This is a genomic window from Mycobacterium sp. NPDC006124 (assembly GCF_040614235.1).
Lineage (GTDB): Bacteria > Actinomycetota > Actinomycetes > Mycobacteriales > Mycobacteriaceae > Mycobacterium.
Genome location: NZ_JBEXUA010000002.1, coordinates 334,178 through 389,883 on the forward strand (window position 1 = coordinate 334,178; position 55,706 = coordinate 389,883).

The following is a 55,706-nucleotide window of genomic DNA, read 5'->3' on the forward strand; positions in this document are numbered from 1 at the left end:
AACCGGCACGGCATCGCGCTGCGTGACTACCTCGTCGTCATCCGTGCGATCGATCCGCTGGAGCTCGAGGAACTGCGCGTGGAGCAGGTCACGCGTGGCTTCAGCCCCGGCCAGGGCCCCCAGGGCGAGATGTTCGCCGAGAGCCTCTTCGACTCGGTCATCTACGTCACCTTCCAGGAACTCGCCACGCGCGTCTCGCACCGCAACACCGGCAAGGCCTGCAACGAGACGGTCGCCGACCAACTGCTGCAGCGCGTCTCGGCCGACGAGAACCTGCACATGATCTTCTACCGCGACGTCAGCGCAGCGGGTCTGGACTTCGCGCCCAACCAGGCGATGAAGTCCCTGCACCGGGTGCTGCGCAACTTCAAGATGCCCGGTTACACCGTGCCCGAGTTCCGCCGCAAGGCCGTCGTCATCGCCGTCGGCGGCGTCTACGACCCGCGCATCCACCTCGACGACGTGGTGATGCCCGTCCTGAAGAAGTGGCGCATCTTCGAACGCGAGGACTTCACCGGCGAGGCCGCCGAGATGCGCGACGACCTCGGCAAGCTCGTCGAGGAACTCGAGGAGACCTGCCAGAAGTTCGAGATCGCGAAGGAACGTCGCCTCGAGCGCGAGCGCAAGATGGCGGAGAAGAAGGAGATGAAGAACTTGTTGGTGACGTCATCATCAGCAGCCTCCTGACCCCAGCCAAGCCATCGGTCCGATCGTTGACGATCGGACCGATCGCGTTGCGCAGCCCCGTCGTCCTGGCACCCATGGCCGGGGTGACCAACGTCGCATTCCGCACGTTGTGCCGCGAGCTCGAGCTGGCACGTGCCGGGACCGTCAGCGGGCTCTACGTCTGCGAGATGGTCACGGCCCGAGCCCTCGTCGAGCGCAACGAGAGCACGCTGCACATGACGACGTTCGGTCCCGACGAGTCGCCGCGGTCGCTGCAGCTCTACACCGTCGATCCGGCGACCACCTACGCCGCGGCGAAGATGATCGTCGACGAGGACATGGCCGATCACATCGACATGAACTTCGGCTGCCCCGTGCCCAAGGTCACCCGCCGCGGAGGCGGCGCGGCGCTGCCCTACAAGCGCAAGCTGTTCGGTCAGATCGTCGCCGCAGCAGTCCGTGCCACCGAAGGCTCCAAGATCCCCGTCACCGTGAAGTTTCGCATCGGGATCGACGACGACCACCACACTCACCTCGACGCCGGCCGCATCGCCGCCGCCGAGGGCGCGGCAGCCGTGGCGCTGCACGCCCGCACCGCGGCGCAGCGCTACTCCGGTACCGCCGACTGGAATCAGATCGCCGAGCTCAAGCAGCACGTCACCGACGTCCCGGTGCTCGGCAACGGTGACATCTTCGTCGCCGAGGACGCCATCAGGATGATGGCCGAGACCGGCTGCGACGGAGTCGTGATCGGGCGCGGATGCCTCGGGCGGCCGTGGTTGTTCGCCGAGCTGTCGGCAGCCTTCAACGGCGTCGACGCCCCCGCGCCCCCCACCCTCGGCGAGGTCGCCGACATCGCCCGTCGCCACGGCCAGTTGCTGGCCGCCCACTTCGGCGAGGACAAGGGCATGCGCGACATCCGCAAGCACGTCGCCTGGTACCTGCACGGTTTCCCCGCCGGCGCGGATCTGCGCCGGGCATTGGCCCTGGTCAAGACACTCGACGAGCTCGACGAGCTGCTGGCTCAGCTAGACCCCGACGTGCCGTTTCCGCCGGCCGCCGAGGGGCCGCGCGGGCGGCAGGGCTCACCCGGATCGGTGTCGCTACCCGAGGGCTGGCTCGGCGATCCGAACGACTGCACGGTGCCGTCCGGGGCCGACGTCATGCATTCCGGGGGCTGAACCGAGGCCCGAGCGAGACGTCTTCGAGACGCCACCGACGCCTCCTCGGACTGGCTCGGCATCGGGTTGTCTCAGTACGATGGGAAACCACCAGGACGGGTTCCGACAGGCTTCGATTGGCCAAGCCCCTGTCGTGCTGCTAGAAGACTAGATGCAGACGAGATAGACCGGTGTGCACGGACGCACCGAATCCATACGGTCGGAGGCCGACAGGACATGAGTGACGGCGACAACGCCGCTCCCGGTCGTCGGCAACGGAGCGAGCCCGACGACGCGAAGCCGGGTGCCGAGAAGCCAGTCAACGACTGGATTACCCGATCGACGCGGCCGGCGCCAGGCGCCGCGCCGTGGGAACGCACGAACACCACATCCGACGAACCGGCGGGCAATCACACCGACGGCGTGACCGTGGCCGACCTGATCGCCAAGATCACCGGCAAGCCCCCCGAACCCACGCCCCAACCCGAGCCCGACCCCGACGAGCAGTCCCTCGAGGCGGAGGTGTCCGCTGAGGCCGTTCCCGAGGTCGACACCACCGTCTTTCCCGTCGTCCCGGCCCACGCGTCCGAGCTACCCGACCTGACCGGCCTCGCCAAGGAATCCGCGTCGCCCGAACGGATCGACGGCGTCATCCCCGCCGCGGTCACGACCACCTCACACCGCGGCCGTCACACCGCGATGGCGTTGGGCCGGATAGCCGCGGCGCTCATCGCGGTACTGGCGTTGGCCACGACCGGCGCAGCGTGGCAGTGGCAGGCCTCGAAGAACCACAACCTCAACAAGGTCGCGGCGCTCGACCCGAACTCCCGCGACATCGTCGACCCCGATGCGCAGTTCGGCGACGAGAACTTCCTCATCGTCGGCACCGACAGCCGCATCGGCATGAACAGCGACATGGGCGCGGGCACCACCGACGACGCGGCGGGGGCCCGGTCGGACACGATCATGCTGGTCAACATCCCGGCCAACCGAAAACGCGTGGTCGCGGTGTCCTTCCCGCGCGATCTGTCGATCACTCCGATGCAGTGCGAGCACTGGGACCCCACCACCAGCACGTACGGGCCCGCGACCGATCCGGATTCCCCGGTCTACGGAATGGACAAGGTCTACACCGAGACCAAGCTCAACTCGGCCTACGCCGTCGGCGGGCCGAAGTGCCTGGTGAAGGTCATCCAAAAGCTGTCCGGGCTGTCGGTCAACCGGTTCATGGCCGTCGACTTCGCCGGCTTCGCCAAGATGGTCGACGCCCTCGGCGGCGTCGAGGTCTGCTCCACCACCCCGCTCCAGGACTACGAACTGGGCACCGTGCTGGCCAACGCCGGCCGCCAGATCGTCGACGGGCACACCGCGCTGCAGTACGTCCGCGCCCGGCAGGTCACCACCGAGACCAACGGTGACTACGGCCGCATCAAGCGTCAGCAGCTGTTCCTGTCCTCGCTGCTGCGGTCGCTGATCTCCAAGGACACGTTCTTCTCGCTGAGCAAGCTCAACAACGTGGTCAATCTCTTCATCAACGACAGCTACGTCGACAACATCCAAACCAAGGACCTCGTCGACCTCGGCCAGTCCGTCCAGGGCGTGAACGTCGGTCGCATCACGTTCGTCACGGTGCCGACGGTCGGTTACGCCGACGAGTATGGCAACGAAGTGCCCCGCACCGACGACATGCGCAGCCTCTTCGACGCGATCATCAACGACGATCCACTGCCGGAGGAGAAGAACGTCGGCCCGACGCCCCTGTCGGACAAGCCCGCAGCCGCCGTCCCCCCGCCCGCCGACACCACCGGCGAGTTGGTCGACGCCGTGACCACCAGCCCGGGCGATATCACCGTGCGGGTGTCCAACTCCACCGGCGAGGACGGGTTGGCCTCCACCGCGGCCAGTGATCTGCAGCAGCACGGGTTCAACGTCGACACCCCCGACGACTATCCCGGCCCGCTGGACTCCACCACGGTGTTCTTCTCCTCGGGCAACGAGCAGGCCGCGGCCACCGTCGCCTCGTCCTTCGCCTCCCCCGCGATCCCACCGATCGAACGGGTCTCCGGCATGGGCAACGTGATCCGGGTCGTGCTTGGTTCGGACTTCAACGCCGTCAACGCCCCGTCACCGAGCGGGTCCTCGGTCCAGGTCCACGTGGTGCACGACCGCAGCAGCGAGAAGTCCCATCTGCCCGAGGACCTAACCGTGACCAACGCTGCCGACACCACCTGCGAGTAGCCCGGCGCGGAGTGCATTCCGGCAGGTGGCATTCACCTTTAGTTCACCCACGAGGTCGTGAGATCGCGACGTCCAGCCCGTAGGCTTGATACATGCGTACCGCTTATCACGAGCAACTGGCCTCGTTGACGGACCAGCTCGGTGAGATGTGCGGCCTTGCCGGCGTCGCCATGGAGCGTGCCACTCAGTCCCTTCTCCAGGCCGATCTCGTCCTCGCCGAACAGGTCATCACCGACCACGAACAGATCGCCGCGATGAGTGCCCGCGCCGAGGAAGCCGCGTTCGTGCTCCTCGCGTTGCAGGCCCCCGTCGCCGGTGACCTCCGCGCCATCGTCAGCTCCATCCAGATCGTCGCCGACGTCGACCGGATGGGTGCGCTGGCCCTGCACGTCGCCAAGATTGCCCGCCGTCGCCACCCCCAGCACGTCCTGCCGGAGGAGGTCAACGGCTACTTCGCCGAAATGGGCCGCCTCGCAGTCGATCTCGGCAACAGCGCCCAGGAGGTGCTGGTGAGCCGGGATCCGGAGAAGGCTGCCCGCATCCGTGAAGAGGACGACGCGATGGACGACCTCCACCGCCACCTGTTCTCCGTGCTGATGGACCGCGAATGGCGCCACGGTGTGGTCGCCGCGGTCGACGTGACGCTGCTGAGCCGGTTCTACGAACGTTTCGCCGACCACGCGGTCGAGGTGGCGCGTCGCGTCATCTTCCAGGTCACCGGCCGGTTCCCCGACGAGGAAATCGTTCCGACGCCTCACTGACGGGTGATGCGCACACCCTGCTTGGTGGCCGCCAGAAGGTCTCGCAACACCTTCGCCAGAACCTGCAGTTCGGGGCTGCCGTAGGCCTTCAAGAAGTCGTGGCGCCCCCGATCCATCTCGTCGTGCAGTTGGCTGTGGGCTGCGGCGACGAGCTCCCCGTCGCCGGTCGGCACCAGTTCGACCTCCTTGCGATTGCCCGGAATGGGCCTGCGGTCGACTAGGTGGGCGTCGACCAGGCGTTGGACGTGCTTGGACACCGTTCCCTTCAGTTGCCCGGAACGGGCCGCCAATCCGACGACGCTGACGGGCCCGTCGGCGATGACGGCGAGTAGGTGCATCGACAGCGTTGGCAACTCGCGGACCGCCGTCGCCAGCCGGGGCGGACACCGCTGCGCCATGAAGTCGCGTTCGGCGTCGTCGTCCTCCCCGCCGATCATCTCCACGTCGAACTTGTTCCCCACCGCGCCGAGCAGCCCGACGATCTCCTCGATCAGCGCGGACTTGGTTTTCATGGAAACCATCTTGCCATCGTCCACCCGTCGTCGTACATTGTTTCCATAGAAACCATATCCAAGGAAACGAAGGGATCGCCATGAAGGCAGCAGTGGTTCACGAGTGGGGCGCGGCGCCGATCTACTCCGACCAGCCCGAGCCGGAAGTCGTCGGCGGCGGGGTGGTCGCCACAGTCGAGGCGTCCGCGCTGACCAACCTCACCAAGGGCCTGATGTCGGGAAAGCACTACGCCAGCAGTCAAATTCGACTCCCCGCCATCCCCGGCGTGGACGGCGTCGCGCGACTCGACGACGGCACCCGCGTCTACACCGGCGCACTCGCGCCCTACGGCATGATGGCCGAGCGCACTCTGGTCGACCCGCAGGGTGCCGTGGTGGTGCCCGATCACGTCGACTCCGTCACCGCCGCAGCCATCCCCAACCCCGGCGTCTCGGCCTGGATGTCACTGCAGCACGCGGCCGCGGTCCAACTCGGAGACCACGTCCTGGTGCTCGGCGCCACCGGCGTCACCGGGTCGACCGCAGTCCAGTTGGCCAAGTCCGCCTTCGGCGCCGGCCGGGTAGTCGTCGCCGGCCGCGACACCATGCGCCTGCAGTGGCTGCGTACCGTCGGCGCCGACGACGTGATCACCATCGGCGAGGAGGATCTCCGCGCCCGGGTCGCCGGCCTGCACGCCGAGCGGCCCTTCGACGCCGTCCTGGACTACCTGTGGGGCGAGCCCGCCGAGCAGGTCCTCGCGGGCCTCGGAGCCCACCAGCTCGCGGCGCCCTACCACCTGACCCGGTTCGTGCAGATCGGGTCGATGGCCGGGCTGAACATCACCTTGCCGGCGGGCATCCTGCGCAGCGCAGGCATCACCGTCAGCGGCGTCGGCCTCGGCAGCGCACCACCAGAAGTGCTCGCGCACATCCGGTCCGAGGCGCTGCCACGACTCTTCGCCATGGTGGCCGACGGTGAGCTACACCTGGAGGTCGACGCCAAGCCCCTGGCCGACGTAGAACGCCTGTGGACCGCCAAGGAGCCGTCGGGCACGCGGGTGGTGCTGACCCCCTAGCCGAACCGACCCGAGATGTAGTCCTCGGTCGCCTTCTGCGTGGGGTTGGAGAAGATCTTCTCGGTGTCGTCGATCTCGATCAGCTTGCCGGGCTTGCCGGTTGCCTCCAGGTTGAAGAACGCGGTCTGATCGCTCACCCGGGCGGCCTGCTGCATGTTGTGCGTGACGATCACGATCGTGAAGTCCTGCTTGAGCTCCGAGATGAGGTCTTCGATCGCGAGCGTGGAGATCGGGTCCAGCGCCGAACACGGCTCGTCCATGAGCAGCACGTCGGGCTGCACGGCGATCGCTCGGGCGATGCAGAGCCGCTGCTGCTGTCCGCCGGAGAGGCCACCGCCGGGCTTGTCCAGGCGGTCCTTGACCTCGTTCCACAGGTTGGCACCCTTGAGGGACTGCTCGGCGACCTCGTCTAGTGCCTTCTTGCTGTGTCGGCCCTGCAACTTCAACCCGGCCACGACGTTGTCACGAATCGACATGGTGGGGAACGGGTTTGGCCGCTGAAACACCATGCCGATGGTCTTGCGCACACCGACGGGGTCGACGCCCGCGCCGTAGATGTCCTCACCGTCGAGAAGCACCGAGCCCTCGACGCGGGCGCCGGGAATCACCTCGTGCATGCGGTTGAGGGTGCGCAGGACCGTCGACTTGCCACAACCCGACGGGCCGATGAACGCCGTCACGCTGCGCGGCTGCACCGACAGCGCGACGTCGGCCACGGCGTGGAACGAGCCGTAGTAGATGTTGACGTCCTTGAGATCGAGGCGCTTGGCCACGGGATGCTCCTACACTTTCTTGGGGGAGAAGATCTTTGCGACCAGGCGTGCCGCGACGTTGAGGATGGCGATCAGCAGCACCAACGTCAGCGCGGCGCCCCACAACCGGTCGGTGGGGATTGGGCTGGCCCCCGCGCCCGCGGAGATCTGGTCGTACATCATGCCGGGCAGCGAGCCCATGAATCCGGCGAACATGTCGAAGTTGATCGACGCCGCGTAGCCCACCAGGATCAGCAGCGGCGCCGTCTCACCCATCACCCGCGCCAGCGACAGCATGACGCCGGTGACGATGCCCGACAACGCCGTCGGGATGACGATGCGCACGATCGTCTTCCACTTCGGCACGCCCAGTGCGTAACTCGCCTCGCGGAGATCCATCGGGACGATCCGCAGCATCTCCTCGGTGGCCCGCACGATGACCGGGATCATCAGCAGCACCAGCGCCAGCGACACCGCGAAACCCGAGCGCTCGAAGCCCAGCGTCGCCACCCACAGCGCGTAGATGAACAGCGCGGCCACGATCGACGGCACGCCGGTGAGGATGTCGACCATGAACGTGGTGATCTTGCCGAGCCGTGTGCCGCCGCCGTATTCGACGAGGTACACCGCGACCATCACGCCGACAGGAATCGAGATCAGCGAGCAGACCAGGCCCTGGAGCAGGGTGCCCATCACCGCGTGGTAGACGCCGCCGCCGGGCGAGAACGCCGTCGTGCCCGCCTGGGAGTTGGTGAACCACACCGGCGAACTGACCGCTGCGAGTCCCTTGCTGATCACCGAGTACAGCACCCACACCAGTGGCACCAGGGCGACGAGCACCGACGCCGAGACCAGCACGGTCGCCACGTTGTTCGTCAGCTTGCGCTTGGCGCTGACGCCCTGGAACGTCGGCGCCTTGACGGGCTTGTCGAGAGTTGCGGTCACGCCTTCGCGCCCCTTCCGGCGACCGCGGCACGAGCCAGCGAGTTCACCACGAATGTGAGGATGAACAGCACCAGGCCGGCCGCGATGTAGGCGCCTGCCTTGTACTGGTCGTTGAATTCGCTTGCCGCCGAGGCGATCTTGCTGGCGAAGGTGTAGCCGCCGTCGAACAGCGACCACCCGAACGCCGTCTGGGTGCCGCGCAGGATGATCAGCAGCGCGATCGTCTCACCCAGGGCGCGGCCGAGGCCGAGCATTGCGCCGCTGATGTAGCCGGACAAGCCGAACGGCAGCACCGTGGTGCGGACGACCTCCCAGCGGGTGGCGCCCAGGGCCAGGGCGGCCTCGATCTGACCGCGCGGGGTCTGGATGAACACCTCCCGGGCGACCGCGGTGATGATCGGCAGGATCATCACCGCCAGCACGATGCCGGCGGTGAAGATCGTGCCGCCACCTGCCACCGACGCGTTGCCCGTCTTGAACAGGGACAGCCAATCCAGATTCTGGTTCAGCCACACGGCGAACGGCTTGAGCACGGGGGCCAGCACGTAGAGGCCCCACACGCCGTAGACGATCGACGGCACGGCCGCCAGCAGATCCACCACGTAGGCCAGCGGCCCGGCCAGACGTCGCGGGGAGTACTGGGTGAGGAAGATCGCGATGCCCAAGGCCACCGGCATTGCCAGCACCAGCGCGAACACCGAGACGAACACCGTCACCTGAATCAGGTCGAGGATGCCGAACTGCATCTTCGACGTGTCGGTGGTGACCCAGTTGCCGCCGTAGGTGAAGAAGTTCGCCTCGTTGCGGCTGAGCGCCGGAATCGCACGCCACAGCAGGAACACCGCGATCGCGCCGATCAGGACGACGATGGCGACGCCGGCACCCTGCGCAAGACCGCCGAAGATGCGGTCCCCCAGCCGGACCTTGCCGCCCTTGGAGGGGTTGGTGGTGATGGGTTCCGGCGACGGGACGGGCGAAGCGATCACTTCGCCCGATCCCGCCCCGGTTGGGTTCGGTGTCGTCACTGTCATCCCGTTGTCGGTCATTGCTTCCGTGAACCCATCCTCACCGCGTTGGTGCCCGTATGCCAACCGGCTAGGCGATTGCGTCGACGGACTTGAGCAACCGCTCCTTGAAGCTGTCGGGCAGGGGGACGAAGCCGGCGGCCGACAGGTTGGCCTGGCCCTGGTTGGCCGACACCGTCAGGAACGACTTCACCGCGGCGGCGGTGTCGGCGTCGTAACCCTTCGAGCAGACGATCTCGTAGGTGGCCAGCATCAGCGGGTAGGCGCCGGCCTCCTTGGAGGCGTAGAGCGCGTTGAGATCCAAGGTGAGGTCCATGCCCTCGGCCTTGAACTTGGCGTCGCCGACGGCCTTGGCGGTGGACTCGTCGTTCAACTCAACCGCACCGGCGCCACTGTCGATCTGCGCGAACGGCAGGTTCGCCGCCGCGGCGGGGCTCTTCTCGACGTAGCCGATGGCACCGGGGGTGGCCTGCACGGCCTGCACCACACCGGAGGACTTCTGGGCGCCCTCGCCCGCGCCACCCTGGAATTCCTTGCCCGCGCCCTTGGTCCACGTCTGCGGCGCGGCGGCGGTCAGGTACTTCTGGAAGTTGTCCGTGGTGCCCGAGGAGTCCGAGCGGTAGATCGGCGTGATCTTGGTGTCCGGGAGGGTGGTGCCGCCGTTGAGCGCGGCGATGGCCGGGTCGTTCCACGTCGTGATGGCACCGGTGAAGATCTTGGCCAGCACGTCGGCGTTGACGACGAGCTTGTCGACGCCCTCGACGTTGTAGGCCATGGCGACCGGCCCGAAGACCAGGGGCAGGTTCCAGGCCGGATTCCCGCCGCAGCGCTCGGTCGCGGGGGCAACCTGGTCGGCGGCCAGCGCCGAGTCCGAGCCTGCGAAGTCGACCTGCTTGGCGAGGAACTGCGTGACGCCCGCACCCGAGCCGGTGGGGTTGTAGGACAAGGACTTACCCGAGCAGACCTGACCCCACGCCTTGTTGAATTCGGCGATGGCATTCTGCTGGGCGGTCGAACCCTCGGCGGTCAGGGCGGCCTTGCCGCCACAGTCGGCGGCGCCACCCGCACCGGCGGCGGCGGACGACGATCCCGACGCACCACTCGACGACGTTCCGGAGTTGTTGTCACTGCCACAGGCGGACATCGTCAACGCGAGTGCGGCCGCGGACAACGCGACGACGAATGGAGTGCCGGCACTGGTGCCAAAGCGATTGAGCTTCACTGATCCCACTTTCGATTTTTGTCTGCCTCAGGACTCCACGGCAACGTATGCGGCGCCGGTGGACGGGTCGCTGACGAAAGGTGAACGAGCAGTGAACAGCCTCAGCGATTTCACAGCTGAGGGCTAACGGCGGGTGTACGCCACGTCTGCTGTGAAGACGGTGAAATCGAGCCGTTCGTACGTCTTCACGGCGGCCGAGTTATCAGCCTCGACGTAAAGGGTGACATCCGCGTCGGGGCCCAGGCGATCGGCCAGGTGATGCAGGCCCACCAGAGTCAGCGTCGCTCCGAGACCGCGCCCCTGCGCGCCGGGGTCGACGCCGACGACGTAGACCTCGCCGAGGTTCGGCCCGTGGACCTTCGTCCAGTGGAAGCCGAGGAGGGCGTGGCTCGCGGTGTCGAAGGCCAGGAACAACCCGGCCGGGTCGAACCACGCTTCGCCTCGCCGCTCGGCGAGGTCGGCATCGGTCCAGCCGCCCTGCTCGGGGTGCCAGGAGAACGCGGCGTTGTTGACCCGCAGCAGTTCGGCGTCGTCGTCGGGTCCGGCGTAGGTGCGCACCTGCACTCCGTCGGCCTGTGTCACCGGGGGCAGATCGCGCAGCGAGCGGCGCATCTGCAGCAGCTCGCGTGCGGCGACGAGGTCGAGGGACGCGGCGGTGGCGCGGGCGGGCGCCAAGTTCCCGTGTGCCCACACCCGGGCGCCGGGACCGCCGTCGTCCAGGCCCATCCGAATCAGCTCCGCACCGATGCCCTGTCGGCGCGCGTGAGGGTGGACGACGGCCTCGGCCATGGCGGGTGCGTCGGACGTGGCGGGCGCCAAGTTGAGGTATCCGACGATCTGATCGTCGAGGTCGGCGACGAGGTGCGCGGTGCGGTCGCGCGGCAGCTCCCGCAGGATCTGGTCACCGACGGGTGCGGTCCCGTCGACCGCGCGGGCGGCGTCCACGATTTCGGCGATCCGTCGCCGGTCGGCCTCGGGCACGGTCGTGCGCCAGGTGAGGGTGGTCACTTGGTACGAAGGGGGTCGCCCAGTTCGTCGACGAATCCCGCCGGGTCCTGGTCGTAGGCGTCCACGTCGTCGTAGTCCTCGCCGGGATCGGACTCCGGAGCCGGGGGACGGCCCCGGGCCGGCCGGACGGCCTTGTAGCCGACGTTGCGCACCGTGCCGATCAACGATTCGTACTCGGGGCCGAGCTTGGCGCGCAGACGCCGAACGTGCACGTCGACGGTGCGGGTGCCACCGAAGAAGTCGTAGCCCCACACCTCCTGCAGCAGCTGTGCCCTGGTGAACACCCGCCCGGCGTGCAGTGCCAGATACTTCAGGAGCTCGAACTCCTTGTAGGTGAGGTCGAGCGGGCGGCCGCGAAGCCGGGCGGTGTAGGTGCCCTCGTCGATCACGAGTTCGCCAAGGCTGACCTTGCCTGCACTTTCCTGGTCTGCGGCACCGCCGCGACGTCCGACGAGCAGCCGCAACCGGGCGTCGATCTCGGCGGGGCCGGTACTGGGAAGCAGGATCTCGTCGAGGCCCCATTCGACGTTGACGGCGACCAGGCCGCCCTCGTTGACGACCGCGACGACGGGCACCGCCGTGCCGGTGGTGCCCAGCAGCCGGCACAGGCCACGCGCAGCGGCGAGATCGGTTCGGGCGTCGACGATGGCCACGTCCGCGGTACCTGCCTCGAGCAGCGACGACACCTCGGTCGGGGCGGCACGCACGTTGTGGGCAAGCAGCGCCAACGACGGCAGCACCGAGTCCGGGTGCGGGTCGACGGTCAGTAGCAGCAGATCCAACGGGTCCTCCAGCGCATTTCGGGAAGGTCACCCGGCGTCGTCGACGGTGACGAGTCCGGGCAATCTCCCAGATTCATGGCTGACACGCGGCCGTTACCGGCCGACGATGGCATAACGATAGCGTGCAACCTGCGAATTTGCCGCGCTGGGCAATTGACGGCGACCGGCGTAGGCCAGAATGTCCGGGTGCGCAAGGTGCTGATCGGACTCGCCGCGACGGTCGCGACCCTGACCGTCGGCGCCGTCGGCACCGATTTCGGGACGGCCATCTACGCGGAGTACCACTGGGCGCGCAGTATTCGGGCGGCCAACCATCTGCCGTTCGATCCCTGGGTGGGCATCCTGGGATTCCCGTTCGTCACCCAGGCGAGCGGCCACCACTACCGGGAGGTCGAGATCCGGGCGGCCGGGGTGGACCACCCCGTCGTCGGCAAGGCCTCCATCGAGGCGACGCTGCACTCGGTGGACCTCACCGGGACGTCGTGGCTGCTGGCGCCCGGCGCCACCCTGCCGGTCGGCAAGTTGGAGAGCCGTCTGATCGTCGACTCCACGCACGTCGGCCGATTCATGGGGATCAAGGACCTGCTCGTCGAAGCGCCCCCGAAGGAGACCAACGACGCCACCGGGGGGACGACGGAGTCCGGCATCTCCGGCAGCCGCGGGCTGGTGTTCACCGGGACGCCCACCGCAGCCGGCTTCGACGAGCGGGTGAGCGTGTCGGTGGACCTGTCCACCCCCGATGACGACGACACCACGCTCGTCTTCACCGCCACCGGCGTGCTGACCGGTCCCGGCACGGCCGACGAGCAGGTGCCCGAGGAGAAGAAGGCCGCGGTGCTGGCGGCGTTCGGCACCCGGATGCCGGGGATGAAGCTCCCGTTCGCCATCGCGCCGACCAGTGAGGGAGCCCGCGGCTCGGACATCATCATCGAGGGCATCACCACGGGAGTAACGGTCGCCGTCGATGGGTTCAGACAGTCATGAACTCCTTGGCGGTCGTGATCGCGGTGCTGGTGGCGGCGTTGGCCGTGGCGGTCGTCGTGGGGCGCCTGCTCACCAGGCGCGACGGTGTCGTCCGGCGTACCGAGGGTCTGGCGGTCGACCTCCCCGAGGTGGACCTGCCCCAGGGCCGACCCGCAATCGTGCACTTCAGCGCCCCGTGGTGTGGACCGTGCGCCGGCGTGCGGCGGGTCGTCCACGACGTCTGCGCCGAGCTGCCCGAGGTTGCTCACGTCGAGGTCGACATGGACGCCAATCCGGCCGCCGCGCGCGAGCTTTCGGTGCTGTCGTTGCCGACGACATTCATCTTCGACGCCGACGGGCGGCAGCGATACCGAAGCTCTGGCGTGCCGAAGGCCGCTGACCTGCGGTCGGCTCTCGAACCGCTATTGGCCTGAGGCCCCTGTCATTGGGTAAGCTCTGCGGCGTGTCCCCCCGCGTTGAGCTTCAGCTCACCAAGCGCCGCGCAGTAGATCTGTGCCGCGTCGCGGGTTTCTGTTGTCGTTGTCATAGCTGCTGAGTAGCCGCGCGCACCTCGCGTCGCCCTCGGAGCAGCCGCTCAGGCATGCCCACGCCCAGCCTCGTCACAACAGCAGGAGCAGACCGTTGCCGAACAAGACCACCACACCGGATCAGGTCGACGTCCGGGGTCCCCGCTTCACCGCATGGGTGACCACCGCCGTCCTCGTCGTCGGACTCCTGGTGTCTGCCTACAGCCCCGTCGCCGCCGCGATCGTGCTGGGAGTACAGGCGGTGGTGTTCGCCGTCGGTGCCGTTGGCGGGCCACGCAGGCATCCCTACGGCCGCGTGTTCGCCGCGCTCGTCGCGCCTCGGCTGGGCCCGGTCACCGAGCGCGAACCCGCGCCGCCGTTGAAGTTCGCCCAGCTGGTGGGTTTGGTGTTCGCGGTCGTCGCGGCCGTCGGCTTCGCCACCGGACTGATGCTGCTGGGCTTGGCCGCCACCGCGCTCGCCCTCGTCGCCGCCTTCCTCAACGCCGCCTTCGGCATCTGCCTCGGCTGCCGGCTCTACCCGCTCGTCTCCCGCTTCCGAACCACCGCCACCCCCGCTTAATCTGTCGAATACCTAAGCAACCGAAGGGATTTCATCCATGGCACGCTCCGACGTCCTGGTCTCCGCCGACTGGGCCCAGAGCAATCTCGACACACCAGGGGTCGTCTTCGTCGAGGTCGACGAAGACGCCAGCGCCTACGACGACGGCCACATCGCCGGCGCGATCAAGCTGGATTGGCGCAAGGACCTGCAGGACCCGGTCAAGCGTGACTTCCTCGACCAGCAGCAGTTCTCCAAGCTGCTCTCGGAGAAGGGCATCTCGAACGACGACACCGTCGTCCTCTACGGCGGCAACAACAACTGGTTCGCCGCCTACGCCTACTGGTACTTCAAGCTCTACGGGCACCGGGACGTCAAGCTGGTCGACGGCGGCCGCAAGAAGTGGGAACTGGACAGCCGCCCGCTGGTCACCGAGGTGCCCGAGCGGGCGGCGACCTCGTACACCGCCGCCGCCCCCAACACCGCGATCCGGGCCTTCCGCGACGAGGTGATCGCCGCGATCGGCACCAAGAACCTGGTCGACGTGCGCTCCCCCGACGAGTTCTCCGGCAAGATCCTCGCGCCGGCGCACCTGCCGCAGGAGCAGAGCCAGCGGGCCGGTCACGTCCCCACCGCCATCAACGTGCCATGGAGCAGGGCGGCCAACGAGGACGGCACCTTCAAGTCCGACGAGGACCTCGCCAAGCTCTACGAGGCCGCGGGGCTCGACGGCTCCAAGGAGACCATCGCCTACTGCCGCATCGGTGAGCGGTCCTCGCACACCTGGTTCGTCCTGCAGGAACTGCTGGGCCATCGGAATGTCAAGAACTACGACGGTAGTTGGTGTGAATACGGCTCCCTGGTGGGCGCCCCGATCGAGTTGGGAAGTTGATATGTGCTCTGCACCCAAGCAAGGACTGACGTTGCCGGCCAGCGTCGACCTCGAGAAGGAGACGGTCATCACCGGTCGCGTCGTCGACGGTGCCGGCCAGACCGTCGGAGGGGCGTTCGTGCGCCTGCTCGACGCTAGCGACGAGTTCACCGCCGAGGTCGTCGCGTCGGCTACCGGTGACTTCCGGTTCTTCGCCGCCCCCGGGACCTGGACGCTGCGCGCCCTGTCTCCCGCGGGCAACGGCGATGCCAGCGTTGCGCCGTCGGGCGCCGGGATCCACGAAGTCGACGTCAAGGTCGCCTAGCGACGATGCGGCGAGGGACGAGCCGTGGAGGAGCTGGGCAATCCAGCCCGGCCTAGCGACGATGCGGCGAGGGACGAGCCGTGGAGGAGCTGGGCAATCCAGCCCGGCCTAGCGACGATGCGGCGTCCGTGAACCCCGGCCACCGCGCTGCCGGGCGCCGCAACTAGACTCGATTCCGTGGTGCTCTTCTTCGAAATCCTGCTCATCGTGGCAGTCGTCGTCATCACCTGGTTCGCCTTGTACACGGTGTACCGGCTGATCACCGACGAGTTGTGACTGCAGCCGACGACGCCGAGGTTCCCGGCGAGGCCGACGACGCCGCGGAACCGACCTCGACGGGGTCGGTGATTCCCGGGTCTGGCGACCGGGCCGTCGCCGGTGCTCTCGAGCGGGCCAGGGTGACGGCCGCCCGGAATCTTCCCACGTTCGACGATCTTCCCGTGCCCGCCGACACGGCCAACCTTCGCGAGGGCGTCAGTCTCGACGACGCGTTGCTGGCCCTGCTACCCCTCGTCGGCGTGTGGCGCGGTGAGGGCACGGGCCGCGGACCCGACGGCGACTACGCCTTCGGTCAGCAGATCTCGGTGTCCCACGACGGCGGTGAGTACCTCAACTGGGAAGCGCGCTCCTGGCTGTTGTCGGAGACCGGCGATTACGTCGGACCCTCGCTGCGGGAATCCGGCTTTTGGCGCTTCGTGAACGACCCCGACGACCCGGCCGAGACGCAAGCCATCGAGCTCCTCCTGGCCCACTCCGCGGGCTACGTCGAACTGTTCTACGGCCATCCCCTGAACCAGTCCTCGTGGGAACTGGCCACCGATGCGTTGGCCCGCAGCCGGTCGGGTGTGCTCGTCGGTGGTGCCAAGCGGCTCTACGGCATCGTCGAGGGCGGTGACCTCGCCTACGTCGAGGAGCGGGTGGACGCCGACGGTGGGTTGGTGCCCCATCTGTCAGCGCGGCTGTCCCGCCACGTCGGCTAGGTCCAGACATGGAGCGGCCCCCGAGCCGTTGGTTCCTGGTTGGACGGACCGAGGGGCTCGGGGGCCGGGTGACTGCTGGGAATTCGCCAGCGCACGCTGGTAAACGCCCCGGTGCTGCTAGCGGGCAGCCACCTCACTTGTCCATGAGTCAATCAATTTCTGGACCACCTCCTTCCTGTGTAGAAACGAAGGTACTCCCGAATCCCGGTGCCGACAACCGGTTTTCGAGCGTCGTTCAGTCGGGTGCGCCGACGGCCTCGTCGACGATCGCAGCCACGTCCAACGCCGCCCGCACGGCGGGCAGGGTGTGACCGTCCAACGTGTGCACCCGCGCCGCCAGGGTGACGCTCGACAACAACCAAACCCCGTTCGCGGCAAGGAGATCACCGACCCGTAGCGGTCGCTCGTCGCAGTCCACGTCGCGCCGACGGGCGAGGTCGAACACCGCTGCCACGGTCGTGCCCGGCAGGATCGGCAGCGTCGCCGGAGGCGTCACCAGCACCCCGTCGCCGGTGGCGATGACGATGCTGGACCGCGGCCCCTCGAGCACGTGGCCGTCCGCGCTCACCAGCACCACGTCTTGCACACCGAGTCGCTGAGCCTGCCGCAGGGCGGCCGCGTTGACGGCGTACGACGACGACTTGGCGCCCGCCGTCGACCATGGCGGTGGAGATTCGCGGGCCACCGAGAGGTCACCGACCACGATCCCGCGGTCCAGCGTCATCGCCGACACCCCGTCGCGGCGTGCGGCCACCACGCGATCGGGAAGCGCCGACGCGGTGACGAAGCCGATCGGCACGCCGTCGAGCCCGCGGCCCCACACGAGCCGCATCACCGCCTCGTCAGGACCGCGCCAGTGCCGGACCGCCGTGGCGACCGCGGTCCCCCACCGGGTGGGCTCCGGTGGGGGCAGCCCGACGATCGTCGCGGATCGCGCCAGTCGCTCGAGGTGACGCCCGGCCAGACACGCCCGGCCCGCGCGGACGAGAAGCGTCTCGAAGACGCCGTCACCACGGGCGAACAACGGATCGTCGAGCCGTGCGACGGGGACGTCCGCGGCGACGACCTCGCCGTCGAGGGTGACGACGATCTCGTCGCGGGACGTCATGGGCACCGACGATAGTGCGGCGCGACCTCCGTACGCTGGAAGGATGTCTGCCGTCCCCGCCCCAGAATCTGGTCCCGACGCCGGCGCCACGTGGCACTACGGCGATCCGTTCGGGGAGCAGCGGGCCGCTCAGACCGGCGTCGTCGTGGTGGATCGCTCACACCGGGCCACCATCGCGCTGACCGGCGCCGAGCGTCGAAAGTGGTTGCACACCATCTCGACTCAGCACGTCGCCGACCTCCCCGACGGGGCCGTGGTGGAGAACCTCAGCCTCGACGCGCAGGGCCGTGTCGAAGATCACTGGCTGCAGACCCAGCTCGACGGGGTCACCGTGGTCGACACCGAACCGTGGCGCGGGGAGCCGCTGCTGGCCTACCTGCGCAGGATGATCTTCTGGGCCGACGTGGTGGCCGAACCCGCGGACCTCGCGGTGCTGTCCCTACTCGGCCCACACGTCGACGATCCCGCCGTTCTCGCCGCCCTCGGGATCGACTCGCTGCCCGCGGTGGCCACCGCATCACCGCTGCCAGAGGGCGGTTTCGTGCGCACGCTGCGCCCCGGCGAGGTCGACGTGGTGGTGCCCCGTGGCGCCGTGGCCTCGTGGCTCGACCGGCTGTCCGCGGCGGGCGCCCGGCCCGCGGGCATCTGGACGTACGAGGCGCAGCGGGTGGCCGCGGTCAGGCCCCGACTCGGCGTCGACACCGACGAGCGGACGATTCCCCACGAGGTCGGCTGGATCGGCGGCCCGGGCGAGGGGGCCGTTCACCTCGACAAGGGCTGCTACCGGGGCCAGGAGACCGTGGCGCGGGTGCACAACCTCGGCAAGCCGCCCAGGATGCTGGTCCTGCTGCAGCTCGACGGGTCGGCCGACCGGCCGGCACCCGGCGATCCGGTGCTTGCCGGTGGACGCTCGATCGGTCGGCTCGGCACCGTGGTCGACCACGTCGACCACGGCCCCATCGCGGTGGCGCTGCTCAAGCGTGGGGTGCCGGCGGACACCCAGCTCAGCACCGGCGGCGAGACGGCGGTGAGCGCGTTGATCGACCCGGATTCGCTGCCGGAGGCCGCTGCGGTGGGCGCAGGGAGGCTCGCCGTGGAACGTCTGCGGGGCGGCCAGCGTTGACATCGAAGTCGCCGCGCTCGCCGTGGGGATGGCCCTGCCAGCATGAGACCGCCGGGCACGGTAAAGTGTCGGCAGGACGATAAAACACATTCAGATCGGAGCCGCCTGCTACTCGGGCCGCTCCGTTATTGCGCGAGGGGGTCCCCCATGGGCCGCGGCCGGGCGAAGGCGAAGCAGACGAAGGTCGCTCGCGACCTCAAGTACAGCTCGCCACAAACCGATTTTCAACGGTTACAGCAGGAACTGGGCGGTGCCGGTTCCACCGAGCCGGACATCCTGAGCGATGCTCCAGTGGACGATCGCTGGGTCGACGACGACGACTGGCGCCGCTGAGCGGTCACCCGCAACCAGGGCCGACGTCGGCGCTCAGAACCTCGGGTGCTGCCCGACCAACTGAGCGCGCGACTGGCCCTTGCCGCCCTTGGTGACGGTGCCTAGGGTCCAGCAGTCCAGGTGTCGGGCAGTCAAGATCGCCAACGCACGGTCGGTGTCCTCCGGCGCAACGATGGCAACCATGCCGACACCCATGTTGAACGTCTTGTCCATCTCGGCGCGGTCGATGCGCCCCCGCTGGGCGATCATCGCGAAAACCGGGGCGGGCGTCCACGTTCCGCGATCCAACTCGGCACTGAGCCCGTTGGGGATGACGCGTTCGAGGTTGCCTGCCAGCCCACCGCCGGTGACGTGGCAGAACGTCCGCACCTGGGTCTCGGCGGCCAACGCCAGGCAGTCCTTGGCGTAGATCCGCGTCGGTTCGAGCAGTTCCTCGCCGAGGGTGCGACCGAATTCCTCCACGTGTCCGGCGAGGTTTCCGCGGTCGATCTCCAGAAGTACCTTGCGCGCCAACGAGTATCCGTTGGAGTGCAGCCCGGTGGAGGCCATCGCGATGATGACGTCACCGGGCTTCACGCGATCGGGGCCGAGTACGTCGTCGGCCTCCACCACGCCGACTCCGGTCGCGGAGATGTCGTAGTGGTCCGGTGACATGAGGCCCGGGTGCTCGGCGGTCTCGCCGCCTAGCAGCGCGCAGCCGGCGATGACGCAGCCGTCGGCGATGCCCGAGACGATCTCGGCGACGCGTTCGGGGACCGTGCGGCCGACGGCGATGTAGTCCTGCAGGAACAGCGGCTCGGCGCCACAGACGACGAGGTCGTCGACGACCATCGCCACCAGGTCCAGGCCCACCGTGTCGTGCTTGTCCATCGCCTGGGCGATCGCCAGCTTGGTTCCGACGCCGTCGGTGGACGACGCCAGCAGCGGCTCGCGATACCCGCCACGCAGGGCGAACAACCCCGCGAACCCGCCGAGCCCTCCTCGCACCTCAGGTCGAGTGGCCTTCTTCGCAAGCGGTTTGAACAGCTCGACCGCGCGGTCGCCCGCCTCGATGTCCACTCCGGCAGATGCGTAGGAGGCGACGCCGTCGTCCGTCCGCTGATCCTCGCTCATCGGGTATGAGGGTACCGGTCGCGCGGATCGCAGCGCACACTCGACGGCCGGTGTGACACGCTTCCCCCATGGCCGACGTTCGTGAACTCGCCGCCGCCCTCGCCGTGGCGACCGTCGCGACCATCGGCATGGCTGCACCGGCCGGCGCCACCCCGAGCCGCGGAGTGGACGCCAGGGTCCTGTCGCAGGCCACCGTGGACGGCCACGACTACATCACCAAGGAGATCACGATCGCCCCGGGCGGCAGCACCGGGTGGCACTGGCACCCGGGCCGGGTCTACGGCGTCGTCCGGTCCGGCACGCTGACTCATGACTTCGCGGACTGCTCGGTCGACGGCGTCTATTCGGCGGGCGCGCCGATCACCGAGGACAGTGGACCCGACCACGTGCACGAAGGCCGCAACCTCGGTGTCGAGCCGGTCGTGATGTGGGTTCTCTACATCGACGACGCGGGGGCTCCCCCAGCCGTCGACGCACCAAACCCGGGCTGTCCGTTTGAATAGGGCGCCGCGGGGACATCTGTATCGGTGACTGCTCCGAATACCTCGGTAGTGGAGACCGACGGACGGAGGCTGGATGTCGGACACTGAGTCGCGTCGCTCATTGGTGACGGGTGCAACCGGGTACATCGGTGGACACCTCACCGCACTGCTCGTGGAGCGGGGCGAGAACGTGCGAGCGATGGCTCGCACTCCGGAGAAGCTCCGCGACGCGCCGTGGCGCGATCAGGTCGAGGTGGTGCGCGGCGACCTCGGGGATCCGCAGACCCTGGAGGCCGCGTTCGACGGGGTCGACGTCGTCTACTACCTGGTGCACTCGATGGGCACCTCCCGCGACTTCGTCCGCGAGGAGGAGAAGTCCGCCCACAACGTCGCGGCCGCCGCAGAGAAGGCCGGCGTGCGCCGCATCGTCTATCTGTCTGGGCTGCATCCGGACGGTGAGTTGTCGCGCCACCTGCGCTCGCGCAACACCGTCGGCGAGATCCTGATGGCCTCGTCGGTGGAGACGGTCGTGCTGCAAGCGGGCATCGTCATCGGTTCCGGGTCGGCGTCCTTCGAGATGGTGCGTCACCTGACCGACCGACTGCCGGTGATGACCACGCCGAAGTGGGTGCGCAACAAGATTCAACCGATCTCGATCGACGACGTGCTCTACTACCTCGCCGAGTGTGCCGACGCGCCGCTACCGAAGTCGCGGACGTTCGACGTCGGGTGCCCGGACGTCTTGGAGTACGCCGACGCGATGCAGATCTATGCCGAGGAGGCGGGTCTGCGCCGGCGGTTCATCATCGCGCTGCCGCTGCTGACCCCGAGCATCGCCAGTTGGTGGGTGGGTCTCGTCACGCCGATTCCGTCCGGACTGGCCCGTCCGCTGGTGGAGTCCCTCGAACACGACGCGGTCATGTCGGAGCACGACATCGACGGTGTGGTGCCGCCACCGCCCGGCGGTCTGACGAACTACCGGGAGTCGGTGCGGCTGGCACTCGAGAGCGACGGGACGACCGGCAAGGGTCGCCGACACCTCATTCGCTTCAGTTCGACTGCGCCGCAATAACTTTCAGGGCCTGCGCAAAGCCGAGGCGTTGTCGTTCTCGGACTGCACGCCAGTGCGCGCCGCATTGGCCAGCATGTGCTCGATGACGTTCTTGCCGAGCGCCGACTCGCTGGGCAATTCGATGGGGTACTCCCCGTCGAAGCATGCCGAACACAACCGCGACGCAGGCTGCTCGGTCGCCGCGATCATGCCCTGGTGCGAGATGTAGTTCAGGCTGTCGGCGCCGATCGCGCGGCGAACGGCGTCGAGCATCTCGGTCTCGTTGGCGCCGGCGTTGGAGGCGTTGGCGATCAACTCGGCGGGAGTGGCGAAGTCGATGCCGTAGAAGCACGGCCACTTCACCGGCGGTGACGCGATGCGGACGTGCACCTCGAGGGCACCGGCCTCACGGAGCATCCTGATCAGCGCGCGCTGGGTGTTGCCACGCACGATCGAGTCGTCCACGACGATCAACCGCTTGCCACGGATGACTTCCTTGAGCGGGTTGAGCTTGAGGCGAATGCCCAGTTGGCGGATGGTCTGCGACGGCTGGATGAAGGTGCGGCCGACGTAGGCGTTCTTCATCAGACCCTGACCGAACGGGATGCCGGATTCCTGCGCGTAGCCCACGGCGGCCGGGGTGCCGGATTCCGGGACGCCGATCACCAGGTCGCCGTCGACGGGTGACTCGCGGGCCAGTCGCCGACCGATGTCGACGCGGGTCGCGTGTACCGAACGGCCGCCGATGACACTGTCGGGCCGGGCGAGGTAGACGTACTCGAACACGCACCCCTTGGGGGTGGGGTTGGCGAAGCGGGTGGAGCGCACGCCGTCGGCGTCGATGGCCAGGAGTTCACCCGGTTCGATGTCGCGCACGAACGCTGCGCCGACGATGTCGAGTGCGGCCGTCTCCGAGGCCACCACCCAGCCGCGGTCCAACCGGCCGAGCGAGAGCGGCCGCACGCCGTGCGGGTCGCGGGCGGCGTAGAGCGTGTTCTCGTCCATGAACGTCAGGCAGAACGCGCCGCGGACGGTCGGCAGCAGTTCCAGCGCGGCCTGCTCGAGGGTGGCGTCCGCTGCACCGTGAGCGAGCAGCGCCCCGAGGATGTCGGAGTCGGTGGTCGCTGCGGCCGCACCGCGCATGTCGGTCAGGCCGGCGTCGCGAGCCCGTGCGGCCAGCTCGGTGGTGTTGACGAGGTTTCCGTTGTGCCCGAGTGCCACGCCGGTGCCCGCCGCGGTGTTCCGAAACACCGGCTGGGCGTTCTCCCATGTCGTGGAACCAGTGGTCGAATACCGGCAGTGCCCGATCGCGACGTGACCCTCCATCGCCGCGAGGGTCTGCTCGTCGAACACCTGGCTGACCAGGCCGAGATCCTTGAACACCAGTACCTGGGATCCGTCGGCGACGGCGATGCCCGCTGCCTCCTGCCCTCTGTGCTGCAGGGCATACAAGCCGTAGTACGAGAGTTTCGCCACGTCTTCGCCGGGGGCCCAGACGCCGAAGACGCCGCATTCTTCCTTGGGCTCGTTATCCGTGTCGTCCGTCGGGTCGATCTGCTCGGCGGTCACGATCAGTGTGCTCCCTGGGGGCTGTGGGTGACGGGCTTCAGTCTACGGTGAACGGCTGCCGAAGGTGGAATCGAAGCGCGGTACGGACGAACTCTTCAACAACGGAGATCGCCGGCGCATTTCTGGCGAGAGTGTGAGCCGAGCGCGGGCCGACCAACTGCCTGCCGAGGGCGCACCGACGACGGTCACCCCTCGACGTCAGCCGCTGGAGGACGTCACCCTGCGCAACCGCGGCTTCCACCGGGTTCAGGAGGAGCCGTCGTCCGGTTGGGGCGCGAGCGGGACGACGGGAAGCCAGTCGGCGATCTCGGCGGCCCGTGATCCCGACGACTGCAACCTCCCGGTGGCCAGCGCGTCGGACATCGTCAGCAGACCCGTGGCCAGGAGGAGCCAGGTGCGCGGGTCCGCTTCGACCACGTTCGGCGGGTTGCCGCGCGTATGCGCCAGGCCCGAGATGCATTGCATCGCAACGAATGGCGGCACCCGCACCTCGACACTGGCACCCGGCGCCTGCGCAGCCAGTGTCCTGGCGGTCAGACGCACCGCCTCGGCGATCGCGCTGCGCTCGGGACTGGCCGCGGTGCCGTCTCGAAGCCAGTCCGCGACCGCCGAGACGGCGTCGCGGGTCTTCGTCGGATCCGCACTGCGACGGCTGGCCATACCCTAGTCTCCCAGAATGGCTTTCGACCGCCACCGCCCGCCGTATCGGCTGGCAGGGGCGGCGCTGGTGGTGGTCGTCGCGGTCTTCGGCGTGCTGCTGGCCAAGCAGTACCGCGGTGACTTCGTCGGTCGGGCCCCGCTGACCGTGATCTCGGACCGCGCCGGCCTCGTCGTCGATCCCGGTTCGAAGGTCACGTTGAACGGCGTCGAGATCGGCCGGGTGGCCGGTCTGCACGCCGCAACGGTCCTCGGGCGCGAGCAGGCGGTGATCGAACTCGAGGTGAAGGACGAATACCTGCCCGCGATACCGTCCAACGTGGTGGCCGACGTGCGGGCCAGCACGGTGTTCGGCAACAAGTACGTGTCGTTCACCTCACCCAACGACCCATCGCCACAACGAATTTCGCCGGGGGCGACGATTCCCGTCCAGTCGGTGACCACCGAGTTCGACACGCTCTTCGAGCAGATCACCTCCGTCGCGGCCATGGTCGACCCCGTCAAGCTCAACCAGACCCTGACGGCCACGGCCCAGGCCCTCACCGGCCTGGGCACCAGATTCGGCACATCCCTCGACGACGCGAACGTCATCCTCGGGGACCTGAACTCGCGGTGGCCGCGCATCCGCCGGGATCTCGAGCAGACCGCGGAGCTGCTCGACGTGTACGCCGACGCCGCCCCGGATCTGGTCGCTGGACTCGAAGATGCGACGACCACCGCGCACTCGCTCACCGCACGCCGCGGCGACCTCGACGCGGCGTTGATGGCCGCCGTCGGGTTCGGCGACACCGCGGCGGATCCGCTGCGGCGCGCGGGCCCGTTCTTCGTGCGCAGCGCCGCAGACCTGCGCCCGACGACCGCGCTGCTCGACGAGTACCGCGGCATGATCTTCTGCACCCTGCGCAACTACCACGACGTCGGACCGCGGATCGCCACCGCCCTCGGCGGTGACAATGGCTATTCACTGGCTGCGTTCGGCACGGTGATGGGCGCGGGCAACCCGTACGTCTACCCCGACAACCTGCCGCGGATCAACGCCCACGGCGGCCCCGAGGGTCGGCCGGGGTGTTGGCAGAAGGTCACCTACGACCTGTGGCCGCATCCGTATCTGGTGATGGACACCGGTTTCAGCCTCGCGCCCTACAACCACCTCGAGCTGGGGCAGCCGTTGGCCGTCGACCACGTGTGGGGGCGTCAGATCGGCGAGCTCACCATCAACCCGTGACGGTCGGCGTCGACGTGGCTCGCCGCGTGCGCTGGACCAGGACCGTCGACACCGCCCCGGCCTCGTTGGTGGCCAGGTGCGCGAGCATGGGTGCCGCCAGGCTGCCGGTGCGTGAGTGCAGCCAACCGAACAGCCAGCCGGCGGTGGCGGTGATCAGGACCGTGCCCAGGACGGAGTCACCGGCGGCCCGGGCGTCGGGGACGTGCGACAGCCCGAAGACGGTCGCCTGTAGGAGACGCCCGCGGCGCGGTCCGAAGGCCCGGGCCGCCGCGGTGCCCAGCGCCGCGCGGTAGGCGGCCTCCTCGAACCACGCGGTGCCGATCGGGATGTCCCGTATCAGCCAGGCCCCGACGTCAGCGGGCACGTCGCGCCCGGCCAACGACGAGCGGACGGAACGCAGTGCCGTCGACGCACCGACGACGGCGAAGATCGTTGCGGCGACGCCCGATCCGGTCGTCAACCCCGCCCGAAGTTCGGGGGGCCGCAGGCCCAGTGGCGCCCGGGTACCGGCGACGAGTCCCGTACCGAGGACGGCCCGCGCCGGCACCTGCCAGCGCGACGGCACCCGGGGTGCGACGACGACCTTCCAGGCCAGCACCCCGCCAGCCACGCACAGCGCGCGAAGAGCCCTCTCCGGCATCAGTACTCGAGTCCGTTGGTCCAGCCCGGCGTTCGATCCAGGAATCAGTCAGTCACAGCCGGAGCAGCGAGGGCGGGAGGTCACCCGAACAGTCCGGGAAGCACGCCGTCGGAGATGCTGCGAAGTTCGTCGAGTCCGACGGTGAATTGACCTTGGACTTCGATGGACGTGCTGCCCTCGTCGACCACGCCGATGCGGCCCGCGGGCAGGCCGCGCGCCTCGCACATCGCCCGGAAACGGCTCTCCTCCGTGCGCGGAACGGCGACGAGCACCCGCCCGGCTGATTCGGAGAACAACGTCACGAAGGGATCGGCTCCCTCGGGGAGGATGATGCGACAACCGGTTTCACCGGCCAGCGCGGACTCGAGGACCGCCTGGATGAGGCCGCCCTCGGAGAGGTCGTGCGCCGCGGAGATCAGACCGTCGCGGGACGCCGACGCCAAGACCTCGGCGAGCAGCTTCTCGCGTCCCAGGTCCACCTTCGGCGGCAGACCGCCCAGGTGGTCCGCGGTGACCTGAGCCCACACCGAACCGTCGAACTCGTCGTGGGTGTCGCCCAGCAGCATCAGCGTCTCGCCGGGTTCGGTGCCGAAGGCCGTGGGAATCCGTCGCCTGACGTCCTCCAGAACGCCGAGTACGCCGACCACGGGGGTGGGAAGGATCGGGGTGGTACCGGTCTGGTTGTAGAAGCTCACGTTGCCGCCGGTGACCGGGATGCCAAGGGCCGCACAGCCGTCGGCGAGCCCACGGACGGCCTGGGAGAACTGCCACATCACGCCGGGATCCTCCGGCGAACCGAAGTTCAGGCAGTTGGTGACGGCCAGTGGCGACGCCCCGGTGACCGCGACGTTGCGGTAGGCCTCCGCCAGCGCCAGCTGGGCACCGGTGTACGGGTCGAGTTGGGTGTAGCGGCCCGACGCGTCGGTGGAGATGGCCACGCCGCGACCGGTCTCCTCGTCGATGCGCAGCACGCCGCCGTCGGCGTGCTCGGCGAGCACCGTGTTGCCTCGCACGTAGCGGTCGTACTGCTCGGTGATGAAGGCGCGGCTGCAGAGGTGCGGGCTGCCAAGGAGTTTCAGGAGCGTAGCGCGAAGTTCGTCACCGGTGGACGGACGTGGGATCGAATCCGACGTGTCGGCGTTGAGGGCGTCCTGGGTGTGCGGCCGCTCGACGGGGCGTTCGTACACCGGCCCCTCGTGCGCCACGGTCCTCGGGGGCACGTCGACGACGGTCTCGCCGTTCCAGGTGATCTGCAGCCGGTCGCCGTCGGTGACCTCGCCGATGACGGTGGCCAGCACCTCCCACTTGGCGCAGACGGCCATGAACGCGTCGACGTTCTCGGGTGCCACCACCGCACACATGCGTTCCTGCGACTCGCTGGAGAGCACCTCGGCCGGGGTCATGAACTTGGCGCGCAGTGGCACCTTGTCGAGCTCTATGGACATGCCACCGTCACCGGCGGACGCCAGTTCGGATGTGGCGCAAGACAATCCGGCGCCACCAAGATCCTGAATGCCGATCACCAAACCAGCTGCGTAGAGCTCGAGACAGCACTCGATGAGCACCTTCTCCATGAACGGATCGCCGACCTGCACCGACGGCAGCTTCTTGCGGCCGGGTCCCTCGCCCTCGTCGCCGCCGAAGGTCTCCGACGCGAGCACCGAGACGCCGCCGATACCGTCGAGTCCGGTACGCGCCCCGAACAGAATGATCTTGTTGCCGGTGCCGGACGCAAAGGCGAGGTGCAGATCCTCCTTGCGGAGCACGCCGACGCAGAGCGCGTTCACCAGGGGGTTGCCCGCGTAGGAGGGGTCGAAGATCGTCTCGCCGCCGATGTTGGGCAGGCCGAGGGAGTTGCCGTAGCCGCCGACTCCGCGCACGACGCCGTCGAGCACCCGCCGGGTGTCCGGCGCATCGGCCGCCCCGAAACGCAGCTGGTCCATCACCGCGACCGGACGGGCGCCCATGGCCATGATGTCCCGGACGATGCCGCCGACGCCGGTTGCCGCACCCTGGTACGGCTCGACGTAGGACGGGTGGTTGTGGGACTCGACCTTGAAGGTCACCGCCCACCCGTCGCCGATGTCGACCACGCCGGCGTTCTCGCCAATGCCGGCCAACATGGCGGCCCGCATCTCGTCGGTCGTCGTCTCACCGAAGTAGCGCAGGTGCACCTTCGAGGACTTGTAGGAGCAGTGTTCGCTCCACATCACCGAGTACATGGCCAGCTCGGCGTCGGTCGGCCGGCGTCCGAGGATGCCACGGATCCGCTGGTACTCGTCGTCCTTCAGGCCGAGCTCACGGAAGGGCTGCGGCTGATCGGGGGTCGTAGAGGCTTGCTCGACACTGTCCACTTCGTGGGAGTACGCGGATGTCACCTGGGTAGTTTATTCGCTTCCGCGACGAGCGAGCGCCCGCGCCGCCACGGGCCCGCCGAAACCGTGCAGCACGACGCTGCCCAGCACCACGACGACCACGATCAGCAGGATGGTGTCCTCCTCGGGTGGGTCGAGCACGTTGTAGGCCAGCAGCCCGAAGACGATGACCGCGGCGCCGCGCGGCCCCAGTCCGCCCAGCATCACCCGTTCCGGCCACGTGAACTTCGAACCGACCATGGCCAGCAGGACCGGAAGCATCCGCACCAGTGTCAGCGCCAGCAGGCAGAACGCCACGATGCCGAGGGTGAGGTCGGCCTGCCAGTAGGCGATGAGGATCACGCCGCCGAAGACGAACCACATCAGCGCGGTCAACAAAAAGCCCAGGTCCTCGAGCAATTCCAGCTCACGCTCGGCGTCACTGGACTGCCGGTAGTAGTGGTAGGCCACGCCACACAGGTAGGCCGCGACGAATCCGTTGCCGTGCCACCAGAGGGTCAGCGTGTAGGCCACTGCCGGCGCGGCCACCACCAGCACCCGCCGGGACTGCCCGGTCATCGAGTGCTTGCGCTCGGCGAAGTTGGCGCCCATCGCGAGGCCGGCGCCCACCACTGCCCCGACGACGATGGCCTTCGCCGAGTGGGGAAGGGCCTCCCGCAGCTCCTCCCAGACGGGGCCGGCCTGGACGTGTTGATCGGCCACCGCGAGGGCGAAGAGGAAGATGGGCGAGAGGATGCCGTCGTTGTGCCCGGCTTCGACGTTGAGCAAATCGCTGACCCGGTGCGGGACGTGCCGGTCTCGCATTATCCATTGCGCGGGGGCGAAGTCGATCGGCACCACGATGCAGGCGATGACGACGACAGTCGCCAACGACAAGCCGGGCAGCAGCCACAGACCGAGCAGGACGGCGATTCCCACGCTCAGCGGCAACGCCACGAACAGCACACGGGCGGCCGAGCGCGGATGTTCGCCGAACAGCCCGGCGCGCATGGCGTTCGCGTCGAGGAACAGCAGGATGGCCAGGACGATCTTGGCGGCCTGCTCGGCGGTCTGCGAGTTGAGGGTGTCGGCCAGCGAGCCGTGCGTGGTGTATTCCACGACGGCGCCGGCGAGCAGGAGGAACAGCGGGGGCGTGATGCGCCAGCCACCCAGGCGTCGGGCCAGCAGGGCCCAGACGGCGAGGAGTAGCGAAACGGCGATCAGCGACAGCAACACGTGGGTGATCCTCCCCCGTGGGCTAACCGCCCGCTATGCAGAACGCGTTGTCCTCTGGGTCGGCGAGCACGACCCACCGGAAGTCGTCGCCGAAGCAGTTGCGTTCGACCTCCCGGGCGCCGAGCCCGACGGCCCTCGCCACCTCGGTCTCCATGTCGTCGGCGTGCAGGTCGAGGTGCACCTTGTTCTTACCGGGGGTCGGATCCGGGACCCGTTGGAAGCCGACGGCCGTGCCCTCCGGCCGGGTCACCAGGACGAATTCGCCTGGCACCACCGCGTTCACCTCGCACCCCAGCACGTCGGCCCACCAGGCCGACAGAGCATCGGGGTCAGCGCAGTCGAAGGTCACCGTAGCCATGTCCAGACTCATACCTGGAGAAGATAATTCACTGCGGCGACAGAAACGCCTGCAACGCGGCGGCGTAGGCGACGACGTCGCGCGCGCCCATCAGTTCGCGAGCCGAGTGCATGGCCAGTTGCGCGGCGCCCACGTCCACGGTCGGAATGCCGGTGCGCGCCGCCGTCATCGGGCCGATCGTCGACCCACACGGTAGGTCGGCGCGATGCTCGTAGCGCTGCAGCGGCACCCCGGCCTGCTCGCACGCGACGGCGAACGCGGCCGCCGTCCTGCCGTCGGTGGCGTAGCGCAGGTTGGGGTGCACCTTGAGCACGGGTCCACCGTTCACCTCGATCAGGTGCCCGGGCTCGTGGCGCTCGGGATAGTTGGGGTGGGTGGCGTGGGCCATGTCGCCGGAGGCCACCATCGACCCGGCAACGCGGCGCAGGAACGCCTCCCGTCCGTCGCCGGCGAGCAGCGCAATGCGCTCCAACACCGTCGGCAGCAGCTCGGATTGGGCGCCGTGATCCGACGTCGAACCGACCTCCTCGTGGTCGAAGAGCGCCAGCACGGGCACGTACCCCCGCGGCTCCGCCGCCAGGAAGGCCTCCAGCCCGGCGTAACAGGTGCCCTGGTTGTCCAGCCGCGGCGCGCTGACCAGGTCGCGGTCGGCACCCACCAACGTCGACCCGGTCAGGTCGTGGGTCATCAGGTCGGCGGCCAGCACTGCATCCGGGTCGACGCCCGCGTACTCGGCGACCCAGTCGACGAACGGGCGCGCCCGGTCGCCGACGCCCCACACGGCGTTGACGTGACGCTGCGGGTTGAGCTCGACGCCCTTGCGATCGTCGGACAGGTGGATCGCCAGCTGCGGTACCCGCAGGACCGGCTCGTCGACGCGCACGAGCACGTCCTCGGTCGCCAGCGACAGCCGGCCGCTGACGCCGAGATCGCGGTCCAGCCAGGAGTTCAGCCAGGCGCCGCCGTAGGGTTCGAGCGCAACCACCTGCCAGCCGGCCACGATCCGGTCGGGGTGCTGCTTGACCCGCAGGTTGGGACTGTCAGTGTGCCCGCCGACGACGCGAAACGGCGTGCCGCCGGCCGCTCCCCGCCACGCGACGAGCGATCCGGCCCGCACCGTGAAGTAGCCCCCGTCGCCGGCTGGCCAGGCATCGCCTTCGAACAGTTCGAGGTAGCCGGCGGACCGCAGCCGCTCGGCCACGGTCGCGCACACGTGAAATGGCGACGGAGAGGCGTCGATGAAGTCGCACAAGCCTTCGGGAGTCGCTGTCATGGGTCCATCTTGACGCCTTCCCCCGTCTGCGGTGGGGGCTAGCCACCATCTTCGGCTCACGGCCTTCGGGCGCGGTGATCTTGACGCTAGGGTCCCTGATGTGTCCGATCCGCTGCCGCAGAAGGTGCTCGCACCGCTGACGCCCGCCGCCATCTTCGTCGTCGCCACCATCGACGAGGGCGGCGAGGAGGTCGTGCACGACGCGTTGGGCGACATCTCGGGACTGGTGCGCGCGATCGGCTTTCGCGACCCGAGCAAGCAGCTGTCGGTGGTGACCTCCATCGGCTCCGATGCGTTCGATCGGCTCTTCTCCGGGCCGCGGCCGGCCGAGCTGCACCCCTTCGTCGCCCTCGACGGGCCGCGGCACCGAGCGCCCTCGACGCCCGGGGACCTGCTGTTCCACGTTCGCGCAAACTCGCTCGACGTCTGCTTCGAACTGGCCGGGCGCATCGTCGGCGCCATGGCCGGTGCGATCACCGTCGTCGACGAGGTGCACGGATTCAAGTTCTTCGACAACCGGGACCTGATGGGCTTCGTGGACGGAACAGAGAACCCCGACGGACCAATCGCGCTGCACGCCACGCAGATCGGTGACGAGGATCCCGACTTCGCCGGCGGGTGCTACGTCCACGTCCAGAAGTACCTCCACGATCTCGACGCCTGGAACGCCCTGTCCACCGAAGCGCAGGAGCGGGTGATCGGCCGCACGAAGCTCGACGACATCGAACTCGGTGACGACGTGAAGCCGCCGAACTCGCACCTGGCACTCAACGTCATCACCGACGACGACGGCAACGAGCTCAAGATCCTCCGGCACAACATGCCCTTTGGCCGCGTCGGCAAGGCCGAGTTCGGCACCTACTACATCGGATACTCGCGCACGCCCTCGGTCACCGAGCGGATGCTGCGCAACATGTTCGTCGGCGACCCACCGGGCAACACCGACCGCATCCTGGACTTCTCGACGGCGATGACGGGGACCATGTTCTTCGTCCCCACGGCCGACTTCCTCGGCGATCCGCCACCGCTACCCCAAACGGCCTCGACCACAACCACTTCCGCATCCCCCGCGCCCACCGGCTCTCTGTCGATCGGCAGTCTGAAAGGACGACCCCAATGAACGACCTCTACCGCGAGCTGGCTCCGATCACCGACCAAGCCTGGAGCGAGATCGAACAGGAGGCCACCAGAACCTTCAAGCGCCACATCGCCGGTCGGCGCGTGGTCGACACGAGTGCCCCCGGCGGGCCGACCAAGGCAGCGGTGAGCACCGGTCACCTGGTCGACGTCGCACCTCCCGGCGAGGGCGTCGTGGCCCATCTTCGCGAGAGCAGGCCACTGGTCCGGCTGCGCGTGCCGTTCACCATCTCACGCACCGACGTCGACGACGTCGAGCGTGGCTCACAGGACTCCGACTGGGATCCGGTCAAGACGGCGGCCAAGCAACTGGCCTTCGCCGAGGATCGCGCGATCTTCGAGGGATATCCGGCTGCGGCCATCGACGGCATCCGCAAGTGCAGCTCCAACGGCTCTCTGGCGCTGCCGTCGGATCCCAAGGAGATCCCCGACGTCATCTCCCAGGCACTGTCCGCGCTTCGGCTCGCCGGCGTGGACGGGCCGTACTGCGTGCTGTTGTCGGCCGACGTGTACACCCAGGTCAGTGAGACCACCGCGCACGGTTATCCGATTCGCGAACACCTGAACCGCCTCGTCGACGGTGAGATCATCTGGGCGCCAGCGATCGACGGCGCCTTCGTGCTCTCCAGCCGCGGCGGAGACTTCGACCTGCAGATCGGTACCGACGTCTCGATCGGCTATCTGTCGCACGATGCCACCAGCGTGCAGCTGTACCTCGAGGAGACGCTGACGTTCCTCTGCTACACCGCGGAGGCGTCGGTCGCATTGACCAGATAGACGTGCCTCGCCGCCAAGGTACGGCTGCGTGCGTTGGAAAGCGGCCGGGCGAAATCCCGTGCCTGGTCAGCCCGCATCTCCTCGGCGACCACGCCGGTGGCAATGCCGTCGTGCCGAATGCAACGGTCGTCGTGAAACTGACGCCGGCTGGCCATTACCCAGAACCGATCGGCACGTGTTCTACGGTCACGACCCGGCGTTCTGGGCCACGCTCTAGCCCGGCACGCAGTGGCGGTCGTCAGGCGGATGATCGAGAAGCCTTGAGCCACCCCAATCTTGCTGGGTGATCTGGTCGAGCATCGCCGTCTCTGCGGCACCCGGGTTGCGCCGTATGCCGACGAGGACGGGCTCGGTCAACGCGGGCACAACCTGTCGGGCCAGATCTTCGAAGCCCTCGGGGATCGCCGAGGCCGGCACGACGGTGACGCCCAATCCCTCGGCGACGAGCCGGACCGCCGTGGCGATTTGAGATGCGCGGGCCACCGTGGGCGGGTTGAGGCCGGCCGTGCCGAGCAGGCGGGCGAGGTAGTCGTCGAGCAGACTGGCGCGCCTGAATCGGATCCACCCCTCAGCCGCAAGGTCTTCGAGTCGTAGGGCTGCGCGTCGTGAATGCAAGGGGTGCGCTCTCGGCAGAAGGGCGACGTACGATTCGTCGCCCACGCGGTGGACGTCGAACGCGCACCCGGCGGGCACGTGATGCACCAAGACCATGTCCAGGGTGCCTTGGCGAGCCAGTCGTTCCATGTCCGCCGGGTCTGGCTCCTCGTGCAAGGTGACCTGAAGCCGTGGGTGGCGAATACGCAACTGTCCCAACGCCCGTGGCAGCTGGCGGGCTCCCAGTCCCATGTGCACGGCGATGATGAGCTCGCCGGACAGTTCGCCGGTGGCGGCGCGCGCAGCAGTGACGGCCCGCCGCGACGCCGTCGTCGCGACCTCCGCCTCGACGAGGAAGGCTCGGCCTGCCACGGTCACCGTCACCCCGCTCGGAGTGCGGGTGAACAGCTGCACCCCGAGGTGCTTCTCGAGAACGCCAATCTGCTGCGACAACGAGGGCTGGGTTACTCGAAGACGATCCGCCGCCGCCGTCATGGAACCCTCCTCGGCTACGGCGAGGGCGTACTCGTACTGACGCAGGTTCATCAGAATCCCATCGGCGGCATAGACATCGTCAATGCAGAGTATTCGCTTCCACTATTTGCGTCTATGCCACGGCCGCTCATACCGTCAAACCACACCCAATCGGAGGAGACGGCATGCGCCTGGCAGACAAGACGGTCCTGGTCACGGGCGGCAGTACAGGCCTCGGCCTGGCGATCGCCCAGCGATTCGAGCGCGAGGGCGCACACGTCTACATCACGGGTCGACGCCCAGCGGTGCTCGAGGCCGCGACGGCGTCGACCGGGCAGCGCGTCACGGGGATCACCGCGGACTCGACGGTGCCCGACGACCTGACCCGCGTGGTCGAGACCATTCGCACGGAGCGAGGACACCTCGACGCCGTCGTCGCGAACGCCGGGAACATCGAGCGGGTCAACCTCGGGGACGTGACCGAGGATCACTTCGATCGCAGCTTCGACCTCAACGCCCGCGGCACGCTGTTCACGGTTCAACTGTCGTTGCCGCTGCTACGCGAGGGTAGTTCGATCGTCTTGGTGGGCTCGATCACGGCGGTCAAGGGACTCCCCGGAGCGGGGGTATACAGCGCAACGAAGGCGGCCGTGCGCTCCTACGCCCGCACGTGGGCGGCAGAGTTCGGCGACAAGGGAATTCGGGTCAACGTACTCAGCCCGGGGCCGGTCGACACGCCCATCATCGACGGACAGGCGGAGTACTTCGGCCAAGATCCGGCCGCCGTCCGAGCCGAGATGAGCACCCACGTTCCGATGGGTCGCCTCGGGCGTCCCGAGGAAATCGCCAGCGGCGCGCTGTTCCTCGCCTCGGACGAGAGCAGCTTCATGACGGGCGCAGAGTTGTGCATCGACGGCGGAATGGCTCAGGTCTAGGCCGTGTCCGCGGAAGCGTGCTTGGCTACGACGGAGCAACCAGCGAGAAGAGCTCGTCATTCGTACGCTGGACCAGCGTGGTGTCGACCCTCCACACGTCCTTCCCCTCGCTCTGCGTCTCACCGGGGAACGACCAGAGTTGCTCGCACGTGTCGAGGTCGATTGCCCTGGCCGGGGTCCGGTCGCCGCTGATCACGGCGACGTCGCCGTCGGAGGCGATGTAGTAGTAGCCGAGGCCCTCGACATCACAGGTCTTCAAGGCCTTGCCGGTGCGCAAGTCGAATTGCTGCCAACTTCTTTCGCGGTCCTGACCCGCCTCGACCAACAACCTGTCCCCGATCACACGGGTGTACGGCATTGCCGTCGACTTGGGCAGTTCAAGGAGCTTGCGACCGTCGAGCGTGAAGACGACGTCTGACGTCGTCCCCTGCACCAGGGGGATGTCGCGCGAGCCGGTGAGAATCGTTCCCTTCAGATCTGACGCACCCAGGTTTCGGCCGGACGAATCGAACAGCGCCACCCGATCCCAGGTGTAGCCATCCGACGAGGAGTATTCGTACCCGAAACCACCCGGGTAGGCGAAGGCCAACCCGAGCTGTTCAGCTTGCGGCACGGTAGGTTTGACCACTCTCCCGTCTGCAACCGAGAACACCACGTCCGCCGGGGACGAAGCTGCTCCGCCCTGAACGGCGATCGGCTGTGGCGGCGTGTCATGTTGCCAGTCCCTCTGCTGGGACAGCAATCCGCTGCCAGGAACGAACCACGTCAGCTCGGTGCGTAGTCCGATTCCGTGTACTCCCTCACCGTTCACCGTGGCGACGGCGTATACCCCAGCTTGTTCTACGACGGGTTCTCGCTGCGTGGTCGTCAGCCGCAACTCGGTGGGACCGTCATAGAGCAACGCGCCGCTGTCGGCGTTGACCAGCCACGCACGGGACGGCATTGCAGGATCGCGGTCTTGAACGATGCACAGCACCATCGATGGACCGTCGACGAAGCAGTCGACGCCCGAGGCGGTCTTCGCCAGCCCGAGTTCGACTGGCGGAAATACACTTCGGCCGTTGGTGACGTCGACTGCCGCAAGCCACCAGCCCGTTCCCGTGATTCCTAGAAGATAGCCACGATTCTCGTAACCTCGGATCAGCTTGGGAACCGTCCCGGGCGGTAGCCCAAGGTCGTGTGCTGATGTTCTCCAGCCAGGCACCGGTTCCTTGCGCATCGACGCTGAGAGCAATTCCTGCTGCGGCAGGCGCAACGGGGGCGGCGACTGCGGTGAACCGACCGCGGTTCGCTTGCCCACGATGACGACGGCAGTCACTGCGACGACGACCAGCACCCCCAGTACCGCAATGAGGATCCACCAGAACCGCTTTCGCGACGCTTGCACTACGTCGTGCCCACGATTTCGTTGAGGCGCGCGACTGCTCGACCGTCGCTGAGCTCGTCGCGCTTGTCAGGGTTGATCCAGTAGAAGCGGACGAACTTCCACATGGCCCTTCCCCTTGGTGTGTACGAATCGACGGCCTGCGTGCGGATTCTTCCGTCGGCCAGCCTGAGGAAGATCGAACCCCTGACTGGCGGAGGCTTGCCTGGCCGATGTTCTGCGATTTCGACGACGTCATCCCAATCGCCGCGAATCGTCGTAAGCCCTTGTCCCAGCTCGAAACCATGCGGATCAAGCCTCTGGAAGCTGTTGCCGCCACGTTTGAACAACGCGACGATGTTGGCGGTGCCCGTGAGGGTGAGAACGACCGCAGCCAAGGACCATGCCCCTTGACTTCCGTACGGAAGCGGAAGGTCGATCTTGCCCTGGGGCGCGAAGATCGCGTACACCGCGACGGCCCCGACTCCCACGACCGTCGCCCATGAGATGCAACGATCCACGACCAGATCAGGTCGAATCGTCGTCTCACCATCGCTGACCTGAATACGAGGGCTCACCTTGCCGGCAAGGGTCACGAGCAACGCAGCTTCGATTCCGCTGAAGGCCAACCCGATCCCTGCGGCCACGACCGCAGTGGGCAACTCGTCGCGCCCCATTGAGAGCACAGCCGTCGCGGCGCACAGCACGATGAGTCCGTTGACCGCGATGAAGTAGAAAGCCAGACCAAGCGCGTTCTTCACTTGGGACAGACCAGTTCGCCGACGAATCCACCCAGCTTGCCGAAGCCAAATCCGCCGGTTCCGCTAGCGAGACCAGCCCAGACGGGGCCCAGTTCTGGCTGAAATGCAGTGAGTGCCGCATCGACGGCCACGCCGCCGGCCAGCCCCATGCCACCCTTCCAGGCGGCGACGCACGCGTCGTGCTTCGTCTCGGCGGTCGATACGTCGTAGAGCGATGCCACCACGCCGTAAGCCGGACCGACTATTCTCGCGCCCGTACTGACATTCTCTAGTGCGCGCGCACTCAAAGTCGGAATTCCCTTCTCCGCCTGCTTCTCCAGGGCGGTCATCGAACCGCCCACGACATCCGGAACGGGATCCTCGAAGAACTCGTCGGCGAGGGTCCCATGTCTACCGTCGGCGGTCGTCACGGCTCCGCTGCACTTTCCGTCTGGCGTTCGGGTCATCACCACCGACGTGCCATCGGTCCACCAAACGTTGGTCGTCTCCGTCCCGTCCTCACCGTGAATGGTCTCCGCAATCGACACTTCGTTTCCATCCTTGTCGTACTGGGTCACTTGCAGGGTTCCTTCGGGAAGCACATGGGCGCTTGGCGGCCAACCGCCCTCCTCCTTGATGACCTGCTTGCTGCCATCCACCATGTACAGCGTCTTGAATTGGTTCCCGTTCTCGTCAGTCGACTCGGTGGTCTCCCGGACGCTCGTCGCCATGTCCTGATCACGCACCAACTCCTGAAGCTTGCGGCCTGCCTCAGTGCTCGGATTGGGCACCTCGTCACCGGGGACTGGCGGGACGGGCCCGGGTGGTCCCATCCGGTGAACGTCGAACTCAGCACCTTTGGACGCTCTAGCCACGAGGAGCGCTTGCGTCGTTTCGTCGTCGGCCCGACCGGCCCTGGTCAGCAGATCGTTGATCGAATTCTGCGCCGCCTGAGCCTTCGTCTGCAGCTCAGCCGCATGCTCGGCGGTCATGGCGGCCGGACGTATTTGCACGACCCAGGTGTCGCCAACGCTCAACTCGCTCCGGTCGATCGCGTCGGCCTCACGCAAGAGGTCCGTCCGCGCCCTTCCGATTCGCGCAGCCCCGTCATCCAGTGCCTTCGACACCGCCTGCGTGTAATCGAGAAATTTCGACGCTCTCGTCACCGCTCGCCCGAACATCCCGTTGGCGGCTTCCTGTGCCGGGCCGGACCATCCGCGGGTCTGCGGCAGCCGGTTGATTGCATCATCGAGTTGCCGGACGTCGTCGAAGATCGTCCTGCCGGTGTCACCGATCATCCTGGCACCGGTCGACAGAGAGTCAGGATTCCAGCTGGTCAATCGCGGCCGAGACGGAAGCACGCGTCAGAACAACCCGTTGAAGTTCGTCGCGAGTGAGTCGTCTTCCACCTCGTAGTGGTCTCCGGCACCTCTCACCGCGATCCCCATGGCGGCGACATCCCTGATGATGTCGTGGGCCGCCAAACCGAGATGTTCACCGACTTCTCGCGTGGCCCACTGCGTCGTCGAGCCGGGCAGGCCATCGGCCGCCGAGCTGGCCTTGCCCTGAAGATCGCTGCCGCGCATCGCGGCGGTCGCGACGTCGACCTGTTGGGCAAAGCCCCGCAACAGATCTGGATTGACGAGCATTGACTACCCCCGCATCAACCGAGAATGAGATCTCTCGACGCTAACACCCAGGTTGCGCAGGAAGGCGCGGCAAATCAGGCCGCGAGCACCGCATCCAGAGCGGAGTAGAAGATGCCCAACCCGTCGTCGGACGGGCCGGTCAGCGCCTCGGTGGCATGCTCGGGGTGCGGCATGAGGCCCACGACGCGGCCGTTGGCCGAACTGATACCGGCGATGTCGCGCAGCGACCCGTTGAGGTTCTCCCGGTAGCGGAAGACCACGCGGCCCTCCCCCTCCAGTTCGTCGAGTACCTCGTCCGATGCCACGAAGCGGCCCTCGCCGGACTTCAGCGGCACCAGCAGGTCCGCGCCCTTCTCGTAGCGGGTGGTCCACGCCGACGAGTTCGACGCCACCTCCAACCACACGTCGCGGCACACGAAGTGCAGGCCGGCATTCCGCGTCAGCGCACCGGGCAGCAGCCCCGCCTCGCACAACACCTGAAAACCGTTGCAAATACCCAACACCGGCATTCCACGTCCGGCCGCCGCGATCACTTCGCCCATCACGGGTGCGAACTTCGCGATCGCACCACACCGCAGATAGTCGCCATAGGAAAACCCGCCGGGCACCACGACGGCGTCGACGCCCTTCAGGTCGGCGTCGGCGTGCCAGAGGTTGACCGACTCCGCTCCGGCCAAGCGCACTGCGCGGGCCGCGTCGACGTCGTCGAGCGTCCCGGGGAACGTGACGACGCCGACCTTGGCGGTCACGAGCCCTCCCGGGTGACGGTCCAGTCCTCGATCACGGTGTTGGCGAGCAGCGACTCGGCGATCTCGGACAGCGTCTCGTCGCTCACGCTGTCGTCGACCTCCAACTCGAAGCGCTTGCCCTGCCGGACGTCTGAGACGCCCGACACGCCGAGGCGGCCAAGAGCGCCGACGATGGCCTGACCCTGGGGGTCGAGGATCACCGTTTTGGGCATCACGTGCACTACGACGCGGGCCACGCGCGGCTCCTGTTCTACGAGGTGAATTGCTCGGCGCTCACTCTACCGGCAGGTACCGGGCCACAATGGGGGCATGCAACTGACCCACTTCGGCCATTCTTGCCTGCTCGCGAACTTTCGGGAGGGCTCGTCGGATACGAGCGTGCTCTTCGACCCCGGCACCTTCTCCCACGGCTTCGAGGGCACCACGGGCCTCTCGGCGATCCTCATCACCCATCAGCACCCCGACCACGTCGACGTGGAGCGCCTACCTGCGCTGATCGACGCCAACCCGCAGGCCGCGCTGTACGCCGACCCCATGACCGCCGCCCAGCTCGGCGGCGCGTGGAAGGCCGTGCAGGCCGGTGACGCCTTCACCGTCGGGCACCTGGCGGTTCGGGGTGTCGGCGGCACGCACGCGGTCATCCACCCCGAGATCCCGCTCATCGACAACATCTCCTATCTCCTGGGTGACGAAGGCCACCCGGCCCGGTTGATGCACCCCGGTGACGCGCTCTTCGCGCCCGGCGAGCCCGTCGAGGTGCTCGCCACCCCGGCTGCGGCGCCGTGGATGAAGATCTCCGAGGCGGTGGACTACCTGCGCGAGGTCGCCCCGACCCGCGCCGTGCCGATCCACCAGGCCGTCGTGGCCAAGGAGGCCCGCGGCATCTACTACGGCCGCCTGTCCGAGATGACCGACACCGACTTCCAAGTGCTGGAGGAGGAGAACGGCACGGAGATCTAGTGCCGCAGGACCGGCTGACCTTCACGGGCCACATCGCCGGCATCGGGACCGGCGCGGGTGTCCGGATGGTCGTCGGGTCGTGGTCGAACTCACCGTTCGGCCGCTTCGCCGACGTGATGGTGGAGGCTGCGGACGGTCAGCGCACCCTACTGGCCCCGACGGACGAGGTCGCCGAATTCGTTTCGGCCACCTACGAATTCGATTCCGTCGAGATCGTCCCGGTCGAGGTCGAGCAGTCCGCCGACGCCTTCTCCGTCACCGCACCCGGGCTCGTCGTCGACGGACGGCTGGGCGGCCCGGCGCCATTCGACGTCTTGTTGCGCATGCTGCCACGTCGACTGGCGACGGCGCCGACCTGGTTGCGAATCATCGATCCCGTTGCAGCGCAGCTCATCCCAGGGGTACGCACCGCCGGCAGCGCGGGCAACGGCCGTCGCGAGTACTACGGCGTGCAACGCAGCAGGCGGATCACAGCCGTCGTCGGGACGTTTCGCGGTGTCGATCTGGACGGTCTGGCGCCTCTCGACCCGCCCGTCCGGTTTGGCTTCTCCTCGGCGCCCCGCACGCCCCAGATGGTGTCGGTCACGACGACGATCGACGTTCCTCGCCGCTGAACGGTCGCTGTGAACGCTGCGGGCGGCCACTATTCCGACATGCCGTCACGATCATCGCGCGCCACCTCCGCCCGGCGCGAGGCCAGCCCACTGCACGCGGTGCACCCCGTTTACGTCGCGTCGTACGGCGGCACTCCGTCGACCGCTCGAGTCGTCGGCCCCTCGACCCGCGGCGATGCCCGGCCCACCTATCCCGCCGACGTCGCACAATCACGCCTGTTCGCGGGCCTGCTCCTCGACGAACTCGACGAACTCGAGGAGGTCGTCGCCGCGGCCGAGCGCCGTCACCGGCGACGAAGTGGGGGCGACCCCGACGGTCCGGTCACGCCAACCAACGCCCTCGTTCACCTCTACGAGAAGATCGCCGAATTGCGGCGTCTGCTCGCCGCACTGGAGGCCCGCTTTCCCGAGGACTGATCGCGACGTTCGACTTTCGCTCAACCGGATTTCAAGTCTCAGCCGACGTCACGCGCCGCAGCTCGGCCCGCGGCCCGGCCGGAGAACACGCAGCCGCCGAGGAAGGTGCCCTCCAGCGACCGGTAGCCGTGCACGCCACCGCCGCCGAATCCGGCGGCCTCACCGGCGGCGTACAGCCCGTCGAATGTCGATCCGTCGGCCTTCAACACCCGCGAGTCCAGGTCGGTCTCCAATCCTCCCAATGACTTTCGGGTGAGGATGTGCAACTTGACCGCGATCAGGGGCCCGGCCTTGGGGTCGGTGATCCGGTGGGGCGCCACCACGCGGCTCACGCGGTCGGGTAGGTAGTTGCGTGCGCCCCGGATGGCGGTCACCTGGCTGTCCTTGGTGTAGCGGTTGGCGACTTCGCGGTCGCGAGCGGTGACTTCGGCCTCGACGACGTCGTAGTCGAGGCGTTCGACGTCGGGGACGTCGTTCATCCTCGCGACCAGGTCCCGCAGCGTCGTCGCCGAGACGAAGTCGACGCCTTGGTCGACGAACCGCTGCACGGGACCGGGCGCGCCGGGCCTGACCCTGGCGAGAACCTGTCGCACGCTGCGCCCGGTCAGATCGGGATTCTGCTCCTGGCCGGAGAGCCCGAACTCCTTCTCGATGATCCGAGCGTTGAGGACGAACCACGTGTAGTCGTGGCCGGTCTTGGCGATGTACTCCAGCGTGCCGAGGGTGTCGAAGCCGGGGTACAGCGGCGCGGGCAGCCGTCGACCGGTCGCGTCGAGCCAGATCGACGACGGCCCCGGCAGGATGCGAATGCCGTGCCGGGCCCACACCGGGTCGTAGTTGGTGATGCCCTCGGTGTAGTGCCACATCCGGTCGCGGTTGATCAGGTTGCCGCCCGCAGCCTCGGTGATGCCCAGCATCCGGCCGTCGACGTGGGCGGGCACCCCACTGAGCAGTTGACTGGGCACACGACCCATTCTGGCCGGCCAGTTCTTGCGGACCAGGTCGTGGTTGCCGCCGATGCCTCCGCTGGCGACGATGACGGCCGGTGCCCGGAACTCGAACTCGCCGAACGTGTTTCGGGACGAGGCGACGCCGCGGGCTGCCGTCGACGGTTCCAGCACTGCCCCGCGCACCCCGACGACGGCACCGTCGTCGACGATCAGTTCGTCGACCCGGTGACGGTAGGCGAAGCGTGCCTTGGCGCCGGCCGCGAGCAACCGGCGCGCGAAGATCTCCACGATCGCCGGACCGGTTCCCCACGCGATGTGGAACCGCGGAACCGAGTTGCCGTGTCCGCGAGCGTCGTAACCGCCCCGCTCGGCCCAGCCGACGAGGGCGAAGGTCTTGAGCCCGCGCTCGCGCAGCCAGCTGTGTTTCTCCCCCGCGGCGAAGTCGACGTACGCGTGGGCCCACTGCCGCGGCCAATGGTCCTCGGGCCGGTCGAATCCGGCGGTGCTCAACCAGTCCTGCAATGCCAACTCGTGGCTGTCGCGGATGCCCAACCGCCGCTGTTCGGGGCTGTTCACGTAGAACAGCCCGCCGAAGGACCAGAAGGCCTGCCCGCCCAGGTTGGCCGCGTTCTCCTGGTCGACGATCAGGACCGAGCGGCCCCCGTCCAGCACCTCGCATGCAGCGACTAGGCCGGCAAGCCCGGCTCCGACCACGATGACGTCGACGTCGGCCATGCCGCCACGTTAGCCGCCATCGGTCAGGCGGCGTCCGGCACGTCCGTCGAGACCGCCCTGGGCGCCCAGCGGTACACCGCGGGGGTGCAGCGATGAAGCAGGGCCAGGTCGACGGCGTCCAGCATGGCCTGGCGCGATCCGGGACGCCGTAGCTGCCCGGCGGCGACGGCGAGTCGCACGGTGCCCTCGCGGCGTGCGGTCCGCTCGGCCGAGAGCACCAGCGTTCGGCACCACCACGTCTCGGTGAGGAACCCCTCCCCGATGCCGACGACCCTGGCCCTCGACGTCGTCCCCCGGACCAGATCGGTGATTCCACCCAGCTCGGCGACCAGCCGAAAGCCGTTGCGCGGCAGCGCGGTCAACACACCCTGCGAGACGGTCCACCCCGGTGCGGCGAACAGCCTGGTCCGCAGGCCGAGGTGCTCGAGTACCCGGTCGGCCCCCGTCAACCTCAGGTTGGCCTCGTGCGCCTGCAGTGTCGCGAACTCTCCGCGGCGCTTCTTGGTGGCGGCCTCGTCGTAGCCGTGCAGGACGATCGCGTCGCCCTCGGCGCGACGCCGGGTCATCCACTCCACGGTGGTCGGATCCTGGTCGAGCCGGTAGCCACCCTTGTGCCGCGGCGCCACCAGCAGGGACACCGGCACGTTGCGCGCGGCGAGTTCGTCGCGGAAGGCGACCGCGTTGGGCAACGTGCGGTCGTTGATTCCGGAGATCGAGACGATCAGTTCTCCAGCCACGCCTCGCAGTGTCGCAACGCCAGGTGTGCAGAAGGTGTCGTCCGCGTGCGTGGGAGTTGACGTCTTGGTGTTACCTCGGCAGAACGGCCTCGATGGCGCTGATCACCTCGGGGGCGTCGGGTTCGGTGCGCGGCCGGAACCGGTCGACGACCTCGCCACCGGGCGCCAGGAGGAACTTCTCGAAGTTCCACTGCACGTCACCGGCCTGCCCGTCGGCGTCGGCGGTCTTGGTCAGCTCCGCGTACAGGGGATGCCGGTCGGATCCGTTGACGTCGGTCTTGGCCAGCAGGGGAAAGGTCACGCCGTAGGTCGTGGAGCAGAAGGACTGGATCTCCTCGGCGGTGCCCGGTTCCTAACCCATGAACTGGTTGCACGGTACCCCGAGCACCGTCAGGCCGCGGTCGCCGTACTCGGTGGCCAGTCGTTCCAGGGCCGTGTACTGCGGTGTCAGCCCGCACTTGGAGGCCACGTTCACGACGAGCACCGCGCCGTCGGCGAACTGGGCCAACGACGTCGGCTTGCCGTCGAGGGTGGTCAGTGAGATGTCGGTGATGCCCATGGCCGTGAGGCTACCGGCCTGCGCCGTAGTGGTCACGATCGGCGGTGGCGAGCACCCAGGCGTACATGAACGCCGCTTCCTTCCACCGTTCGTAGCGTCCGCTGATGCCGCCGTGACCGGCGCTCATCTCGGTCTTCAACAGCACCGGGTGGTCGTCGGTCTTGCTGTGGCGCAGTGCGGCAACCCATTTCGCCGGCTCGACGTAGTACACCCTGGTGTCGTTGAGTGACGTCATGGCCAGGATCGCGGGGTAGTCCTTGGCCGCCACGTTCTCGTACGGCGAGTACGACTTCATGTAGCGGTAGACCTCCTCGTCGGCCAGCGGATTACCCCACTCGTCCCACTCGGTGACCGTCAACGGCAGCGAGGGGTCGAGGATGGTGGTGAGCGCGTCGACGAACGGCACCTGGGCAAGGATTCCGGCGAACAGTTCCGGTGCCATGTTGGCCACCGCACCCATCAGCAAGCCGCCGGCACTGCCACCCATGGCCACCAGATTCTCGGGTCGGGTGACGTCGGTGCCGACGAGATGCGCTCCGGCCGCGACGAAGTCGACGAACGTGTTCTTCTTCTCCAGCATCTTGCCGTGCTCGTACCACGGCCGGCCCATCTCGCCACCACCACGGACGTGGGCGATGGCGAACACCATGCCCCGGTCCAGCAGGGACAGGCGCGCGATCGAGAACCGCGGATCCTCGCAGGATTCGTAGGCGCCGTAGCCGTACAGCAGTGTCGGGGCCGGATACGCCAGGCCCGCACGGTGGATGATCGACAGCGGGATCCGCGTGCCGTCGGGCGCGAGCGCCCAGTCCCGCCGCTCGACGTACTCCTCGGGTCGGTAGTCGCCGAGCACCGTCTGCTCGCGCAGCAGGGTGCGTTCGCCCGTCGCCAGGTCGACGTCGTAGACACGGACCGGCACGATGAACGAGGTGGTGCCCACCCGAAGCACCGGCGCTGACCAGTTCGGATTTCCCGACAGGCCCGACGACGTCAGCTCCGTCTCGAAGGTGATCTCCTCCGGAGTGCCGTAGGTGCCGTCCTCGTCGATGTGCCACAACTGAATTCGCGGCAGCGCATCGCTTCGATAGCTCACGACGAGGTGCCGCTCGAATGCGTCGACGGCGTCGAGGCGGACATCGGCCCGGTGCTCGACGAGCGTGCGGAACGCCGTCGGATCATCGACCGGCGCCTCGACGAGCGTGAAGTTCTCGGCACCGTCGTTGTGCAGGATCAGGAAGCGGTCCTGCCCGCCGACGACGGCATGCTCGACCGAGTACTCCACCGATTCGCGGCGCGGAAGGATCGAGACGAATTCGGTGTCCCCGTCGATGGCGTCGCCGTAGAACACCTCGGAGGTCACCGCGCTGCCCGCGGCGATGAACAGATACTTGTCGCTTCGGCTGCGACCCACCCCGACCCAGAACCGCTCGTCGGGTTCGTGGAAGACCTTGGTGGCGGGCAGGCCCGCACCAAGTCGGTGTCGCCAGACGGTGTCCGGCCGCCACGCGTCGTCGACCGTCGTGTAGTAGACGGTGCGGCCGTCGGCGGCCCACGTCGCCCCGGCGCCGATACCGGAGATGACGTCGTCGTACAACTCACCCGTGCGCAAGTCCTTGAAGCGCAACGTGTATCGCTCGTCGCCCACTACGTCGACCGAGAAGGCGAGGGTGTGACCGTCGATGCTGATCGACGCCGCGCCGAGGGAGAAGAAGTCGTGGCCCTCGGCTTCGACGTTCTCGTCGAGGAGTACCTGTTCTCCGGGGACCGGCTCGTTCTCGTCGAGCACCGGCGGCGTCCAGTCGGCGAGATCACTCACGGGGCAACGGCAATGGATGCCGTACTGCTGGCCCTCGACGCTGCGTCCGTAGTACCACCATTCGCCGCGGCGCGTCGGCACCGAGAGGTCGGTCTCCTTGGTGCGAGCCTTGATTTCACCGAAGATCTTCTGGCGCAACGGCTCCAGACCTTCGGTCTGCTGGTCGGCGTAGGCATTCTCGGCTTCCAGGTAGGCGATCACCTCGGGATCGGCCTTGTCGCGCAGCCACTCGTAGTGGTCGACGAACACGTCGCCGTGATGCTCACGGCGGTGCTCGACGCGCTTGGCAATCGGTGGTGTGCCGATCATTTGGCTCCGATCCAGTCTGCGAAGTTCAACCCGGAAATACGTTCGTAGGCTTCGATGTAACGACCTCTGGTGGCCTCGACGATCTCCGGGGGCAGTGGCGGTGGCGGCACGTCGGCGCTGCGGTCCCAACCCGAGTCGGGCCCGGTCAGCCAGTTGCGGACGAACTGCTTGTCGAAGCTGGCCTGCACCACGCCCTCCTCGTAGGAGTCCGCTCGCCAGTACCGGGAGGAGTCAGGGGTGAACACCTCGTCGGCGAGCACCATCCGGCCGTCCTCGTCGACCCCGAACTCGAACTTGGTGTCGGCAATGATGATGCCCTTGCTCAGTGCATGCTCGGCGGCCTGCCGGTAGATCGACAGCGTCAGGTCCCTCAGCTCGGTCGCCCGCTCGACGCCGACCACCTCGACGATCGCCTCGAAGCTGACGTTCTCGTCGTGACTTCCGAGCTCGGCCTTGGTGGCTGGGGTAAACAGCGGCTCGGCGAACTTGCTGGCCTCGGTCAGACCGGCGGGCAGGTCGATGCCGCAGACCTGGCCGGTGGCGCGGTAGTCGACGATGCCGGACCCGGTGAGGTAGCCGCGGGCCACGCACTCGACCGGCATCATCTGCAACTGCTTGACCACCAGCGCCCGGCCGAGCACCTCGGCCGGAATGCGCTCGTCGTCGGGCGGGCCCGCCAGGTGGTTGGGCGTGTCCAGCAGTTCGAAGAAGAACACGCTCATCGCGGTGAGGATGCGGCCCTTGTCGGGAATCTCGCTGTCGAGGATGAAGTCGTAGGCCGAGATGCGGTCGCTGGCGACGAACAGCAGATGGTCGGCGTCGATCCGATACAACTCGCGAACCTTGCCGCTGGCCAGATGTTGGTAGTCGGTCAGAGCTGGGCGCATCGGGCAAGACTATCGGTCCATCTGTGCTGGGATCACACCCATGAGCTCTCGCTACGTGCCGTACGCCACCACCCCCGGCCGGCTGCTCGCCCAGTTGACCAGCGACACCGTCGTCGTCGTGTGGACCGCCATCTGGGTGCTCGTCGGGCTCGCGGTGCACTCCGCGGTGGACACCATCGCCGACGTGGGGCGGCAGGTGAACGACGGTGCCACCGGGGTCTCGGAGAACCTGAACTCCGCGGGCGACAGCACCGACGACTTCCCGCTGGTCGGCAGCGCCCTGAGCAAGCCGCTGCGGGCGGCGAGCCGAGCGGCCCTCGACATCGCCGGCGCGGGCCACAGCCTCGACACCACCGCCAGCTGGCTGGCCGTCGTGCTCGGTCTGGCGGTCGCCGCACCGCCGATCCTGTTCGTCGCGCTGCCGTGGCTGGTCTTGCGCATCCGGTTCTTCCGGCGCAAGTGGACCGCGACCACGCTCGCCGCGACACCCGCCGGGGAGCAACTGCTGGCGCTGCGCGCGCTGGCCAACCGGCCGCTGGCCAAACTCGCGGCCGTCAGCATCGACCCCGTCGGGGCGTGGCGCCGAGACGACGCGATCGCCATCCGCGGTCTGGCCAACCTCGAGCTGCGGTCCTCGGGCATCCGCCGCAAATAGGCGATTTGTGCACTCACACCCGCGCTCGTCACGGGTATGAGTGCACAAATCGCGATACGGAACCCAGTCAACGGCTGGCGAGTCAAACCAATGGTGCTCGACGACCTCTTGCGGTGCCACGACGGTGTGATCACCCTGAGCCAGGCCCGGGATGCTGGACTGAGCCAGGATGCGGTCGAGAGACGTGTGCGTTCGGGGCATTGGCGACGTTGCGCACGCGGTGTCTACTTCGTCGACGACCGTCCGTTCACCGACGCCGCCCGCATCCGCGCCGCCGTCTGGAGCAACGGTGACCGAGCCGTGGCCAGCGGGCTCGCGGCCGCCTGGTGGCTGGAGCTCACCGCGTTCGCGCCGGGAACGGTCGAAGTGACGGTTCCCCGTGTCAGCAACCACAGATCTCGACCTGGACTTCGGCTACGACGCCGCGACCTCCCAGCCGCCGACGTGTTCCAGTGCAGGGGCCTACGCGTTACGACGCTGCCGCTGACGGTGGTGGAGGCCGCCGTCCGTCGCGGGGGCGGGCCCAAGCTGCTGGATAAGGCCCTGCAACGCCACACCCAACTGCCCGCACTGTGGACCGCGCACCTCCGAAACAAGGGCCGCCACGGTTCGCCGGCGGCGCGCCGACTGCTCCGAGCGGCGGATGACGGAGCACGGTCCAAAGCAGAACGTCTCGCTGCGCGGCTGTTCAGCACCGCGAGGATTACCGGCTGGAGAGCGAATCAACGCGTGGCTGGATTCGAGGTGGACATCCTCTTCCGTGCCGCAAAGGTGGCCGTCGAGATCGACGGCTTCGCCTTCCACAGCGACTCGGAGGCCTTTCAACGTGACCGAACCAGGCAGAATGCGATCACCCTCGCCGGCTATCAAGTTCTCCGGTTCACCTGGCTTGACTTGACTGAGTACCCAGACGAGGTCGTCGCGGAGGTTCGGCGAGCGATTCGTGCACGCCTGCCCGCGGCAGGCGCGGGTTAGCGTGCACGAATCATGACGGGGAGGTGACGGATGCCGGTGTGGCGATTGCTCCGCGTCCATTCGACCGGGCCCGCCAACTCAGCCGACGAGAAACGCGAAAGCAGCTCCTCGAATAGCACCCGCAACTCCAATCGTGCGAGGTTGGCGCCGAGGCAGTAGTGCACGCCCTGCCCGAAGCCCAAGTGCGGGTTCGGCTTACGGGTCACGTCGAAGACGTCCGGATCGGCGAAGACCATTTCGTCGCGGTTGGCCGACCCCTCCCAGATCTGCACCTTCTGTCCGGCCACGATCGCGCACCCGCCCAGCGTCAGCTTCCGCGTGGCGGTGCGGCGCTTCGACGGTGACGGCGAGGTCCACCGCACCATCTCCTCGACCGCCGTCGGCAAGGACTCCAGATCACCGCGCAGCGCGACCATCTGATCCGGGTTCTCGATCAACGCGAGCAGTCCGCCGGCGATGGCGTTGCGGGTTGTCTCCGCCCCGGCGCTGAACAGCAGGCTGAAGAACAGGTAGAGCTCGACTTCGGAAAGCACGGGGAGCGCGTCAGCCGCGGCATTGGCAACGATCGAGAGCATGTCGTCGGTCGGGTGGGCCCGTTTGGCGGCGATCAACTCGGCTCCGTAGGCGTACATCCGTGCGCCGTCGTCCGCGTTCACCGTGCGCCCCAGGTCGAACTGTGGCTCGATGGCGTGAAACAGCCAATGCCGTTCGGACTCCGGCACTCCCAGCAGGATGCAAATCATCTGCATCGGCAGCTCGGCGGCCACGTCGACCAGGAAGTCGAACGGCACCCCGGGTTCCACGGCGTCGAGCAGCCTGCGGGTCCGCGACCTCAGGTCGTCCTCCACCCGCCGGATCATCCGCGGGGTGAGACCGCTGCTCACCAGCCGCCGGATCTGGGCGTGCCGCGGATCGTCCATCATGTTGAGTACCTGGCCGGCGATGGAGAGATCCTGCAGGAGGGTGCCGCCGAACGGACGGGCACCCCCGGTCACCGACGAGAACGACGACGGATCGCGCAGCACGGCAAGGGTTTCCGCGTGGGTGGCGACCGACCAGAAGCCCTCGCCGTCGGGGGTGTGTTCGGTGGGGTCGTGCCAGTAGACGGGAGCCTCGCGACGGTGGACGGCGAACAGTTCGTGCGGGAAACCCGCCGCGAAGTTGTCCAGGTCGGTGAAGTCCACCGCCGCCAAGCTCACAGGATGGCGCCCGAGGTGTACGCCGCCGCCTCGGGATAGCGTCCGACCAACTGCTCGACCGCCGCGACGACGGCGTCGACCTGGGCACCGGCCGCGCCGGTGAACGCTTCCTTGTCGGCCAACGCCGCATCCAACGCCGCGCGGTCCAGCGGCAGTCGCGGGTCGGCGGCCAATCGATCGAGAAGGTCTGGCTCGGAACCCTTCTCGCGCATCGCCAGGGCCACCGCGACGGCGTGCTCCTTGATGACCTCGTGGGCCGTCTCGCGTCCGACGCCGGCACGGACGGCGGCGATCAGGATGCGGGTGGTGGCCAGGAACGGCAGGTAGCGGTCCAGCTCGCGCTGGATGACGGCCGGGTAGGCGCCGAACTCGTCGAGCACGGTGAGGAACGTCTCGATCTGGCCGTCGAGGGCGAAGAACGCGTCCGGCAGTGCGACGCGGCGCACCACCGAGCAGAACACGTCACCCTCGTTCCACTGCGCGCCGGCGAGTTCGGCGGCCATCGACCCGTACCCGCGCAACACGACCTGCAGTCCGTTGACCCGTTCGCAGGACCGGCTGTTCATCTTGTGCGGCATGGCCGACGAGCCGACCTGGCCCGGCGCGAACCCCTCGGTGACGAGTTCGTTGCCCGCCATCAGCCGGATGGTGTGTGCCAGCGACGACGGCCCCGCACCGAGCTGAACCAGCGCCGAGAGCACGTCGTGGTCGAGCGACCGAGGATAGATCTGACCGACGCTGTCCAACGTCGTTGCGAAGCCGAGGAATTCGGCCACCCGCCCCTCGAGGGCCGCCAGCCTCGAGGTGTCGCCGTCGAACAGGTCGAGCATGTCCTGCGCGGTGCCCATCGGTCCCTTGATGCCTCGCAACGGGTACCGGTCGACGAGCTCGCTGAGCCGGGTCAGCGCGATCAGCATCTCCTCGGCCGCCGACGCGAACCTCTTGCCCAGAGTCGTCGCCTGCGCGGCCACGTTGTGCGAACGTCCGGCCATCACCACGTCGCGGTAGAGCTCCGCCCGCTCGGCGAGCCGTGCCACCACGGCGATTCCGTGGGCGTGGACGAGTTGCAGCGACCGGCGGATCTGCAACTGCTCGACGTTCTCGGTGAGATCGCGGCTGGTCATGCCCTTGTGCACGTGCTCGTGCCCGGCGAGGGCGTTGAACTCCTCGATGCGCGCCTTGACGTCGTGTCGCGTGACGCGCTCGCGCTCAGTGATCGAGGCCAGGTCGACCTGTTCCAGGACCCGCTCGTAGTCCTCGACGACACCGTCGGGCACCGAGACGCCGAGCTCAGCCTGGGCGCGGAGGACGGCGATCCACAACCTGCGCTCCGCGACGATCTTGGCCTCCGGCGACCAGATCGCCACCATCTCTGCGCTGGCGTACCGATTGGCCAGGACATTCGGAATCGTCACGGATACACAGCTTACGACCCGGCTGAGGCAAGCTAGACCGATGTACTTCGTCGGCGTGGACCTCGCATGGGGAGAGCGCAAGCCCACCGGTGTCACCGTCGTCGACGACGGCGGCCGGTTGGTCTACGTCGGCGTGGCGCAGGACGACGCCAGCATCAGGGCAGCGATCGGGCCCTACGTGCAAGACGACTGCCTGGTGGCCTTCGACGCCCCGCTGGTGGTGAACAATCCCACCGGCCAGCGACCCAGCGAGGCGGCGCTCAACCGCGACTTCGCCAAGTTCGAGGCCGGCGCCCATCCCACCAACACCGGCAAGCCGGAGTTCGCCGGCACTCCCCGCGCAGCCCGCCTGGCCGCCGCGCTCGAACTCGACATCGACCCCGACTCCGCGTCCCCGCGGCGGGCCATCGAGGTCTACCCGCATCCGGCGACCGTGGCGCTGTTCCGGCTGGGCCGCACGCTGAAGTACAAGGCCAAGCCCGGCCGCAGCGTCGCGCAGCTGCGGTCCGAGCTGTTGCGGCTGCTTGACCTGGTCGAGACGCTCGCCCATGCCACGCCGCCGTTGCGGGTCGCCGACGACGACGGCTGGATTGCCCTTCGGCACCTGGTGGAGACCGCCGAACGCAAGAGCGAGCTGCGGCGCGCGGAGGACCCCGTCGACGCCGTGGTGTGTGCCTACGTCGCGCTGTTCGCCACCCGCCGACCCCAGGACGTCACGGTCTACGGCGACGCCGAGACCGGCGCCACCATCACCCCGACCCTGCCGCCGGACCTGCTCCCCGCCCCGCGGGAGGCGACGCCGGGCGCGGTGCGCGACGCCATCGCGGAGTTCGCCGCCCGGCGCCCGGCACTCGTCGGAGCGACCGAACGCTACCTGCACCTGGTGACGACGCTGCTCGACGATGCAGGCATCAACTACCTCGACGTCACGGCGCGGACCAAGTCCGTGGCGTCGTTCGCGGAGAAGGCCGACCGCAGCGTCGACGGCCAACGCCTCTACACCGATCCGCTCTCCGAACTCACCGACCAGATCGGCCTGCGGGTGATCACGTTCCTGCGCGACGACGTGACCACCGTCGCCAATCTGCTGACCGAGGAGATGCAGCTCCTCGACGACCGGGACATGGGCCAAGAGACGGCCCGCGAGGGCCGATGGGGTTACGCCAGCCGGCATCTGCTGGTGGCCGTCGCGGGTGAGCAACAGCCCGCGTCGATCCAGGTCCGGACCGTCCTGCAGCACGCGTGGGCGGAGTTCGAGCACGACATCCGCTACAAGGGATCCATTCCCGAAGAGGACGCTCCCGATCTGGACCGGCGGTTCACCCTCGCGGCCGGCCTCCTGGAGCTGGCCGACCGCGAGTTCTCCGCCATTCGGGAGCGCCTGAAGAGCTCCCCGCCCGCAGCGCGCTCCGAGCAGTCCGACGACCCCCGCATCGGCACGCCCGTGTTGGCGACCTATCTCGGCAACCGCTTCCCCGACGCCGGATGGTCGCGCACCGAGCACTACGCGTGGATCTCCGGGCTGCTGCTGGAACTGGGCGTCGACTCACTCGACGAGCTCGACGAGTTGCTCAGCGGTCTGGACACCGACGCGGTCAACCAGAAGATGGACTACCGCTACCCGGCCGGCGCGGTCCGCCGCCTCGACGATGCGCTGCTGGCGCGCTACGGCGACCGCTACGTGGGACTGACGGGCAACGCCCATCGCGTCGCCCAGCTTCAGGCCCGGCTCGAGAAGCTCACTGCCGCCTCGTGATTCACGGCTTGCGGGCCACCAGCACGTCCACCGGGTGGGGCACCACGCCCGGCCGGCCGGGCAACGAGATGTCGCGAATGTAGTCGAGCAACCGTTCGCGCGCCGGGGGCGTCAACGAGCGCGACCGCGCCCCGATGAGGAAGTCGAGCACGTCCTCGCCGCGCCCCAGCGGATCGCTCAACCCGTCGCGGAGGTCGAGATGTCCGGAGATGGTCTCGGTCTCGACGGCCAGGCCTCGGCGGCGTAGGTCGGCCTGGACGTCCTCGGCGAACCACGGCGTCTGCCCGGCCCACGGGCACAGCATCTCGGTCAGCACGCACAGCGGCTCCAAGGGGGCGACGGCCGCCAGCATCAGACCGCCCGACCTCAGCATGCGCAGCCCGTGGTCGAGGGCCGCGGAGAGGTTCGCCACGTAGTAGAGCGAGTGCACGAAGTGGACCAGATCGGCGGGGTGGCCGGCGTCGTGGTCGGCGAAGTCACCGATGACCACCGTCGGCACGAGCTCCGCTGCATCGAGTTCGTTCATCCGGGCGGCGAATCCGGCGGCCGACGGGGGATGCGGCTCCACGCCGGTGTACCGCACTCGGCGCCCGCCGGTCGTCAACGCCGCGGCAAGTGGCGCGTCGACGCTGCCGTCGCCGACGCCCACGCCGACGACCCGCACCGGATCGCAGTCGCCCAGCAGCGGAGGTAGCTCTGCCACCAGCCACTCTTGCAGGCGGCGCCGCTGGTCGCTGGCCGCCTCGTAGCGGGCGTGGGTGTGGGCGTACCGCTCGTTGGTCAGAGCCGGAAGAGCCGGCTGTTCCAGGACGCTTTCCCGCAGGCCCAGCAAGGGCGCGGGTAGTCCGATCATCGTCATTTGCCGCCATTGTTCCCGTGAAAGCGGTGCGAATGGGCCGATGGCCGAGGCCGACATCGTTGCGTAAGAAAAGGTCGCAGGGATCCATGGTTGGCTTGTGCGATGACCTCACCGGACACCGCGCAGCGCAGCCTCGACCACTGGAGCGAGGCCGGACGTGCGGAGATGGAGGCGTTCTACGCCCTCGCCACGGAGGACTATCGGCAGCTCGTCGCGGCGCGCGACTGGAACGCCGACCTCGCCGGACAGGCCGTCGACGGCCGCGTACGGCTGCTCGACGTCGCGTGCGGCAGCGGCAAGTTCCCGACCGCTCTTCTGGCCGGGGGCCTGGCCACCGAACCGGTGATCGAGGTCGACCTGCTGGACCCGTCGGCGTTCAGCATCGCCGAGGCGCGAGCGACGCTCGCACCGCCGTTCGTGGCGGCCGGGGAACACGAACTCGTGCTCCAAGACTTCTCCGACACCGGCTATGACCTCGCGTGGGCCACCCATGCGCTGTACGCCCTGCCGCCCACCGAGCTGGCGGCTGGCGTGGCGCGGATGGTCGCGGCCCTTCGTTCGGGCGGCTTGGGAGTGGTCGCGCAGGCCTCGTCGCGGTCGCACTATCTGACCTTCTACGACGCGTACCGGGCGTCGTTCGCGCCTGACGCCACGCCCTACACCGACGCCGAGGGGGTCGCCGACGCCCTGCGCGAGGCCGGCGCATCACTAGAAGTACAGACGCTCGGCTATCGCACCGGGACCTCCGACCGAGCCGTCGCCGAGGGCTTCTTGCAGCGCTGCGCGTTCGACGACACCGTGACCCTCGAACGGATGGAGGCCAGCGACGAGCTCGGACGGTACCTGGCCGGTTGCCGCGGACCCGACGGGTCCTACGAGTTCAGCCACGAGGCCCACCTGATCACCTGGAAGCAGCCATGATTCGCAACCCGCACCTGTCCGAGGCCACCGCGGCCGGCACCGCGTCCGACGTCGCCGTCGAGTGGGATCGCGGCAACGACCAGTGGTGGGACTGGTACATGTCCCTGGCCGACGGCCCGACTCCCGACGGCCCGCTGGTCGACCTGCCCGACCACGACCCCGGCCCGCTACCGTCGGACGACGAGGTCACCGCCGAACTCGCCCGGGCCTATCCGATCACCGACGAGCAGATCGAGCGCTTCCGCACCGAGTCGTTCGTCAAGCTGCCCGGCGTGCTGACCCCCGGGACGGTGGAGCGTCTGCGAATCAGGTTGCGCGCCACGCTCGACGAGGCCGTCGACCCAGCGGTCGGCTTCCAGAGTCGCGAGATGATGTGGCTGGACGACGAACTGGTGCGCGCCGCGGTTCTGTCGCCGCGCATCGGCGGCATCAGCGCGGCCCTGCTCGGCACCGATCGGGTCCGGCTCTACCACGACAACGCGCTCTCGAAGGAGCCCGGTGCTGGCCGCACCCCGTGGCACTACGACGCGCACCACTTTCCACTCGACTCGCCCCAGGTCTTGACGGCGTGGATTCCGTTGCAGCCCACCCCCCGCGAGATGGGCCCGTTGGCCTTCGCCCGCGGGGCCGAGGTCGGCAACCTGGTCGACG

At 68.2% G+C, this 55,706-nt stretch carries 58 protein-coding genes and 1 pseudogene (2 of these 59 running past the window's edge); 28 read left to right on the top strand and 31 right to left on the bottom strand.

Annotation, left to right across the window (positions count from 1 at the left end; all coding sequences use genetic code 11):
* The 4 genes from ABZ195_RS05365 to phoU form a co-directional block, all read left to right on the top strand.
* Positions 1-687, top strand: partial view of an acyl-ACP desaturase gene (locus ABZ195_RS05365; protein ID WP_355215547.1) — the 3' portion only. The gene continues 321 nt to the left of window position 1, outside the view; the window shows 687 of its 1,008 coding nt (coding positions 322-1,008); the start codon falls outside the window, past its left edge; it ends in the stop codon at positions 685-687.
* Complete coding sequence (gene dusB, locus ABZ195_RS05370; RefSeq protein ID WP_355216086.1) at positions 684-1,847, top strand: tRNA dihydrouridine synthase DusB; 1,164 nt, start codon at positions 684-686, stop codon at positions 1,845-1,847. Before ABZ195_RS05365 ends, dusB begins: the two co-directional genes overlap by 4 nt.
* 216 nt (positions 1,848-2,063) lie before the next feature.
* Positions 2,064-4,064: an LCP family protein gene (locus tag ABZ195_RS05375; protein WP_355215549.1), complete on the top strand. Its 2,001-nt coding sequence runs from the start codon at positions 2,064-2,066 to the stop codon at positions 4,062-4,064.
* A 92-nt stretch (positions 4,065-4,156) separates the two neighbouring features.
* Positions 4,157-4,825: a phosphate signaling complex protein PhoU gene (gene phoU / locus ABZ195_RS05380; RefSeq protein ID WP_355215551.1), complete on the top strand. Its 669-nt coding sequence runs from the start codon at positions 4,157-4,159 to the stop codon at positions 4,823-4,825.
* Here phoU and ABZ195_RS05385 read toward each other — a convergent pair.
* On the bottom strand, positions 4,819-5,337 hold the full coding sequence (locus ABZ195_RS05385) for a MarR family transcriptional regulator (RefSeq protein WP_355215553.1): 519 nt from the start codon (positions 5,335-5,337) through the stop codon (positions 4,819-4,821). The genes phoU and ABZ195_RS05385 overlap by 7 nt on opposite strands.
* Positions 5,338-5,417: 80 nt before the next feature.
* Between ABZ195_RS05385 and ABZ195_RS05390 the strand changes: the two genes are divergently transcribed.
* Positions 5,418-6,392: a zinc-binding alcohol dehydrogenase family protein gene (locus ABZ195_RS05390; protein WP_355215555.1), complete on the top strand. Its 975-nt coding sequence runs from the start codon at positions 5,418-5,420 to the stop codon at positions 6,390-6,392.
* Here the strand turns inward: ABZ195_RS05390 and pstB are convergent.
* The 6 genes from pstB to ABZ195_RS05420 all read right to left on the bottom strand — a co-directional run bounded on the left by pstB (position 6,389) and on the right by ABZ195_RS05420 (position 12,126).
* Complete coding sequence (gene pstB / locus ABZ195_RS05395; RefSeq protein ID WP_263993824.1) at positions 6,389-7,165, bottom strand: phosphate ABC transporter ATP-binding protein PstB; 777 nt, start codon at positions 7,163-7,165, stop codon at positions 6,389-6,391. The two genes, ABZ195_RS05390 and pstB, sit on opposite strands and share 4 nt — an antisense overlap.
* A gap of 9 nt (positions 7,166-7,174) precedes the next feature.
* Positions 7,175-8,089: a phosphate ABC transporter permease PstA gene (pstA, locus tag ABZ195_RS05400; RefSeq protein WP_355215557.1), complete on the bottom strand. Its 915-nt coding sequence runs from the start codon at positions 8,087-8,089 to the stop codon at positions 7,175-7,177.
* The gene (gene pstC, locus ABZ195_RS05405) at positions 8,086-9,135 is read right to left on the bottom strand and encodes a phosphate ABC transporter permease subunit PstC (RefSeq protein WP_355215559.1); all 1,050 of its coding nucleotides are present in this window, start codon (positions 9,133-9,135) and stop codon (positions 8,086-8,088) included. The genes pstA and pstC overlap by 4 nt, the downstream gene beginning before the upstream one ends.
* Positions 9,136-9,184: 49 nt before the next feature.
* Entirely contained in the window at positions 9,185-10,336 is a 1,152-nt protein-coding gene (gene pstS, locus ABZ195_RS05410) for a phosphate ABC transporter substrate-binding protein PstS (RefSeq protein WP_355215561.1), read from the bottom strand.
* A gap of 123 nt (positions 10,337-10,459) precedes the next feature.
* A complete protein-coding gene (mshD, locus tag ABZ195_RS05415) occupies positions 10,460-11,344 on the bottom strand; it encodes a mycothiol synthase (RefSeq protein ID WP_355215562.1) in 885 nt (294 codons plus the stop codon).
* Positions 11,341-12,126 (bottom strand): response regulator transcription factor, encoded by a 786-nt coding sequence (locus ABZ195_RS05420; RefSeq protein ID WP_355215564.1) that lies wholly within the window; start codon positions 12,124-12,126, stop codon positions 11,341-11,343. The genes mshD and ABZ195_RS05420 overlap by 4 nt, the downstream gene beginning before the upstream one ends.
* A 186-nt stretch (positions 12,127-12,312) precedes the next feature.
* Between ABZ195_RS05420 and lmeA the strand changes: the two genes are divergently transcribed.
* From lmeA to ABZ195_RS05455, 7 genes are all read left to right on the top strand, one after another.
* Positions 12,313-13,110, top strand: coding sequence for a mannan chain length control protein LmeA (lmeA, locus tag ABZ195_RS05425; RefSeq protein WP_355215566.1), 798 nt, complete (start codon positions 12,313-12,315; stop codon positions 13,108-13,110).
* Positions 13,107-13,523 carry a thioredoxin family protein gene (locus tag ABZ195_RS05430; protein WP_355215568.1) on the top strand — a complete coding sequence of 139 codons (417 nt, stop codon included), beginning with the start codon at positions 13,107-13,109 and terminating at the stop codon, positions 13,521-13,523. The genes lmeA and ABZ195_RS05430 overlap by 4 nt, the downstream gene beginning before the upstream one ends.
* 29 nt (positions 13,524-13,552) lie before the next feature.
* Complete coding sequence (locus ABZ195_RS05435; RefSeq protein ID WP_355215570.1) at positions 13,553-13,645, top strand: Ms5788A family Cys-rich leader peptide; 93 nt, start codon at positions 13,553-13,555, stop codon at positions 13,643-13,645.
* 86 nt (positions 13,646-13,731) lie between these two features.
* Positions 13,732-14,196, top strand: a complete 465-nt coding sequence (locus ABZ195_RS05440; RefSeq protein ID WP_355215572.1) for a DUF4395 domain-containing protein — start codon at positions 13,732-13,734, stop codon at positions 14,194-14,196.
* Positions 14,197-14,233: 37 nt separating this feature from the next.
* Complete coding sequence (locus ABZ195_RS05445; RefSeq protein ID WP_355215574.1) at positions 14,234-15,067, top strand: sulfurtransferase; 834 nt, start codon at positions 14,234-14,236, stop codon at positions 15,065-15,067.
* 1 nt (position 15,068) lies between these two features.
* Positions 15,069-15,371 (top strand): DUF1416 domain-containing protein, encoded by a 303-nt coding sequence (locus ABZ195_RS05450; RefSeq protein WP_056560256.1) that lies wholly within the window; start codon positions 15,069-15,071, stop codon positions 15,369-15,371.
* A gap of 344 nt (positions 15,372-15,715) precedes the next feature.
* Positions 15,716-16,351, top strand: a complete 636-nt coding sequence (locus ABZ195_RS05455) for an FABP family protein (protein ID WP_355216088.1) — start codon at positions 15,716-15,718, stop codon at positions 16,349-16,351.
* Between the two features lie 235 nt (positions 16,352-16,586).
* Here the strand turns inward: ABZ195_RS05455 and ABZ195_RS05460 are convergent, their stop codons facing one another.
* A complete protein-coding gene (locus tag ABZ195_RS05460; RefSeq protein ID WP_355216089.1) occupies positions 16,587-17,441 on the bottom strand; it encodes an aminodeoxychorismate lyase in 855 nt (284 codons plus the stop codon).
* A 61-nt stretch (positions 17,442-17,502) separates the two neighbouring features.
* Between ABZ195_RS05460 and ABZ195_RS05465 the strand changes: the two genes are divergently transcribed.
* Both ABZ195_RS05465 and ABZ195_RS05470 read left to right on the top strand, forming a co-directional pair.
* On the top strand, positions 17,503-18,582 hold the full coding sequence (locus ABZ195_RS05465) for a folate-binding protein YgfZ (protein WP_355215576.1): 1,080 nt from the start codon (positions 17,503-17,505) through the stop codon (positions 18,580-18,582).
* Between the two features lie 147 nt (positions 18,583-18,729).
* A complete protein-coding gene (locus tag ABZ195_RS05470; protein WP_355215578.1) occupies positions 18,730-18,915 on the top strand; it encodes a DUF3073 domain-containing protein in 186 nt (61 codons plus the stop codon).
* A 33-nt stretch (positions 18,916-18,948) separates the two neighbouring features.
* Here ABZ195_RS05470 and purM read toward each other — a convergent pair whose 3' ends face one another.
* Positions 18,949-20,028, bottom strand: a complete 1,080-nt coding sequence (gene purM / locus ABZ195_RS05475) for a phosphoribosylformylglycinamidine cyclo-ligase (protein WP_355215580.1) — start codon at positions 20,026-20,028, stop codon at positions 18,949-18,951.
* A gap of 68 nt (positions 20,029-20,096) precedes the next feature.
* Between purM and ABZ195_RS05480 the strand changes: the two genes are divergently transcribed.
* Positions 20,097-20,531 (top strand): cupin domain-containing protein, encoded by a 435-nt coding sequence (locus ABZ195_RS05480; RefSeq protein ID WP_355215582.1) that lies wholly within the window; start codon positions 20,097-20,099, stop codon positions 20,529-20,531.
* A gap of 73 nt (positions 20,532-20,604) precedes the next feature.
* On the top strand, positions 20,605-21,582 hold the full coding sequence (locus ABZ195_RS05485; protein WP_355215584.1) for an NAD(P)H-binding protein: 978 nt from the start codon (positions 20,605-20,607) through the stop codon (positions 21,580-21,582).
* A gap of 3 nt (positions 21,583-21,585) precedes the next feature.
* On the opposite strand, the gene purF is transcribed toward ABZ195_RS05485, so the two are convergent.
* Together purF and ABZ195_RS05495 are read right to left on the bottom strand one after the other, a co-directional pair.
* Positions 21,586-23,130 (bottom strand): amidophosphoribosyltransferase, encoded by a 1,545-nt coding sequence (gene purF, locus ABZ195_RS05490; protein WP_355215585.1) that lies wholly within the window; start codon positions 23,128-23,130, stop codon positions 21,586-21,588.
* A 246-nt stretch (positions 23,131-23,376) separates the two neighbouring features.
* Positions 23,377-23,790 (bottom strand): sterol carrier family protein, encoded by a 414-nt coding sequence (locus ABZ195_RS05495; protein ID WP_355215587.1) that lies wholly within the window; start codon positions 23,788-23,790, stop codon positions 23,377-23,379.
* A 16-nt stretch (positions 23,791-23,806) separates the two neighbouring features.
* On the opposite strand from ABZ195_RS05495, the gene ABZ195_RS05500 reads away from it, so the two are divergent.
* On the top strand, positions 23,807-25,012 hold the full coding sequence (locus tag ABZ195_RS05500) for an MCE family protein (RefSeq protein ID WP_355215589.1): 1,206 nt from the start codon (positions 23,807-23,809) through the stop codon (positions 25,010-25,012).
* Here ABZ195_RS05500 and ABZ195_RS05505 read toward each other — a convergent pair.
* The 5 genes from ABZ195_RS05505 to ABZ195_RS05525 form a co-directional block, all read right to left on the bottom strand.
* Positions 25,002-25,652: a CPBP family intramembrane glutamic endopeptidase gene (locus ABZ195_RS05505; RefSeq protein WP_355215590.1), complete on the bottom strand. Its 651-nt coding sequence runs from the start codon at positions 25,650-25,652 to the stop codon at positions 25,002-25,004. The genes ABZ195_RS05500 and ABZ195_RS05505 overlap by 11 nt on opposite strands.
* 80 nt (positions 25,653-25,732) lie before the next feature.
* Complete coding sequence (purL, locus tag ABZ195_RS05510; RefSeq protein WP_355216091.1) at positions 25,733-28,006, bottom strand: phosphoribosylformylglycinamidine synthase subunit PurL; 2,274 nt, start codon at positions 28,004-28,006, stop codon at positions 25,733-25,735.
* A gap of 33 nt (positions 28,007-28,039) precedes the next feature.
* Positions 28,040-29,242 (bottom strand): cation:proton antiporter, encoded by a 1,203-nt coding sequence (locus ABZ195_RS05515; RefSeq protein ID WP_355215592.1) that lies wholly within the window; start codon positions 29,240-29,242, stop codon positions 28,040-28,042.
* Between the two features lie 22 nt (positions 29,243-29,264).
* Positions 29,265-29,612 carry a VOC family protein gene (locus ABZ195_RS05520; protein ID WP_355215594.1) on the bottom strand — a complete coding sequence of 116 codons (348 nt, stop codon included), beginning with the start codon at positions 29,610-29,612 and terminating at the stop codon, positions 29,265-29,267.
* A 16-nt stretch (positions 29,613-29,628) separates the two neighbouring features.
* Positions 29,629-30,873, bottom strand: coding sequence for a M18 family aminopeptidase (locus ABZ195_RS05525; RefSeq protein WP_355215596.1), 1,245 nt, complete (start codon positions 30,871-30,873; stop codon positions 29,629-29,631).
* A 100-nt stretch (positions 30,874-30,973) separates the two neighbouring features.
* Here ABZ195_RS05525 and ABZ195_RS05530 point away from each other — a divergent pair, with 100 nt between their 5' ends.
* The gene (locus tag ABZ195_RS05530; RefSeq protein ID WP_355215598.1) at positions 30,974-31,993 is read left to right on the top strand and encodes a Dyp-type peroxidase; all 1,020 of its coding nucleotides are present in this window, start codon (positions 30,974-30,976) and stop codon (positions 31,991-31,993) included.
* Positions 31,990-32,787 carry a family 1 encapsulin nanocompartment shell protein gene (locus ABZ195_RS05535; RefSeq protein WP_355215599.1) on the top strand — a complete coding sequence of 266 codons (798 nt, stop codon included), beginning with the start codon at positions 31,990-31,992 and terminating at the stop codon, positions 32,785-32,787. Before ABZ195_RS05530 ends, ABZ195_RS05535 begins: the two co-directional genes overlap by 4 nt.
* Positions 32,788-33,000: 213 nt before the next feature.
* On the opposite strand, the gene ABZ195_RS05540 is transcribed toward ABZ195_RS05535, so the two are convergent.
* The gene (locus ABZ195_RS05540) at positions 33,001-33,927 is read right to left on the bottom strand and encodes a LysR family transcriptional regulator (protein ID WP_355215600.1); all 927 of its coding nucleotides are present in this window, start codon (positions 33,925-33,927) and stop codon (positions 33,001-33,003) included.
* Between the two features lie 113 nt (positions 33,928-34,040).
* Here ABZ195_RS05540 and ABZ195_RS05545 point away from each other — a divergent pair, with 113 nt between their 5' ends.
* On the top strand, positions 34,041-34,790 hold the full coding sequence (locus ABZ195_RS05545; RefSeq protein WP_355215601.1) for an SDR family oxidoreductase: 750 nt from the start codon (positions 34,041-34,043) through the stop codon (positions 34,788-34,790).
* Between the two features lie 25 nt (positions 34,791-34,815).
* Here the strand turns inward: ABZ195_RS05545 and ABZ195_RS05550 are convergent, their stop codons facing one another.
* From ABZ195_RS05550 to purS, 6 genes are all read right to left on the bottom strand, one after another.
* On the bottom strand, positions 34,816-36,177 hold the full coding sequence (locus tag ABZ195_RS05550) for a hypothetical protein (RefSeq protein ID WP_355215602.1): 1,362 nt from the start codon (positions 36,175-36,177) through the stop codon (positions 34,816-34,818).
* A complete protein-coding gene (locus ABZ195_RS05555) occupies positions 36,177-36,914 on the bottom strand; it encodes a hypothetical protein (RefSeq protein WP_355215603.1) in 738 nt (245 codons plus the stop codon). The genes ABZ195_RS05550 and ABZ195_RS05555 overlap by 1 nt, the downstream gene beginning before the upstream one ends.
* On the bottom strand, positions 36,911-38,191 hold the full coding sequence (locus tag ABZ195_RS05560) for a hypothetical protein (RefSeq protein WP_355215604.1): 1,281 nt from the start codon (positions 38,189-38,191) through the stop codon (positions 36,911-36,913). Before ABZ195_RS05560 ends, ABZ195_RS05555 begins: the two co-directional genes overlap by 4 nt.
* A gap of 66 nt (positions 38,192-38,257) precedes the next feature.
* The gene (locus ABZ195_RS05565) at positions 38,258-38,542 is read right to left on the bottom strand and encodes a hypothetical protein (protein ID WP_355215605.1); all 285 of its coding nucleotides are present in this window, start codon (positions 38,540-38,542) and stop codon (positions 38,258-38,260) included.
* Between the two features lie 74 nt (positions 38,543-38,616).
* Entirely contained in the window at positions 38,617-39,291 is a 675-nt protein-coding gene (gene purQ, locus ABZ195_RS05570; RefSeq protein WP_355215607.1) for a phosphoribosylformylglycinamidine synthase subunit PurQ, read from the bottom strand.
* A complete protein-coding gene (gene purS, locus ABZ195_RS05575; RefSeq protein ID WP_355215609.1) occupies positions 39,288-39,527 on the bottom strand; it encodes a phosphoribosylformylglycinamidine synthase subunit PurS in 240 nt (79 codons plus the stop codon). Before purS ends, purQ begins: the two co-directional genes overlap by 4 nt.
* A 73-nt stretch (positions 39,528-39,600) precedes the next feature.
* Between purS and ABZ195_RS05580 the strand changes: the two genes are divergently transcribed.
* Genes ABZ195_RS05580 through ABZ195_RS05590 form a run of 3 tightly spaced genes read left to right on the top strand, consistent with a single transcriptional unit; the run spans position 39,601 to position 41,282 of the window.
* Complete coding sequence (locus ABZ195_RS05580) at positions 39,601-40,251, top strand: MBL fold metallo-hydrolase (RefSeq protein WP_355215610.1); 651 nt, start codon at positions 39,601-39,603, stop codon at positions 40,249-40,251.
* Positions 40,251-40,865 carry a hypothetical protein gene (locus ABZ195_RS05585; RefSeq protein ID WP_355215612.1) on the top strand — a complete coding sequence of 205 codons (615 nt, stop codon included), beginning with the start codon at positions 40,251-40,253 and terminating at the stop codon, positions 40,863-40,865. The genes ABZ195_RS05580 and ABZ195_RS05585 overlap by 1 nt, the downstream gene beginning before the upstream one ends.
* A gap of 39 nt (positions 40,866-40,904) precedes the next feature.
* The gene (locus tag ABZ195_RS05590; protein ID WP_355215614.1) at positions 40,905-41,282 is read left to right on the top strand and encodes a hypothetical protein; all 378 of its coding nucleotides are present in this window, start codon (positions 40,905-40,907) and stop codon (positions 41,280-41,282) included.
* A gap of 38 nt (positions 41,283-41,320) precedes the next feature.
* On the opposite strand, the gene ABZ195_RS05595 is transcribed toward ABZ195_RS05590, so the two are convergent.
* From ABZ195_RS05595 to ABZ195_RS05615, 5 genes and pseudogenes are all read right to left on the bottom strand, one after another.
* On the bottom strand, positions 41,321-42,967 hold the full coding sequence (locus ABZ195_RS05595; RefSeq protein ID WP_355215615.1) for an FAD-binding dehydrogenase: 1,647 nt from the start codon (positions 42,965-42,967) through the stop codon (positions 41,321-41,323).
* A 23-nt stretch (positions 42,968-42,990) separates the two neighbouring features.
* Positions 42,991-43,704, bottom strand: coding sequence for a DUF2334 domain-containing protein (locus tag ABZ195_RS05600; protein ID WP_355215617.1), 714 nt, complete (start codon positions 43,702-43,704; stop codon positions 42,991-42,993).
* A gap of 70 nt (positions 43,705-43,774) precedes the next feature.
* A pseudogene (locus ABZ195_RS05605) lies at positions 43,775-44,263 on the bottom strand (glutathione peroxidase).
* Between the two features lie 10 nt (positions 44,264-44,273).
* Complete coding sequence (locus ABZ195_RS05610; protein ID WP_355215619.1) at positions 44,274-46,388, bottom strand: S9 family peptidase; 2,115 nt, start codon at positions 46,386-46,388, stop codon at positions 44,274-44,276.
* Positions 46,385-47,275: a phosphoribosylaminoimidazolesuccinocarboxamide synthase gene (locus ABZ195_RS05615; protein ID WP_355215621.1), complete on the bottom strand. Its 891-nt coding sequence runs from the start codon at positions 47,273-47,275 to the stop codon at positions 46,385-46,387. The genes ABZ195_RS05610 and ABZ195_RS05615 overlap by 4 nt, the downstream gene beginning before the upstream one ends.
* A gap of 40 nt (positions 47,276-47,315) precedes the next feature.
* Here ABZ195_RS05615 and ABZ195_RS05620 point away from each other — a divergent pair, with 40 nt between their 5' ends.
* Complete coding sequence (locus ABZ195_RS05620; protein ID WP_355215622.1) at positions 47,316-47,930, top strand: hypothetical protein; 615 nt, start codon at positions 47,316-47,318, stop codon at positions 47,928-47,930.
* Positions 47,931-48,023: 93 nt separating this feature from the next.
* Entirely contained in the window at positions 48,024-48,905 is an 882-nt protein-coding gene (locus ABZ195_RS05625) for a DUF559 domain-containing protein (protein WP_355216093.1), read from the top strand.
* Here the strand turns inward: ABZ195_RS05625 and ABZ195_RS05630 are convergent.
* The gene (locus tag ABZ195_RS05630; RefSeq protein ID WP_355215624.1) at positions 48,902-50,104 is read right to left on the bottom strand and encodes a cytochrome P450; all 1,203 of its coding nucleotides are present in this window, start codon (positions 50,102-50,104) and stop codon (positions 48,902-48,904) included. The genes ABZ195_RS05625 and ABZ195_RS05630 overlap by 4 nt on opposite strands.
* Positions 50,101-51,519: an adenylosuccinate lyase gene (gene purB, locus ABZ195_RS05635; protein ID WP_355215626.1), complete on the bottom strand. Its 1,419-nt coding sequence runs from the start codon at positions 51,517-51,519 to the stop codon at positions 50,101-50,103. Before purB ends, ABZ195_RS05630 begins: the two co-directional genes overlap by 4 nt.
* A 40-nt stretch (positions 51,520-51,559) precedes the next feature.
* Here purB and relZ point away from each other — a divergent pair, with 40 nt between their 5' ends.
* The gene (gene relZ / locus ABZ195_RS05640; RefSeq protein ID WP_355215628.1) at positions 51,560-53,275 is read left to right on the top strand and encodes a bifunctional ribonuclease/(p)ppGpp synthase; all 1,716 of its coding nucleotides are present in this window, start codon (positions 51,560-51,562) and stop codon (positions 53,273-53,275) included.
* A 1-nt stretch (position 53,276) separates the two neighbouring features.
* Here the strand turns inward: relZ and ABZ195_RS05645 are convergent, their stop codons facing one another.
* On the bottom strand, positions 53,277-54,134 hold the full coding sequence (locus tag ABZ195_RS05645; protein ID WP_355215630.1) for a methyltransferase: 858 nt from the start codon (positions 54,132-54,134) through the stop codon (positions 53,277-53,279).
* 102 nt (positions 54,135-54,236) lie between these two features.
* On the opposite strand from ABZ195_RS05645, the gene ABZ195_RS05650 reads away from it, so the two are divergent.
* Together ABZ195_RS05650 and ABZ195_RS05655 are read left to right on the top strand one after the other, a co-directional pair.
* Positions 54,237-55,055 (top strand): class I SAM-dependent methyltransferase, encoded by an 819-nt coding sequence (locus ABZ195_RS05650; protein ID WP_355215632.1) that lies wholly within the window; start codon positions 54,237-54,239, stop codon positions 55,053-55,055.
* On the top strand, positions 55,052-55,706 hold the 5' portion of the coding sequence (locus tag ABZ195_RS05655) for a phytanoyl-CoA dioxygenase family protein (protein WP_355215634.1). Its footprint extends 320 nt past the window's final position; 655 of the gene's 975 nt are visible here — the first part of the coding sequence; the start codon lies at positions 55,052-55,054; the stop codon falls past the right edge of the window. The genes ABZ195_RS05650 and ABZ195_RS05655 overlap by 4 nt, the downstream gene beginning before the upstream one ends.

What these genes read in the sequence shown, in the direction of transcription:
- relZ (WP_355215628.1), top strand. Translation starts at nt 51,560, where the DNA reads ATGTACTTCGTCGGCGTGGACCTCGCATGGGGAGAGCGCAAGCCCACC.
- ABZ195_RS05595 (WP_355215615.1), bottom strand. Translation starts at nt 42,967, where the DNA reads ATGGCCGACGTCGACGTCATCGTGGTCGGAGCCGGGCTTGCCGGCCTA.
- ABZ195_RS05650 (WP_355215632.1), top strand. Translation starts at nt 54,237, where the DNA reads ATGACCTCACCGGACACCGCGCAGCGCAGCCTCGACCACTGGAGCGAG.
- ABZ195_RS05385 (WP_355215553.1), bottom strand. Translation starts at nt 5,337, where the DNA reads ATGAAAACCAAGTCCGCGCTGATCGAGGAGATCGTCGGGCTGCTCGGC.
- ABZ195_RS05560 (WP_355215604.1), bottom strand. Translation starts at nt 38,191, where the DNA reads ATGATCGGTGACACCGGCAGGACGATCTTCGACGACGTCCGGCAACTC.
- ABZ195_RS05535 (WP_355215599.1), top strand. Translation starts at nt 31,990, where the DNA reads ATGAACGACCTCTACCGCGAGCTGGCTCCGATCACCGACCAAGCCTGG.
- ABZ195_RS05465 (WP_355215576.1), top strand. Translation starts at nt 17,503, where the DNA reads ATGTCTGCCGTCCCCGCCCCAGAATCTGGTCCCGACGCCGGCGCCACG.
- ABZ195_RS05485 (WP_355215584.1), top strand. Translation starts at nt 20,605, where the DNA reads ATGTCGGACACTGAGTCGCGTCGCTCATTGGTGACGGGTGCAACCGGG.
- ABZ195_RS05525 (WP_355215596.1), bottom strand. Translation starts at nt 30,873, where the DNA reads ATGACAGCGACTCCCGAAGGCTTGTGCGACTTCATCGACGCCTCTCCG.
- ABZ195_RS05590 (WP_355215614.1), top strand. Translation starts at nt 40,905, where the DNA reads ATGCCGTCACGATCATCGCGCGCCACCTCCGCCCGGCGCGAGGCCAGC.
- ABZ195_RS05480 (WP_355215582.1), top strand. Translation starts at nt 20,097, where the DNA reads ATGGCCGACGTTCGTGAACTCGCCGCCGCCCTCGCCGTGGCGACCGTC.
- ABZ195_RS05495 (WP_355215587.1), bottom strand. Translation starts at nt 23,790, where the DNA reads ATGGCCAGCCGTCGCAGTGCGGATCCGACGAAGACCCGCGACGCCGTC.
- ABZ195_RS05505 (WP_355215590.1), bottom strand. Translation starts at nt 25,652, where the DNA reads ATGCCGGAGAGGGCTCTTCGCGCGCTGTGCGTGGCTGGCGGGGTGCTG.
- ABZ195_RS05615 (WP_355215621.1), bottom strand. Translation starts at nt 47,275, where the DNA reads ATGCGCCCAGCTCTGACCGACTACCAACATCTGGCCAGCGGCAAGGTT.
- pstC (WP_355215559.1), bottom strand. Translation starts at nt 9,135, where the DNA reads ATGACCGACAACGGGATGACAGTGACGACACCGAACCCAACCGGGGCG.
- ABZ195_RS05610 (WP_355215619.1), bottom strand. Translation starts at nt 46,388, where the DNA reads ATGATCGGCACACCACCGATTGCCAAGCGCGTCGAGCACCGCCGTGAG.
- ABZ195_RS05445 (WP_355215574.1), top strand. Translation starts at nt 14,234, where the DNA reads ATGGCACGCTCCGACGTCCTGGTCTCCGCCGACTGGGCCCAGAGCAAT.
- ABZ195_RS05565 (WP_355215605.1), bottom strand. Translation starts at nt 38,542, where the DNA reads ATGCTCGTCAATCCAGATCTGTTGCGGGGCTTTGCCCAACAGGTCGAC.
- ABZ195_RS05470 (WP_355215578.1), top strand. Translation starts at nt 18,730, where the DNA reads ATGGGCCGCGGCCGGGCGAAGGCGAAGCAGACGAAGGTCGCTCGCGAC.
- phoU (WP_355215551.1), top strand. Translation starts at nt 4,157, where the DNA reads ATGCGTACCGCTTATCACGAGCAACTGGCCTCGTTGACGGACCAGCTC.
- ABZ195_RS05620 (WP_355215622.1), top strand. Translation starts at nt 47,316, where the DNA reads ATGAGCTCTCGCTACGTGCCGTACGCCACCACCCCCGGCCGGCTGCTC.
- ABZ195_RS05450 (WP_056560256.1), top strand. Translation starts at nt 15,069, where the DNA reads ATGTGCTCTGCACCCAAGCAAGGACTGACGTTGCCGGCCAGCGTCGAC.
- ABZ195_RS05500 (WP_355215589.1), top strand. Translation starts at nt 23,807, where the DNA reads ATGGCTTTCGACCGCCACCGCCCGCCGTATCGGCTGGCAGGGGCGGCG.
- purM (WP_355215580.1), bottom strand. Translation starts at nt 20,028, where the DNA reads ATGAGCGAGGATCAGCGGACGGACGACGGCGTCGCCTCCTACGCATCT.
- ABZ195_RS05375 (WP_355215549.1), top strand. Translation starts at nt 2,064, where the DNA reads ATGAGTGACGGCGACAACGCCGCTCCCGGTCGTCGGCAACGGAGCGAG.
- ABZ195_RS05580 (WP_355215610.1), top strand. Translation starts at nt 39,601, where the DNA reads ATGCAACTGACCCACTTCGGCCATTCTTGCCTGCTCGCGAACTTTCGG.
- ABZ195_RS05545 (WP_355215601.1), top strand. Translation starts at nt 34,041, where the DNA reads ATGCGCCTGGCAGACAAGACGGTCCTGGTCACGGGCGGCAGTACAGGC.
- ABZ195_RS05540 (WP_355215600.1), bottom strand. Translation starts at nt 33,927, where the DNA reads ATGAACCTGCGTCAGTACGAGTACGCCCTCGCCGTAGCCGAGGAGGGT.
- ABZ195_RS05645 (WP_355215630.1), bottom strand. Translation starts at nt 54,134, where the DNA reads ATGACGATGATCGGACTACCCGCGCCCTTGCTGGGCCTGCGGGAAAGC.
- ABZ195_RS05430 (WP_355215568.1), top strand. Translation starts at nt 13,107, where the DNA reads ATGAACTCCTTGGCGGTCGTGATCGCGGTGCTGGTGGCGGCGTTGGCC.
- ABZ195_RS05520 (WP_355215594.1), bottom strand. Translation starts at nt 29,612, where the DNA reads ATGAGTCTGGACATGGCTACGGTGACCTTCGACTGCGCTGACCCCGAT.
- ABZ195_RS05390 (WP_355215555.1), top strand. Translation starts at nt 5,418, where the DNA reads ATGAAGGCAGCAGTGGTTCACGAGTGGGGCGCGGCGCCGATCTACTCC.